This is a genomic window from Acidovorax sp. KPB24-07 (genome assembly GCF_057543315.1).
On the sequence record NZ_BAAJYS010000002.1, the window covers coordinates 1 to 57671 of the forward strand.

A 57671-nucleotide genomic window follows, 5' to 3' on the forward strand; every position below is an offset into this window, starting at 1 on the left:
TTCGACCCGCGCCTGGCGCCCGGTGAAGTTCGTGGACGCCGGCATGCTGACCCGCACCGCCTGCTCGCAGTGCAGCGGCCAGTTCGTCACCGAGCTGTACGAAAACGCCCGCAACCTACACCTGCGGCTGGTGCAATCCGCCCGCCCGTGCCGGCAAGAGCAAGTCGGCCGGCGCGCTGATGCTGCACTGAGCCCTGCACCACCAGGCTTTGAGCCAAAAAGCCGTTCCAGCGCATATTCCACTAGGGCATCATGCTATTGAATTGGTAGCGTTCGGCTGTGTCCAGCCACCGATGCCGCTCGTCCGGTACGGACCGTTCGGCATGTGGTCAAACAGGCCGTGGCGGCATATTCTTCTAGGGCATGTTGCTATAAATTTGGTAGCAAATGCGTCGAAGAAGGCGCCGAGAAACGCGCCGAGAAGATGCGCCGACGATGGCCTCAGGAGTCGCGGTCGGTGCTCTCGTGCAGGCGGCTCAGGCTGGGCGGCACGTTCTGGCCGGCCCGGCGCGCGCGGAACAGGGCGGCGCGCATCAGGAAGATGTTGGTCACCGGCACGGTGACCGCCACGAACAGGCCGATGAGCAGCGCGTGCAGCGCCAGCCCGGCGCCCTGGACCGAAAAGTACAGCAGCGTGGCCAGCACGATGCACCAGCACCCGAGGGTGGCGATCACGGACGGCGCGTGAACCCGCTCGAAGTAGGTCGGCAGGCGCAGCAGCCCGAGCGACCCCAGCAGGGCGATGCCGCACCCGGCCAGCACCAGGGCCGCGATGGCGATCTCGGCCCACAGGGGCAGGGTGGTGGCGGTCATTCGATCACCTCGCCCCGGAGCAGGAACTTGGCCATCGCCGTGGAGCTGGCAAAGCCCAGCAGCGCGATCAGCAGCGCCGCCTCGAAGTAGTTCGTGCTGCCGTAGTAGATGCCCAGCACCAGCATGCACAGCATGCCGTTCAGGTACATGCAGTCCAGGGCCAGCACCCGGTCCTGCGCCGACGGGCCCTTGAGCATGCGCACCAGGGCGCAGGACATCGCCAGCACCAGCAGGAAGACGGCGACCGGCAGCGCGATGGACAGGATGGAACCGTTGGTCATGATTCGAAAATCTCCATCAGGGGGCGCTCGTAGCGCGTTTTGACGTGATCGATGGCGGCCTGCTTGTCGTCCAGCTCCAGCACGTGCAGCATCAGCACCGAACGGTCCAGCGACAGTTCGGCCCACGACGTGCCGGGGGTGATGCACACGATCATCGCCAGCACCGCCAGGGCGTTCGGGTCGCGCATCTCCAGTGGAATCTGCACGAAGCCCGGCGGGTGCGGCCGGTGGCCCGATGGCGTTGCCAGAAAGCGCAGCAGCCGCAGGTTGGACACCACGCTGTCGGCGATGACGGACGCCACCAGCCGCAGCACGGTGCCGGGCCGGCGGATGCGCACCGGCAGGGGCCGCAGGCCACGCGTGAGCACCGGGATGGCGATGGCCACGCACGCCGCCAGCACGAGCTGCCCGGCACTCACCGAGCGGTTGAGCATCAGCCACATCACGAACAGCGCCACGGACAGCAGCGGGGCGGGGAACAGGCGCTTCATGGCGTTTCCTTCGCGGGCGGCTGCGCCGGCGTGACCGGCCCGGGCACGGGCCGCGCCGACATCACTGCGCGGATGTAGCTGGACGGTGTGTGCAGCGCGTTGGCGGTGGCCTGCGTGAACCGCATCACCGCGCCGGCGTGCAGCGTGAGGCCGATGCACCCGGCCAGCAGCAGCGCGATCGGCAGGCCTTCCAGCACGCGCAGCTGGGGCGGGCGGCGGTCGTGCGTGGTCCAGAAATAGCGGATGCCGGTGCGGGTGAGGGCGATCAGCGCGAACAGGCCGGTGACGATCATCAGCGCCAGCAGCACCCATCCCGGCGTACCGGGCTGGTAGCCGGACGACGAGCCCAGGCCCAGCGGGTTGAGCAGGGCCGTCAGCATGGCGAACTTGCCCACGAAGCCCGACAGCGGCGGCAGCCCGGCGATCACCAGCGTGCACAGCAGGTAGGCCAGGCCCAGGAAGGCGGCGGCGGCGGGAATGACCCGGCCGATCAGCACGGTCTCGTCCTCGTCGAGGTTCAGGCCCGCGGCGGGCACCAGCTCGGCCGTGAGGAAGGGCGCGTCGTCGTGCCGCTCGTGCGGCGCGAGCGTGGCGCCGTCGTTGCGCCAGCGGTCGATCAGGTCGCCCAGCAGGAACATCGCGCTGATCGCGAGCGTGGAACTGGGCAGGTAGTACAGCAGCCCGGCGGTCAGCACGTTCTGCCCGAAACCGGCCGCCGCCAGCAGCGTGCCGGACGAAAGAATGGCCGCATAGCCCGCCAGGTGCGTGAGCCGCTGCGACCCCAGCATGCCGATGCCGCCGAAGGCCATGGTGATCATGCCGCCGCCGATCAGCCACAGGCTGCCGAACAGCGCGGAGGCGCCGGCTTCGCTGCTGAACATGAGCGTCCACAGCCGCAGGATGGTGTACACGCCCACCTTGGTCATCAGCGCGAACAGCGCGCCGGCCGGCGCGGTGGCAGCGCTGTAGGCCGGCACCAGCCAGAAGTTGAGCGGCCACATCGCGGCCTTGATGAGGAAGGCCGTGGCCAGGATGGCCGCCGCTGCGTGCAGCAGGCCCCGGTCCGCCGCCGCCACCTTGGGAATGCTCTGCGCCAGATCGGCCATGTTCAGCGTGCCGGTGATGCCGTACAGCATCGACACGCCGATGAGGAACAGCGACGAGGCCGCCAGGTTGATGGCGATGTAGTGCAGCCCGGCCTGTACCCGAGTGCGTCCGGAGCCGTGCAGCAGCAGCCCGTAGGAGGCGGCCAGCATGATCTCGAAGAACACGAACAGGTTGAACAGGTCGGCGGTGAGGAACGCGCCCGCCAGCCCCATCAGCTGGAACTGGAACAGCGGGTGGTAGTGCACCCCGGCGCGGTGCCAGCGCGCGGCCGCGAAGACGATGGAGCACAGGGCGACGGCACTGGTCAGCACCAGCATCATGGCCGAGAGCCGGTCCAGCGCCAGCACGATGCCGAATGGCGCGGGCCAGTTGCCCGGCAGGTACACGCCCATGGTGGTGGGCACGGTGGCCTGGGCCGTCCACAGCAGCAGCGCCGTGGCCACCACCAGGCCGAGGAAGGTGGATGCGATGTTCAGGCCCAGCTTGAGCCGCTGGCGCTCTTCGCGCAGCAGCAGCATCAGCGCGGCGGTGAGCAGCGGCAGCACGATGGGCACCAGCATCAGGTGCGGCATCCATGCGGAAAGGGCGTGCGCGAGGGCCGGGGTCACGGCATCTCCTGCACGTCGTGCGAGCGCGTGCCGTCCACATGGTCAGTGCCCGACATGCCGCGCGATGCCAGCAGCACCACGAGGAACAGCGCCGTCATGGCGAAGCCGATCACGATGGCAGTCAGCACCAGCGCCTGCGGCATGGGGTCGGCATAGTGCAGCAGGTCCTTCGGAACACCTTCCACCAGCACGGGCTCCTTGTTGATGGCCAGGCCCAGGCGGCCCATGCTGAAGATGAACAGGTTGACCGCATACGACAGCAGGGCCAGGCCCATGATGACCTGGAAGGTCCGCGGGCGCAGCAGCAGCCACACGCCGGAGCCGGTGAGCACGCCGATGGCAATGGCGAGAACGATTTCCATCAGCGGGCTCCTCCTTCGGGGGCGGTGGCGTCGGGGCTGGCCGCCAGTTCGGCCTCGCGCTCCTCGGCCAGGCGCGCGTGGTAGCGGTGGCCCCGCACCGATTGGTGGGCGATGGCGGTGAGGATCAGCAGCGTCGAGCCGACGACCAGGGTGAAGACGCCGATGTCGAAGAACAGCGCGCTGGCGATGTGGATCTCGCCGATCACCGGCAGGTGCAGGTGCGCGGTGTGGCTGGTCAGGAACGGATAGCCCAGCGCGATGGCGCCCAGCCCGGTGCCCAGGGCGAACAGCAACCCCGTGCCGATCCAGCGGCGCGGGTACAGCGGCAGATGCGCCTCGACCCAGTGCGTGCCCGAGATGATGTATTGCAGCAGCAGCCCCACCGACAGCACCAGCCCGGCCACGAAGCCGCCGCCCGGCTCGTTGTGGCCGCGCATGAACATGTAGAACGACACCAGGGCCGTGAATGGCAGCAGCAGCCGCACCAGCACGGCGGGCACCATCAGGTAGCCGATGGCGGTGTCGGTCGCATTGCGCGGGTTGAGCAGGTCGGTCTGCAGATCGGCCGGCATGTTGCGCTGCTGCTCGGGCAGGTCCATGGTCTCGCGCGCCGGGCGGAAGCGGCGCAGCAGCGCATACACCGTCAGGGCCACGATGCCCAGCACCACGATCTCGCCGAAGGTGTCGAAGCCGCGGAAGTCCACCAGCATCACGTTGACCACGTTGGTGCCGCCGCCCTCGGTCTGCGCGCGCTCCAGGAAGAAGGTGGAGGTGCTTTCGGGGAACGGCCGGCTCATCATGGTGAAGGCCAGCCAGGCCATGCCGCCGCCGGCGGCCAGCGCCACCGCCATGTCGCGCAGCCGCCGTGCCCGCACGATGCCCGGGTGGGTGGTGTCCACGCCGCGCAGCCGCTCGTCGCGCCGGGGCAGCCAGCGCAGGCCCAGCAGCACGAGCACGGTGGTGACGATCTCCACCACGATCTGCGTGAGCGCCAGATCGGGCGCCGAGAACCACAAAAAGGTGATGCAGGTGCACAGGCCCGCGCCGCCCATCAGTGTCAGCGCCGCCAGCCGGTGGTACTTGGCCTGCCACGCGGCGGCCACCGCGCAGATCGAGCCCAGCGTCCACAGCACGACGAAGGCCGGAGACAGGGGCAGGGTGCCGCGGTCGCCGAGCTGCAGGCCCTGCGTCCACAGCGGCAGGGCCGCGCCGGCCAGCGCCGCCAGCACCAGCCACAGCATTTGCCACTGCAGCCGCGGCGTGGCCATCAGCCGCCGCCCGTTGTGCCCGCACAGCGTGAGCCAGGTGAGGGCGATCTCGAACAGGCGCCGTCCGCTCACGCGGTAGATGAGCGGGGGCGCATCCACCTTGCCGGCGGCGCGCTGGCGGCGCAGCAGAAGGTAGAGCGCGGTGCCGCCGCCCAGGGCGACCAGGCTCATCACGAAGGGGGTATTGAAGCCGTGCCAGATGGCCAGGCTGAACTCGGGCAACGGGCCGCCGACCACCGGCCGCGCCGCCGCGTCCAGGTACTGGCCCACCGACCACGCGGGAAAGATGCCGACCACCAGGCAGGCCAGCACCAGCAGTTCCACGGGCACGCGCATCCAGTGCGGCGGCTCGTGCGGCTGGCGCGGCAGGTCTTGCGCGCGCGGGCCCCAGAACACGTCCACGATGAACCGCAGTGAGTAGGCCACGCTGAACACGCCGGCCAGCGTGGCGGCGACGGGCAGCACGGTCGCCACCAGCGGCGAGGCGTCGAGGAACACCGTCTCGGCGAAGAACATTTCCTTGGACAGAAAGCCGTTGAGCAGCGGCACGCCCGCCATGGAGGCGCTGGCCACCATCGCCAGGGTGGCCGTCACCGGCATCATGGTGCGCAGTCCGGACAGGCGCCGGATGTCGCGCGTGCCGCTTTCATGGTCCACGATGCCCGCCGCCATGAAGAGCGAGGCCTTGAAGGTGGCGTGGTTCATGATGTGGAACACCGCTGCCACCGCCGCCAGTGGGCTGTTGAGCCCCAGCAGCAGCGTGATCAGGCCCAGGTGCGAGATCGTGGAATACGCCAGCAGTCCCTTGAGGTCGTTCTGGAACATGGCCGCGTAGCCGCCCACCAGCAGCGTGCACACGCCCGCGCCGCCCACCAGCCAGAACCAGGGCTCGGTGCCGCCCATCACGGGCCACATGCGCGCCAGCAGGAAGACGCCCGCCTTGACCATCGTGGCCGAGTGCAGGTAGGCCGACACGGGCGTCGGCGCGGCCATGGCGTTGGGCAGCCAGAAGTGGAAGGGAAACTGCGCGCTCTTGGTCAGCGCACCCAGCAGCACCAGCACCAGGGCCGCCAGGTACCACGGGTGGTTGCGGATCTGCTCGCCGGCGGCCAGCACATGGTCGAGGTCGTAGCTGCCCACGATGTGCCCGATCACCAGCATGCCTGCCAGCATGCACAGTCCGCCCGTGCCCGTCACGGTGAGCGCCATGCGAGCGCCCCGGCGCGCGTCCTGGCGGTGGTACCAGTAGCCGATCAGCAGGAAGGAGAACAGGCTGGTGAGCTCCCAGAAGAAGGCCAGCTGGATGATGTTGCCCGACAGCACCACGCCGGCCATGGCGCCCATGAACGCCAGGAAGAACGAGAAGAAGCGCGGCACCGGATCGGCCGGCGACATGTAGTAGCGCGCATACAGCACCACCAGCGAGCCGATGCCCAGGATCAGCATGCAGAACATCCAGGCGAATCCGTCCATGCGGATCACCAGGTTCAGCCCCAGCGCGGGCAGCCAGGGGATTTCCTGGCGCAGCACCCCGCCCGCGGCGATCTCCGGAAAGTACAGCGCGGCCTGCACCGCACAGAACAGCGCGATCGCACCGGCGAGCGTGGATTCGGTGTTGCGCGCGTTCGACGGCAGCACCGCCGCCAGCAGGCTGCCGATGAAGGGGAGGAGGACGAGGAGGATCAGGGGCATGCCCGAACGATTCTACGGGCATGCCTTTCGGACATGCTATGAATACCCTAGCAGAGCCCGGAGATTGGGCGTGCTGCGGGCTCGCAATCCATTGGGTGTCTAACGCGACGCGCCCGCCATGGGCGGCAATGGGGCGGCTGTGGCCGGCGCGCCGTCGAACGAGGCACCGTTCACCGTGAGGCCTTCGCTGGACAGTCGCGCGGCAGAGGCCTTGCCCAGGCCCGGGACGCGGCCGACGAGGTCCGGCCAGTTCTGGAACGGACCTTTCTCGCGCGCCTGGAGAATTTTGGCCGACAGCGCCGGGCCGATGCCTTTGACCCCGTCGAGGTCGGCGACGGACGCCGTGTTGACCTCCACCGCCGCCACGGCGGCGACGCAGTGAACGGCTGCGGCCATGGCCATGGCGATCAGCAGGGCCTTGGTCCCCCGCAGCCTCATAGCTCTTCCACCCGCCGGGCGGGGTAGCTGTCCCAGGTCTGGCAGCCGGGGCATTGCCAAAAATGCTGCCGGGCCTCGAAGCCGCAGGCCGCGCATCGGTAGCGGGTGAGCGGCTTGGTCGCCTGGTCCAGCGCCTTTTGCACCTGGGGATGGAACTGCTCGTGCTCCAGTGTTTCCTGCGCCAGCCACTTCGCGGCCGCCACCAGCGAGGGCTCCTTGTCCAGATGGCGCACGTACCACTGCGGCCCGGGCCGGGACGCGTCGCCCGAGGCGGCGTCCATCGACACGATGGCCTCCAGCATGTCCAGCGACGGCGCCCGCTCGTAATGGCTCAGCAGCAGCTGGTAGGTTTCCTCGGCGCGCTGGGTGGCTGCGCCCACCTCGACCAGCAACGGGGCGGCCAGGGGCAGGGCGCCGGGCGATTCGCGCGACAGCTCCAGCAGCGTGGAAAACGCCTGTTCCGGCCGGCCGCAGCGGTGGTGCAGGCGGGCCAGTTCGATGCGCGGGCGGGGTGCGTGGGGCGCGGCGGCCACGGCCTCTTCGAACTGCGCCTGCGCGGCTTCCTGGTCGCCTTGTGCGGCCCGTGCGATGGCCTGTTCGCACAGGTAGTGGGCCTGACGCGTGCTGAAGTCGCCCTGATGCGATCCGTGCATCTTGCGGGCGATGGCCGCCGCCTGCGGCCAGTCGCGCGAGCGTTCGTAGATGGCCAGCAGGGCCAGGCGCGACTGGCTCTCAAACGGCGTGTTCTCCAGCCGCCGCAGGGCGTCCTCGGCGCGGTCGAGCAGGCCGGCCTTGAGGAAGTCCAGGGCCAGCGCATGCTGTGCCCGGTCGCGGTCGGTGCGGCTCAGGTCGCCGCGTGACAGCAAGTGCTCGTGCACTCGGACGGCGCGGTTGTACTCGCCACGGCGGCGAAAGAGGTTGCCCAGCGCGAAATGCAGCTCGGACGTGTCTGGATCGTTCTGCACCGCCTCGATGAACGCATCGATCGCCTGGTCCTGCTGCTCGTTGAGCAGGAAGTTCAGGCCCTTGAAATAGGCCTTGGGCGCGCGGCGGTTCTCCTCGCGCAATTGCCGCAGGTCGAAGCGGGAGGCGAACCACCCCAGCACGAACGCCAGCGGCAGGCCCAGCAGCAGCCAGCTGAAATCAAATTCCATGGATGGAGGGCGGTTGTTGTTGCAGGTCCGGCACGGCTGGAGCCGCGACCGGTGCGGGAGCCGGGGCTTCAGCCGGCAACGCGGCCTGTGCGCGCCGGGCGGCGCTGCGGTGCTTCCACCAGCGGGGCACCATGCCCAGCACGCCCACGACGACCCCGGCCGCGAAGGCCGTCAGCACGACGAGCACCAGGGGCGCGCTCCAGTGCGTGCCGAAAAAGAAGTGCACGGTGGCGTCTTGCTGGTTGTTCAGTGCAAAAGCGAACAGGGTAAAAAAAAATGGCTGCCTTGAGCAGCCACAGGAGGTATTTCATGCGTCTCCCCGGTGGTGTGGGGGCATTCTACGGGCAGGCCGTGGCGCGTCTGCCATCTGCGCCGATACCCGTGCCACGGGCTCCCGGCGCTTGACAGCCAAGCGCAGGCAGCTATCAATTTTGATGTTTTTGCGACGGTGCATCGACGATGCCCATTTCGACCGTGCGCTGGTCTACGGCTTCGCGCAGGGCCTTGCCGGGCTTGAAGTGGGGCACGCGCTTTTCCGGGATCGCCACGGCTTCGCCGCTGCGGGGATTGCGGCCCATGCGGGGCGGGCGGCGGTTGACCGAAAAGCTGCCAAAACCCCGGATCTCGATGCGGTGGCCACGCACCAATGCGTCGCCCACGGCGTCCAGAATGGTCTTGACGGCGTATTCGGCATCGCGCTGGGTGAGCTGGCTGAACCGTGCCGCCAGTTCTTCAACGAGGTCTGATCGGGTCATGGAATCCTAGTCTTTGCAACCTGGGAAACAGAACAAAAAGAAGCGGGCGCACGAGGCGCCCGCCATTCACAACCGCCGAAGCGGTCGTTGCCTGACTCTCGGATTACTTGTCCGAGTTGTCCAGCTTGGCGCGCAGCAGGGCGCCCAGGCTGGTCGTGCCGGCGCTTTCGCGGCTCGATTGCTGGCTCAGGTTGGCCATGGCGCCTTGCTCGTCGGCCATGTCCTTTTGCTTGATCGACAGCTGGATGTTGCGGGTCTTGCGATCCACGTTCACCACCACGGCCGTGACTTCATCACCTTCCTTGAGCACATTGCGGGCATCTTCCACGCGGTCGCGGGAGATTTCCGAAGCGCGCAGGTAGCCGATGATGTCTTCGCCGAGGTCGATCTCAGCACCACGGGCGTCCACGGTCTTGACCTTGCCGGTCACCGTCTGGCCCTTGTCGTTCACCGTCACGAAGGTGGTGAATGGGTCGCCGTCGAGCTGCTTGATGCCCAGCGAGATGCGTTCGCGGTCCACGTCCACGGCCAGCACGATCGCTTCGACTTCCTGGCCCTTCTTGTAGTTGCGAACGGCGGCTTCGCCGGTTTCGTTCCACGACAGGTCGGACAGGTGCACCAGGCCGTCGATGCCGGCAGCCAGGCCCACGAACACGCCGAAGTCGGTGATCGACTTGATCGGGCCCTTGACGCGGTCGCCGCGCTTGGTGTTCTGCGCGAACTCTTGCCATGGGTTGGCCTTGCACTGCTTCATGCCCAGGCTGATGCGGCGCTTGTCTTCGTCGATCTCGAGGACCATGACTTCGACTTCGTCACCCAGCGACACGAGCTTGGAGGGAGCGATGTTCTTGTTGGTCCAGTCCATTTCGGAGACGTGCACCAGGCCTTCGATGCCGGGTTCCAGTTCCACGAATGCGCCGTAGTCGGCAATGTTCGTGACCTTGCCGAACAGGCGGGTGCCCGAAGGATAGCGGCGCGAAACGCCCATCCACGGATCGTCGCCCATTTGCTTGAGGCCCAGGGACACGCGGTTCTTTTCGGTGTCGAACTTGAGGATCTTGGCCGTGATTTCCTGACCGGCCGTGACCACTTCCGAAGGATGGCGAACGCGGCGCCATGCCATGTCGGTGATGTGCAGCAGGCCGTCGATGCCGCCCAGGTCCACGAACGCACCGTATTCGGTGATGTTCTTGACCACGCCCTGGACGATGGAGCCTTCCTTCAGGGTTTCCATCAGCTTGGCGCGCTCTTCGCCCATGGAGGCTTCCACCACCGCGCGGCGCGACAGCACCACGTTGTTGCGCTTGCGGTCGAGCTTGATGACCTTGAATTCCAGGGTCTTGTTTTCGTAAGGCGTCAGGTCCTTGATCGGACGCGTGTCGATCAGCGAACCTGGCAGGAAGGCGCGGATGCCGTTGACCAGCACCGTGAGGCCACCCTTGACCTTACCGCTGGTCGTGCCGGTGACGAATTCGCCGGATTCCAGGGCCTTTTCCAGCGCCAGCCAGGAGGCCAGGCGCTTGGCGGTGTCACGCGACAGGATGGTGTCGCCGTAACCGTTTTCGATCGAGCCGATGGCCACGGAGACGAAATCGCCCACCTGGACTTCGACTTCGCCCTTGTCGTTCTTGAACTCTTCCAGGGGCACGTAGGCTTCGGACTTGAGGCCGGCGTTCACCACGACGAAGTTGTGTTCCACGCGCACGACTTCGGCGGTGATCACTTCGCCCGGACGCATTTCGGTGCGTGTCAAGGACTCTTCGAAAAGGGCGGCAAAAGATTCAGACATGTATTTCCTAAAGCCGCAAACAGGGTTCCGACAGCACCATTGCCATCGTTTTTAGAGCTGCCTGCGGAGGTTTTTTGCGGCAAAACCGCGGTTAGGTTGGAGAACCGCACGGTCTGGGCACTGGGTGCCTGTGGGGCCGGGCGGGCCTGTCCGGGGCGTGAGCCTCGGCTTGCAACCCCGTGCCTAGGTGGCGAAGGGCTGTCGTTCCTGCCACCAGGCAAGTACCTGCTCGACAGCCGCATCGACCGTGAGCGAGGAGTTGTCCAGAACCAGGGCATCCTGCGCCGGCTTCAAGGGCGCAACGCTGCGGGAACTGTCCCGGGCGTCGCGCGCCTCCAAATCGGCGCGAAGGTCTGCGATGCTAGCCGAAATCCCCTTTGAAATCAACTGTTTATGCCGGCGTTCGGCCCTGCATGCCGCGCTGGCGGTCAAGTAGACCTTCAAGGCGGCCTGGGGAAAGATCACGGTGCCCATGTCGCGCCCGTCCGCCACGAGTCCCGGAAGCCGCCGGAAGCTGTGCTGCAGGGCCACCAGGGCCTCCCGCACGGCGGGCAGTGCGGAGACGCGCGACGCATTCATTCCCGCTTCTTCGGTGCGGATGGTATCGGTCACATCATCGGCGCCGAGCCAGATCCGCCCGCCTTCGAATCGCACGGGCAGCCCGCGTGCGAGCGTCGCGATGCGCGGCTCGTGCGCCGCATCGATCTGCAGGCCCGCCCGCAAGGCTGCCAACGCCGCGATGCGGTACATGGCGCCCGAGTCCAGAAACCGGTACCCCAGTCGCTGCGCCACGGCGGCGGCCACGGTGCCCTTGCCGGATGCGGTGGGGCCGTCGATGCAGATCACCGGAATGCGTTCCGTGGGGGTGTGCGTGACGGAAAACAGTGCCTCGAAATAATCCGGAAACGTCTTGGCCACGCACTTGGGGTCTTGGATGCGAACGGGCAGCGCCGCCGGATTGAAAGCCGCCAGCGAAAAGCACATGGCCACGCGGTGGTCGTCGTAGGTGTGGATGCTGGCGGCCCGCCAGCCGGCAGGCGCAGCCGGGGGCGTGACGCGCAGGAAGTCCGCGCCTTCCTCTACCGTGGCGCCGAGTTTGCGCAGCTCGGTCGCCATGGCGGTCAGGCGGTCGGTTTCCTTGACGCGCCAGCTGGCGATGTTGCGCAGCGTGGTCGTGCCTTCGGCATAGAGGGCCATGACGGCCAGCGTCATGGCGGCGTCGGGAATGTGGTTGCAGTCCAGATCGATGGCCTTGAGCGGCCATGCGCCGCGGCGGATCTTCAGCCAGTTGGGCCCGCCCGTGACCTGTGCGCCCATGGCCTGCGCGGCCTCGATGAAGCGGATATCCCCCTGGATGGAGTCTTGCCCCACGCCCAGGATCTGCACGCCGTCGTCCTGCTCGGCAACGCCGGCGATGGCGCCCAGCGCAATGAAATAGCTGGCCGAAGACGCGTCGGCCTCGACGTGGATGCTCCCGGGCGAACGGTATCGGCTGCGGGCCGGGATGGTGAACCGCTGCCACCGGTCATGCTGTACATCGATGCCGAACCGCGCCAGCAACTGCAGCGTGATGTGGATGTAGGGCCGCGAGATCAGCTCGCCCACCACCTCGATCACCACGTCTTGCTCGACCGCGACCAGTGGAAGCGCCATCAGCAGGGCGGTGAGGAACTGGCTCGACACGTCACCGCGCACGGAAATGGGCCTGGACAGCGATAGCGGCGGCACGCCTTGGGCGTGTGCAATGCGAAGGGGTGGAAACCCTTCGTTGCCCAGGTAGTCGATGCGGCAACCGAGCTGGCGCAGCGCATCCACCAGGTCGCCGATGGGCCGCTCGTGCATGCGCGGCACGCCGGACAATTCGAATTCGCCACCCAGCAGCGCCAGCGCGGCCGTCAGCGGGCGCATCGCCGTGCCGGCATTGCCCAGGAAAAGGGCGGCCGGCGCGTTCGCGGGTTGGGTGCCCAGCCCGGTGATGCGCACGCTGGCGCCTTGCTCGTCCACCGTGCAACCCAGTTGCCGCAGTGCATCGAGCATGACCCGGGTGTCATCGGATGCCAGCAGGTCGTGGATTTCGGTGGTGCCTTCGCTCAGTGCCGCCAGCAGCAAAACACGGTTGGAGATGCTCTTGGAGCCTGGAAGCTGTATGGCGCCGCCCGCCGTGGACAGCGGCGGGAGGTCGAGAAACTCGGTGCTGAACATCAGGAATTGGGGGTGGGGGTGCGTTGGGCGCCCATGCGCCAGTGCGCGCGGGTTTCGCTGGCCAGGGTGATCAGGTCTTCCAGCGCCTGGGGATTGCCCTGCTGCATGGTCTGCTCCAACTGCTGCAATGCCTGCTGGAAAAGCCGCGACTGTGCCAGAAGCTCTTCGCGGTTGGACAACAGAATGTCTCGCCAGACTTTGGGGTCGCTGGCCGCGATGCGGGTGAAATCGCGAAAGCCCGGGCCTGCCAGGGACAGGAACATATCGCCATTGTCTTGCGCCGTGATGCTGTTCATCATGGCGAAGGCCAGCAAATGAGGCAGGTGGCTGACGGACGCAAAGGCAGCGTCGTGCGATTCGGGCGACATGCTTTGCACCCGGCAGCCCAGCGTGCGCCACACTTCTTCGGCCTTTTGCAGATGGGCGGTCAAGGTGCGCTCGGTCGGCGTGAGGATGACCTGGCGACCGCTGTACAGCTCGGCTTCCGCGTATTCCACGCCGGACACCTCGCGCCCGGTGATCGGGTGGGCCGGAACGAAGGATCCCACCTGGTCGCGGAGAGCGCGGCGTGCGGCCTGCACCACGTCGGCCTTGGTCGAGCCCACGTCCATGATCAGCATCTGCGGTGTGACGAGGTGCTTGATGGCCTTGAGCGTGGCCTCGGTCGCGGCCACGGGGACGGCCACGAGCACGATGTCGGCGCCCGCCACGGCGAGCAACGCGGACGGTGCCTCGACATCGATCACGCCCATCTGGCGGGCGCGGTCGGTGGTGGACGGCGACTTGCTGTACCCGACCACGCGCTTGACGAGGCCGGCCTTCTTCATGGCCAGGGCGAACGACCCTCCCATCAGGCCGCAGCCGATCAACCCCAGCTGTTCAAACATGGCGGGCCCGCTCATGGCGCGACCGGGTAGGTGCCCAGCACCTTGTAGAACGCACACAGCGCACGCAGTTCTTCGAGGGCCCGTGCCACATGGGGCAGGGACGGGTGGCCGTCGAGGTCGATGTAGAAGTAATACTCCCACTGGCCTGTGCGGGCGGGGCGGGATTCGAACCGGGTCATCGACACCCCGTGTGTCTTGAGCGGCACCAGCAGGTCGTGGACCGCGCCGGGCCGGTTGGGCACCGAGATGACCAGGCTGGTGCAGTCCTTGCCCGACGGTGGCGGCGTCTGCAGCGTGTGCGGCAGGCAGATGATGGCGAACCGGGTGCGGTTGTAGGCATCGTCCTGAATGGCATGCGCGACCAGATGCAAGCCGAATTGCGTGGCGGCCCGTTCGCTCGCAATGCCCGCCCACGCCGGATTGGTCGCGGCCAGCCGGGCCCCTTCCGCATTGCTGGATACCGGGCGGCGTTCTGCGTGGGGCAGGTGCTTGGACAGCCATCCCTGGCATTGCGCCAGCGCCTGCGGGTGTGCCAGCACCGCCTCGATGCCTTCGAGCGAGTCGGACTGCCGCATCAGGTTGTGGCGCACGAGCAGGCTCACTTCGCCGACCACGTGGCAAGGCGTGTGCAGGAACAGATCGAGCGATCGGGTCACCACGCCCTCGACCGAATTTTCCACGCCGACCACACCGTATTGCGCGCTGCCCGCCGCCGTGGCGTGGAACACTTCGTCAAAATTGGCGCAGTACATGAGGTCGGCCGCGCCACCGAAGAACTCCACGGCCGCCTGCTCACAGAAGGTGCCGGCCGGGCCGAGCACGGCCACCCGCTGCGGTGACTCGAGTGCCAGGCAGGCGGACATGATCTCGCGCCAGATGGCCGCGACATGCGGCCCCTTCAATGGGCCGGGATTGGCGGTCTGGATCTTCTCGATGACCTGGGCCACCCGGTCGGGGCGGAAGAAAGGCGTGCCTTCGCGCTTCTTGATCTCGCCCACCCGTTCGGCGACCAGGGCGCGCTGGTTCAGCAGCGTGAGCAGCTGCTGGTCGATGTTGTCGATTTGGACGCGCAGGCTGGCGAGGTCCGGAGAGGCTTGCGGGATGGTCATGAAAGGTGTGGGGGCGTTTTCTCTGGACTGTCAGGGCTTCAGGCGTGCTTGCGTTCAAATTCTCGCATGTAGGCCACCAGGGCCTCGACGCCCGACAGGGGCATGGCGTTGTACAGGCTGGCACGCATGCCGCCCACCGATTTGTGCCCCTTGAGCTGCAGCAACCCGCGTTCCTTGGCGCCTGCCAGGAAGGCATCGTTGCGCGATTCGTCGCGCAGGAAGAACGGAATGTTCATGCGGGACCGGGCGTTCTCCGACACCTTGTTCACATAGAACTGCGACTGGTCGATGGTGTCGTACAGCAGCCGGGCCTTTGCGATGTTCCGATGCTCCAGCGCCGCGATGCCGCTCAGTTCGCCCTCGCGCTGGCGCTTGAGCCACTGGAAGGTCAGGCCGGCCACGTAGATGCCCCAGGTGGGCGGGGTGTTGAACATGGACTGGTTGTCCGCCACGATCTTGTAGTCGAAGGCGCTGGGGCAGGCGGGCAGGGCGTGCCCCAGCAGATCCTCCCGCACCACCACCAGCGTGAGGCCGGCAGGGCCCAGGTTCTTCTGCGCTCCACCGAACGCCAGGCCCACGCGCGACCAGTCGACGGCGCGCGATGCCACATGGGAAGAAAAATCGATGACCAGGGGCGCATCGCTGCCCAGCGCCTTCAGGTCGGGCAGTTCGTGGAATTCAATGCCGTGGATGGTCTCGTTGCTGCACAGGTGCAGGTAGCTCGCGCCGCGGCTCAGCTGCCAGCTGGCTGGCTCGGGAAGCGTGGTGAAGTGGCTGGTCTCGCCCGATGCGGCCACGTGCACTTCCGCCGCATATTTGCGGGCCTCCTTCACCGACTTCTGGCTCCAGCTGCCGGTGACGACCATGTCCACCGTCGCTGCGCGCGAGAGGTTCAGCGGCACGATGGCGTTCTCAGCCAGACCGCCCCCCTGCATGAACAGGATTTTGAACTGCGAAGGCACCGCCAGCAGCTCACGAAGGTCGGCTTCGGCCTGTTCGTAGATCGACAAGAACTCCTTGCCGCGGTGGCTCATCTCCATGACGCCCATGCCGCTTCCGTGCCAGTCCAGCATTTCGGCAGCCGCTTGCTGCAGGACTTCGGCGGGAATGGCGGCCGGGCCGGCGGAGAAGTTGTACGGGCGATTCATGGTTTCAAGTGAAATAAGGCCTCAGCGCATATTTATCTAGGGCTGATTGCTATGGTTGTGATAGCAAAGCGCCCATCGGAGCGCTTTGCATGGGGCAGGGATCAGGCTTCTGCGGGCGGCGTGCCACCTTCTTCATCGGCGTCGATGTCTGGCACATTGGCATCGTTTTCCACGATGCGTTGCAGGCCGCTCAACTGCGAGCCTTCGTCCAGCGCGATCAGCGTCACGCCTTGGGTGGCGCGGCCCAGCTCGCGGATCTCCGACACGCGGGTGCGAACCAGCACACCCTTGTCGGTGATCAGCATGATCTCGTCATCGGCGTGGACCAGCGTGGCCGCCACGACCTTGCCGTTGCGCTCGCTCTGCTGGATCGCGATCATTCCCTTGGTGCCCCGGCCATGGCGCGTGTATTCGACGATGCTGGTGCGCTTGCCGTAGCCGTTCGCGGTGGCAGTGAGCACGCTCTGGGTCTCGTCTTCGGCCACCAGCATGGCGATCACGCTCTGCCCGTCTTCCAGCATCATGCCGCGCACGCCACGTGCCTGGCGGCCCAGGGGGCGCACGTCGTTTTCGTCGAAGCGCACCGCCTTGCCGCCATCGCTGAACAGCATGACGTCGTGCGCACCGTCGGTGAGCGCCGCGCCGATCAGGTAGTCGCCATCGTCCAGGTTGACGGCGATGATGCCGCCCTTGCGGGGGTTGCTGAATTCATCGAGCGCCGTCTTCTTCACGGTGCCCATGCTCGTGGCCATGAACACGTAGCGATCGGCCGGGAACGTCCGCATGTCGCCGGTCAGCGGCAGAACCACATTGATCTTTTCGCCTTCTTGCAGCGGGAACATGTTGACGATCGGGCGGCCGCGCGAGCCGCGCGAGCCTGCCGGAACCTCCCACACCTTGAGCCAGTAGAGTCGACCACGGTTGGAAAAGCACAGGATGTAGTCGTGCGTGTTGGCGATGAAGAGCTGGTCGATCCAGTCGTCTTCCTTGGTGGCCGTCGCCTGCTTGCCGCGGCCGCCGCGCTTTTGCGCCCGGTATTCGGACAGCGGCTGGCTCTTGATGTACCCCGTGTGGCTGAGCGTGACCACCATGTCGGTGGGCGTGATCAGATCTTCGGTCGACAGGTCCTGCGCGCTGTATTCGACCACGCTGCGCCGCGCCCCGAGCTTGTGCTGTCCGAACTCCTGCTTGATGGACGTCAGCTCTTCGCCAATGATGACGGAGACGCGTTCTGGCTTGGCCAGGATGTCCAGCAGGTCTTCGATCACCGCCATCACGTCCCGGTATTCGGAAACGATCTTGTCCTGCTCCAGGCCGGTCAGGCGCTGCAGGCGCATCTGCAGGATTTCCTGCGCCTGGGTGTCGGACAGCCGGTACAGGCCGTCCTGGCCCATTCCGTATTCACGCTCCAGCCCTTCCGGCCGGTAGTCGTCCGCATTCACGGTGCCACCGTCGGCCCGGGTGCGCGTGAGCATCTCGCGCACCAGTTTGCTGTCCCACGAGCGGGTCATCAGTTCCGCCTTGGCCACGGGGGGCGTCGGCGATTCGCGAATGATCCGGATGAAGTCGTCGATGTTGGCCAGCGCCACCGCCAGACCTTCCAGCACGTGGCCGCGTTCGCGTGCCTTGCGCAGTTCGAAGACCGTGCGGCGCGTCACCACTTCGCGGCGGTGCTGCAGGAAGACGCTGACCAACTCCTTCAGGTTGCAAAGCCGCGGCTGCCCGTTCACCAGGGCCACCATGTTCATGCCGAACGTGTCCTGCAGCTGCGTTTGCTTGTAAAGGTTGTTCAGGACCACCTCGGGCACTTCGCCGCGCTTGAGTTCGACCACCAGGCGCATGCCCGACTTGTCGGATTCGTCCTGGATGTGGCTGATGCCTTCGATCTTCTTTTCGTGCACCAGCTCGGCCATCCGCTCCTGCAGCGTCTTTTTGTTGACCTGGTAGGGCAGCTCGTCTACGATGATGGCCTGGCGCTGGCCGCGGTCGATGTCTTCGAAGTGGCAGCGCGCACGCATGACCACCTTGCCGCGGCCCGTGCGGTAGCCGTCCTTCACCCCGTTGATGCCGTAGATGATGCCGGCCGTGGGGAAGTCAGGAGCGGGAATGATCTCCATCAGATCGTCGATGGACGCGTCGGGATGGTGCAGCAGGTGCAGGCAGCCATCCACCACTTCATTGAGGTTATGGGGAGGGATGTTGGTGGCCATGCCCACGGCGATACCGCCGGAGCCGTTGACCAGCAGATTGGGCAGCTTGCTGGGAAGCACCAGCGGTTCTCTTTCGCTGCCATCGTAGTTGGGGCCGAAGTCGACGGTTTCCTTGTCGATGTCCGCCAGCATTTCATGGGCGATCTTCGCCAGGCGGATTTCGGTGTAACGCATCGCGGCCGCGTTGTCGCCGTCCACCGAGCCGAAGTTGCCCTGGCCATCGACGAGCAGATGGCGCATGGAGAAGTCTTGCGCCATGCGCACAATCGTGTCGTACACCGATTGATCGCCGTGCGGGTGGTATTTACCGATCACGTCGCCCACGATACGGGCGGACTTCTTATAAGGCCGGTTCCAGTCGTTGTTGAGTTCGTGCATGGCGAACAGCACGCGCCGGTGCACCGGCTTGAGGCCGTCGCGCGCATCGGGCAGCGCGCGACCCACAATTACGCTCATGGCGTAATCGAGATAACTTCGCCGCATTTCCTCTTCAAGGCTGATGGGCAGGGTTTCTTTGGCGAACTGTGTCATGGAGAACTGCGTGGACGGCGGAGGAGGGCCATTCTAGGCGGAACGTCTTGTCGCAAGTGCGCAACACATCAGGGGTAAAGCGCTTTTGTCCTACCGTGCGCGCCCCGTCTGCAACCACTTTGCGTTGTTACGTATGGCACAATCATTTCAACGTTTTTTAGTGATGGTCACTGATGACGTCCATATTCGCAGCGCGGCTGCGGCTTTTTCCCCAAGAGGAGAACCATGAAGAAACTGAACAAAGTGGCGATGTTGTTGGCCTCTGCTGTGCTTGCTACCTCGGCTGGCGCTCAAGTCAAAGCAGCCGACGGCGGCAAGGTTGTTGACAACTGGCAGAACGGTACCGGCGAACTGGTGTGGAAGAACGGCACGAACGAACTGTGCTGGCGCGATGCCAACTGGACCCCTGCTACCGCTGCTGTCGGTTGTGATGGTGCTCTGGTTGCTCAGGCTCCTGCTTCTACCCCTGCCGCTGCTGCTCCCGCACCTGCTGCAACGCCTGCCCCTGCAGCGCCTCCTGCTCCCGCAGTGGCCAGCAAGGTGACGTATGCTGCCGATGCGTTCTTCGACTTTGACAAGTCCGTGCTCAAGCCAGAAGGCAAGGCCAAGCTGGATGACCTGGTTTCCAAGGTCAAGAGCGTGAACCTGGAAGTCATCATCGCCGTGGGTCATACCGACTCCGTCGGTACGGATGCCTACAACCAGAAGCTGTCGGTTCGCCGCGCTGAAGCTGTGAAGGCTTATCTGGTGTCCAAGGGCATCGAAAAGAACCGCGTTTACACTGAAGGCAAGGGCGAGAAGCAACCCGTCGCCGACAACAAGACCAAGGAAGGCCGTGCGAAGAACCGTCGCGTGGAAATCGAAGTGGTCGGTACCCGCGCTTCTAACTGATTTCCGAATCAGTCATGAAAAAGCCCCGGAAACGGGGCTTTTTTTATGGGCCATCTCTTTTGGAGCACCTACCCACATGAGCGATCACATTAATGCCGATCCAGCAGAGCTGGCCAAATTTTCCGCACTCGCCCACCGCTGGTGGGATCCGGAAAGTGAATTTCGTCCATTGCACCAGATTAATCCGCTGCGCCTGGAATGGATCAATGGCATATCGCCTTTAGAAGGGCAGCAGGTGCTGGATGTGGGATGTGGTGGCGGCATCCTCACGGATTCGATGGCCAGAAAAGGCGCGCAGGTAACAGGCATTGATCTGGCCAGCAAATCATTGCGAATCGCGCAATTGCATGCCTTGGAAACCGGGACACCCCATGTGCAGTACCGTGAAGTCAGCGTGGAGGACTTGGCCGCGGAAGTACCTGGCACCTTCGATACTGTCACATGCATGGAAATGCTGGAGCACGTGCCGGACCCCGCCTCCGTGATTCAAGCGTGCGCGCGTCTGGTCAAGCCGGGTGGCTGGGTCTTTTTTTCCACCATCAATCGCAATGCCAAGGCGTTCATGCTGGCAGTCGTCGGCGCCGAATACATTTTGGGCATGCTGCCCAAAGGCACGCACGAGTATGCGAAATTCATCAAGCCCAGCGAATTGGCGTCCGCCAGTCGGCTGGCGGGCCTCGATATCGTTCACAGCCGGGGACTGGAGTACAACCCGCTGACCAAACGCTATTGGCTGAGTGCCGACACCTCGGTCAACTACATGCTCGCTGCACGCCGCGCCGCCGTATGAGTTCACCTGTCTTTACCCATGTTCGTGCCGTCTTGTTCGATCTCGACGGCACATTGATCGATAGTGCTCCCGACCTGGGTGCTGCCGCCGACAAATTGCGAACGGACCGTGGTTTGCCGTCTCTGCCTGCCGATCGGTATCGGCCCATGGCAGGGGCTGGAGCCAGGGGCATGCTGTCCGTGGCATTCGACATGGATACGGCCCATCCCGACTTTCCGGCGTTGCGAGAAGAGTTCTTCGTCAACTACGAGGCCTGCATTCAGCAGCGCACGAAAGTGTTCGATGGTGTGGAGTCAATGATCGCCGAGTTGAGCCGGCGTGGCATGCCTTGGGGCATCGTCACCAACAAGGCGGCAAGGTTCACGGATGTGCTGGTGGCGGCCACGCCACTGTTCAGTAGCGCCGGTGCGGTGATCAGTGGCGACACCACCGCACACAGCAAGCCGCACCCCGAGCCCCTGCTCGAAGCGGCCAGACGCCTGGATATCGAACCAGCGCATTGCATCTACGTCGGCGACGATGAGCGCGATATCGTCGCGGGCCTTGCGGCCGGCATGCGCACCGTGGCTGCGTTGTACGGCTACCTCGGCACGCAAACCGCTGTGCACGAGTGGGGCGCACAGGCCGCAATTAAATCTCCGCTCGAGGTCTTGCAATTGATCTCTGCGCCTTAAAATACGAGGCTTGGGGCTGCCCTGGTTTCGACGTGGGTTCGGAATCGGTGTGGTGCATGTCGAGCTTGAGTGGCGCTCGTAAATCTGCATTCAAAAAACTAACTGCAAACGACGAACGTTTCGCACTCGCCGCTTAAACACCGGTGAGCCTTGCAACAGCATGCTAGCGGGCTGGGCAAGGGGGTCGCAAGACCTCCCGGCTGCAAGGTTATTCACGCTGGCTGGTTCCGTGCCGGGTACCTTGGCATGGAGCGAGATCCAAGGGTACTGGTGTCCCACGTAGCGTGCGACTGCGCGACGTGGGCCATGAGAATCAAAACAGACCGCTAAACATGTAGATCTGCCCGAAGAAGGCTTGCGGACGCGGGTTCAATTCCCGCCAGCTCCACCACTCAGGATACCGCCACACTCTGACACCGTCAGGCTGTGGCGGTTTTTTCTTGCCCGGCGCTTTGTGGGGTGTCGCGCCCATCGCATCGAAATGGCCCGCGAGTCGCACGTGTCGGTTAGTGCACTTGCCGATACGCCATCGAGTGTGGACGTGCCCGGCATGTCCGTGTCGACTCCGCGGACGTGCATCGAAAGCCGTTCTGCCCTCGGTATCACGGCCTGTGGTGCCACTGCGGCATGAGCGCTGCAGTCCTACATCCGCATCGAACAGGGGTTCGCAAACTGATTTCTCCTTGGAAAGGAAATTCATGCAAACCACCAGACCAGCCGGTATTTCAAGCACCGCCAACGCGGTACCGGCCACGACGCGCATCGCCACAGGAACGCAGCCCTGCCAGGTGGCAGTGGCCGACATGCCGGAGGTACAGCCATGGTGAACCAGGTCGACTCCCCGGACGGTAAGCCGCGCAAGGACCCCGGTCGTCCCAGCCCGGAATTGGTCGAAACAGATCCCGCAATGCAGCGCATGCCGCAGAAACGGCCTGCACCGCAAAAGGAGGGGGAAGACGGCGGTGGCATTGCGGATTCCCGCGAGCCGTCAGACCCCCGTCGAAACGGCTAGCCAGACGGCCTTCAGTGCGCCGCCACCCATTCATCCATCCGTCGTCGTCTCTGGAAGAAGTCCTCCCATGAACACCCGCAGCCCTGATGCCTTTCCCTTTCCGACATCTGAAAGCCATCCTTGTCCTCCGCCTGAAGGCACTGCTCCGGCGTTGAGACCTGCGGCCAATCCCGCGCACACGGAGCCTGCCCTCGATCATGGAATAGAGGAGTCGTTTCCTGCCAGCGATCCTTTGTCGATCGCTTTGACGCAGGTCCACGTTCTGCCGACGTCGGATTTGCAATGCCTGCAGCATGGCCACCACGGCCCGCATGCCACTGCACGCTCGGTGATCAGCATAGGGCTGATGGCTGGGACTTTGGCAAGCGTCGCATCGACGATGGCGCTTGCTTGGCGGGGGCGCGGCGGGCCTGGCAAAGCTGGCATGTTGGAGCGGTGGGTCGAGCCGACTGATGGCACTCCAGGCCTTGTGCATGGCAGCTCTCAGCAGGCCATGGCAACGCTTTGTGCGACTTTCGCCGCGGGGCTTGCCGTGGGCTGCGCTGCGGCCCGTCGGGGCCATCGCATCCGTCGGGAAAACCCATAAGAAGGCATTCAGGGCCGGTCCCAGGCCGCGGCAATGATCTTATCAGGGGCATCACCACGGCCGCAGGAGCCTGCCCTGCCCATCAGTCTTCGAGCGTTTTCGGCACGCCGCGCAAACGGCCTGCATCACCCACAGGGTCCAGATCTTCTCCCATGCCCAGTTCGGCACCCGTGGTGGGATCCATGTCGGGCTGAGATGCCGTGCGTGCGGCCATCTGCTCCACGGCGGGCGCTTCCAGTTCGTTCAGGGCCACGGTCGCGAGGCCATCGCCACCATCCACCGCTTCGGCGCCCTGGGGAAGGGGAACGACGTTCCAGCGCTCCCCTTCGTTCCACGCACCCCGCACTTCCGGCTCGCCCTGAGAGGTGCGAAAGTACACGCTGGTGAAGCGCGGATCGCCTGGCAGCTTGCCGGGAGGGAAGTTCGGTTCGATGGCATAGAGTGCTTTTTCAAACGACTTCTGGTGGGCGATCTCTCGCGTCATGAGGAAGGTCAGCGCGTCCTTCACGCCCGGGTCGTCCGTGAGGTTGATGAGGCGCTCATACACGATCTTCGCGCGGGATTCGGCCGCGATGTTCGACCGCAGGTCGGCGGTGGGCTCGCCGATGGTGTCGACGTACGCTGCCGTCCACGGTACGCCTGCCGAGTTGATCAACGCTGGGCCACCCCCGTACAGCACCTGGGTGAGATGGCTGTCGTTGCCTGCGCCGGTGATGGACCGATAGAGGTCGCCCTCTTTCTCAACGCCTTCCGCCAGTCGGCCCTTGGCGCCCTTGTTGAGCATGCCCACGATGGTTCCGATGATCTCCAGATGGCTCAGCTCTTCGGTCGCGATGTCGAACAGCATGTCCTTGCGGCCCGGATCGTCCTCGCCCAATGCCTGGGTGAAATAGCGGCAGGCTGCGGCGAGTTCGCCCTGAGGTCCGCCAAACTGCTCGAGCAGCAGGTTGGCGAGGCCGGGATTGGTTTCGCTGATTCGTACGGTGTATTGCAGCCGCTTGTTATGAGAAAACATGAATGCTCCTGGTGGGGTTGAGCCAGCGGGTTCACCGACAGGCAACGCCATGTGGCGTCGAAGGAGTCAGGGCAAGCGGTGTGCCGAAGGGCCGGGCAATGGGCCGATGGCCATGCCGGACAGGGCGGCGCAGAGGGTGAAACGCAACCAAACACGGCATGTACCTTGCCTGTTCCCTGGCGCGCCACACCCGAGAGGCCCAGTCCGGTGCGGACGGCGCTGGCAGTACAGGGCCACTACGGCGACGAGGTGCCGCGGCGGATGGGCGACTGCCCGGACCATGCCGCGCGGTAAATTTTGCAGCGGTTTTTTCTGTTCGCTCGCTGGCGCGGTCCGTGGCTTGGGGCCTGTCTAGAGAGTTGAACGGGCCATGGTTGGGGTCACGGCGGCATCGCGCTTGTGGGCGCTGGCGAGGTAGGTGTTCACGATGGTCCGCTCGGCCTCGCGATCGATGGGCAGGCCTTCCAGGAAGTCGTCGATGGTGTCGTAGCTCACTCCGAATGCGTCTTCGTCGGGCCGTTGCGGGGCCAGTGTTTCCAGATCAGCCGTGGGCACTTTCATCACCAGATCGCGGGGAGCGCCCAATGCAAAACCCACCGCGCGCACGCGGCGCTTGTTCAGGCCCGCCAGCGGCAGCACATCGGCTGCTCCATCGCCATGCTTGGTGAAGAACCCCATCAGTGCCTCGGCTGCATGATCTGTGCCGATGACCAGCCCTGCGGTGGCGCCGGCCACCGCGTATTGCGCCACCATGCGGGCGCGGGCCTTGATGTTGCCGACCAGAAAGTCTTCCGCCGGGGCATCGCCCAGGTCCACGCCGGCGGCGATCAGCGCTTGCTGCATGGCATCGACCGATGCGCGGATGTCCACGGTGCGCACCTCGTCGGGTGCGATGAAGTCGAGGCACCTGACTGCCTCGGCCTCGTCCCGCTGCTGGCCATACGGCAGCCGCATGGCGATGAAACGGACGCTTTCTCCGGAGGCCCGCAGGCGGGCCACGGCCCGTTGCGCCAGGCAGCCGGCAACCAGCGAATCCACGCCGCCGCTGATCCCGAGCACGTAGGTCTGTCGCTCGGTGCGCGCCAGGTACTGGGCGAGAAAGTCGACACGGCGCTCCAGTTCGACCTCGACATCGAACTCGCGCACCACCGACAGGGATTCCAGAATCTGTGGCTGACTGGGCCTGACGCTCATTGGGGTCGCTCCTCAAAGGTGGATGGCACCGGCGCGAACTTCGCCGGGCCGCAATGGACCATTGGGCGGCCAAGTGGCCGAAGCGGTTGTCGGATGGTGCCGGCATGTCGCTGCCGCCTTGCACGGCAGGAGGCGTGTCAGTGGGTGTGTCAGTGGGTGTGTCAGGGGCGCAAGGCCTGTCAGCCGGCCCAGCCATTCCGGATGCCACCGAAGCACCGTGGATCAAAACGGCTTCCAGCGCAATAAGTACTAGGGCATGTCGCTATGAAAAACATAGCGACTGGTGGTGAACTCAGCGCGGTGCCTTGTCCCGCTGGCGGGCCTCGATCAGCGCGACGAGTTGCTGGACCTCCACGGGCTTGACCATGTGTGCGTCGAACCCCGCTTCGGCGGCAGCGTTCCGGTCGGCTTCCTGGCCCCAGCCGGTCAACGCAATCAGCTGCACGTCCGCGCCGCCCGGCAGGGCGCGCATCTGGCGCGCCACTTCGTGCCCGCTCATGCCCGGCATGCCGATGTCCAGCACCGCCACGTCAGGCATGCCCTCGCGGGCGGCCGCGACCGCCGCGGGACCGTCGGAACAGGTGCGTACCTCGCAACCGGAAATTTGCAGCAGGGTGGAGATGCTCCAGGCCGCATCGGCGTTGTCGTCGGCCACCAGCACCTTGGGCGCCAGGGCGGAGAGACTGCGCAATGCGGCCGGCAACCCGGGCTCCGGCAACGGCGCAAGGGGCTCCGCCTGCGCCAGCGGCAGGCGCACGGTGAAGGTGCTGCCTTGGCCCTGGCCCGGGCTGGAGCCTTCCACCAGGCCGCCGTGCAATTCCACGATGCTGCGCACGAGCGCCAGCCCGATGCCCAAGCCCCGCGCGCCGGGCAGGTCAGATGTTTCCTGCACGAACATGCCGAACAGGCTATGGATGTTGTCCGCTGCCATGCCGATGCCGTTGTCCGTCACGGCGATCACGGCGGTGCGCTGGTCCACCTGGGCCCGTACCCCGATGTGGCCACCTGGAGGGGTGTATTTGGCGGCGTTGGCCAGCAGGTTGGACAGCACCTGGCTGAGGCGCACCGGGTCCGCATCGAGTACCACCGGCATGTGCGGAAGCACCACCTCCAGCCGGTGCGCGCCAGCTTCGATGGCGGGCCTGGTGGTTTCGATGGCCATGTCCACGACCTCGGACAGCAGGATGCGGCGGCGGTGCAGGGCCAAGCGCCCCAGCCGCAGGCGCGAGACGTCCAGCAGGTCGTCCAGCAGCGTCTTCATGGCGGCGGATTGCCGGTCCAGGATGCTGGACGACTGGGCCCGCTCCTCGCCGTTCAACTTCCCCGACTGCAGCGCCTCTGCGGCATTGCGGATGGAGGCGAGGGGGTTGCGCAGTTCGTGCGACAGCACGGCCAGGAAGCGGTCCTTGGCGGCGTCGGCGGCTTCCAAGGCCGAGTGCGCGGCTTCTTTCTGCCGCAGGGCCTCGACCAGTTCGGCCCGGCTGGTCTCCAGGTCTTCCTGGGCCTGGCGGGCACGGCTCTGGTCGCGCAGGATCTTGACGAAGCCGACCACGGCGCCATCGTCGAGCATCGGCATCAACACCCCGCTGGCCCAGAAGGTGGTGCCATCTTTGCGGCGGTGCAGGCGGTCGTCCATGGCGCGGCCATCGGTCAGCGCCTGGCGCACCTCGATCTGCGGTGCGCCCAGGGCGCGGTCTTCGTCGGTGAAGATGATGTCGGCGGGCTGCCCCAGCACCTCGGCCTCGGGGTAGCCGAGCAGGCGCTCGGCGCCCACGTTCCAGCGGGTCACGCGCATCTGCGGGTCGGTGGAGAAGATGGCGAACTCGACGGCGTTCTCCACGATGAGCCGCAACTGCTCCTCGCTGCGGCTGAGGGCTTCCTCCGCCCGTTTGCGTTCCGTCACGTCGGTGCACATCACCAAGGCAGCGTCCGCACGGCCTTGCACATTCGACAGGCGGCTCACGTTGTTGAAGGTCCAGATCACTGAGCCGTCCTTGCGCAGGCAGCGCTTTTCGACCTGGAACGGCTCGCCGTGGCGGGCGAGTTTCTCGAACAGCCGTGCGCTCTCGGCCCGGTCGTCGGGGTGGACGAGGTCGAGCAGCGACATGCCCACGATGTCGGCCTCGGAATAGCCCAGCAGTTCGCGGTAGCTGCGATTGGTGAATTCGATGCGCCCGTCCAGCGACACCTCCATCACCCCGGCCGTCGCCTGGCTGACGATGAGACTGAATCGGTCCTGCGATACGCGCAAGGCCTCCTGGCTGTGCTTGCGTTCGGTGATGTCCACGAAGGTGAGCACCACCCCGGCAATGCGGTCGTCCAGCGTGCGGTAGGGCAGGGCCCTGACCAGGAACCACTGGCCGCTGCCCTTGCCGACCTCGCGCTCCATCGGCACCAGCCGCTCCAGGACGCGGCGGGCATCGGAGGTCATCTCCGGGTAGTCCAGGTGGGTTGCCAGATCGGACAGTGGGCGGCCGATGTCAGTGGGAATCAGTTTGAACAGCGTGATCGCCGAGGGGGTGAAGCGGGTGATGCACAGCTCGCGGTCCAGGAACACCGTCGCGATCGCGGTGGCGTCCATCAGGTTGTGCATGTCGCTGTTGGAGTGGCCGAGTTCATCGACCTTGCTCTTGAGCTCGTGGTTGACGGTGGTGAGCTCTTCGTTGATCGACTGCAGTTCTTCTCGGCTGGTTTCGAGTTCCTCGGTGGCCGAGCGCAGCTCTTCGTTCATGGCCTGCAGCTCTTCGTTGCTGGCCTTGAGTTCTTCGGTGGACACCTCGTACTGCTCGACCGTGTCGCGCAGGTGCAGTTTCATGCGCTCCAGTTCTTGCTCCAGGTGCTGCGCCAGGGGCTCGGAGACCGACATGGGCCGCACCGGCATGGGCAGCAGCGGCTGCAGCGCCGACGCGGGCTGGATGATCACCAGATGAAAACCCGGCGCCTCGTGGAACGGGACGATGCGGACCACCAGCACCATTTCGCTGCCAGCATGGGTGACAGCCACGGGCGGGGTCTCCACGGCCATCTTGCGCTGCGCCGCCTGGTAGAGCGCCGCGCGCACTTCGATGCGCAGGTCTTCGTGGATGGCGCGCAGCAGGTTGCGGCTGGGCTCGCCGCCCTGAAAGCGCAGGAACTCGCCGGCGTTGGGCGACAGGTGCACGATGTCGTGGCCGGCATCGATCAGCACGGAGGGCGGCGCGATCTTCTCCAGCAGCCGGAAATGCAGCTCACCCCAGCTGTGGCTGCGGCCATCGAGGGGCGGCAGATCGCGCGAGGCCGGGGGCGTCGAGGTGAAAGCCGGGCCGGCCAGCACCGGGCCGGACCGCGCGGCGTGCTGCGCCTCCATGGCGAGCGAGACGGTGCCGGGCGCGGAGTGCCCTGGCATGCCCGAGCGCGAGGCGGGGCGGTGGCTGTAGATGCGGTGCTTCTTGTCGAGCACGACAAACAGGGGGCTGTTGTCTTCGACGGATTCCGACGAGCCCAGAAACATCAGCCCGCGGGGCTTGAGCGAGAAATGGAAGGTGTCGAACACGCGGTGCTGGGCGTTGCGGTTCAGGTAGATCAGCAGGTTGCGACAGGTGACGAGGTCGAGCCGCGAGAACGGCGAATCCTTGAGCACGTCATGCACCGCAAACAGCACCATTTCGCGGATTTCGCGGCGAAGCCGGTAGCCGCGGTGCTCCTTCACGAAATACCGGCGCAGCCGTTCTTCCGACACGTCGGCCTCGACGGTCGTTGGGTAGAGCCCCTCGCGGGCGATGCCGATGGCCTCGTCGTCCAGGTCGCTGGCGAAGACCTGGATCACCGGCGCCGCATCCACCTTGCGTGCGTATTCACTGAGCAAGATGGCGATGGAGTAGGCCTCCTCGCCCGTGGCGCAGGCGGCCACCCACACACGGAGCGAGTCCCCCGGCCCCTTGCCGGCAAACAGCCCCCCGATGTGCGCCTCCAGCGCACTGAAGCACTCGCCATCGCGAAAGAAGTTGGTCACGCTGATGAGCAGGTCCTGCAGCAGCGCCCCAGCCTCACCGGGCCGCGTGCGCAGGCAATCCAGATAGCCCGGCAGATCGGCGATGCCGTTGACCTGCATGCGCCGGCCGATGCGCCGCAGGATGGTGGCCCGCTTGTAGTAGGCGAAGTCCCGGCCGGTCCGCGTTCGCAGGAAGATCAGCACGTCGCGCAGGGCCGCTTCTGTGGCCATGCCATGGGGAATCGGGTTTTCCATGGGCGGGGGTCCCTTCTCCGAAGGCAGCTTCAGGCGGCGCTCCAGCCGGTAGTACTCCAGCAGCCGGCCGGGCATGGCCGCCGCGGGCAGCGTCCAGTCCACCATGCCGGTGGCCAGCGCCGAGCGGGGCATGCTGCTGTGCTCCGCCTCGTCCGGGTCCTGGGCGATCGTGAGTCCGCCCCGCTCCTTGATGCGCTTGATGCCAATGGCACCGTCGCCATCCATGCCGGACAGCACGATGGCCGTGGCATGCGGACCGTGGGTGTCGGCCAGCATGCGAAAGAACAGGTCCACGGTCACATGGCCATGGCGCGGGCTCGGCAGATCGGCCAGCTGCAGAAAGCCGTCATAGGTGCGTAGCACCTTGCCAGGCGGGATGACGTAGACGGTGTTGACCTGGACCTTGCAGGTCTCGCGCACCTGCATCACTTGCAGGGAGGTGCTGCGCTGCAGGATTTCGGCCAGCTCGCTGTCGTGGTCGGGCGACAGGTGCAGGATGACGACGAAAGCCAGTCCGGGGTCTTCGGGCATGGACTGCAGAAAGGTCTGCAGGGCCGGGATGCTGCCCGCCGAACCACCCAGACCGATCAGCGGCAACATGTGATAGGCCCGCGCCGGCGCCACGCTGTCCAGCGCCTCTCCCACATGCTCTTCGGCTTCGTCGGGGGTGGTCAGCGAGTCATCCATGTTGGCGTCTTTCTAGTGAATGCCGATTATCGATCGTGGGCTTTCGCGTTCGACGGCGTGGTCTGGTGGGCCACGGCGGAAAGCATGCGCGGGGTTCGTTCGATGCCGTATATGGGTTGGGCTTGCCGGGGGAGCGGCCACTGCGCGCGGAGACGCGCGCGGACTGCTGGGGCGGGCGATGGCGTGCGCGCCCAGTGTGCCCGGCGCATGGCGGGTTCTGGATTCAGGATGTATGACCGGACAACGGGTTGTACCGGCGTTCAGGCCGCAGGCTTGGAGCCCGGACGATGTTGCCGCCCTTGAGAAGGCCAGGCCTGGTGACGGCCACCGCCAGCCGGTCAGGCGCCGTCGCCGTATTCCTTCAGCCGGTTGTACAGCGTCTTCATGCTGATGCCCAGCATGGCGGCGGTCTGCTCGCGCCGCTGCCCGCAGTGAGCGAAGGTGGCGAGGATCAGCGCCCGCTCCACTTCCGCCAGCGAGCTGCCCAGCGGCAGCCGCAGTTCGGTGGAGGCGGCAGCGCCGTCGGCCATCGGTGCCATCTCGCGTTGCTGCGGCGCAAGCGGTGGCAGTGGGAGCGGTGGCTGCGAAGGCACGAGGTCGCGCGGCAACCAGCGCTCGGTCACCGGCCCTTCTTGCGTCATCACGAAGGCGCGCTGCAGCACGTTGCGCAACTCGCGCACGTTGCCGGGCCACCGGTATTCCGCCAGGCGCTCCAGGGCGGCGGCGGTCAGCGTCTTTCGGCCCCCCTCACGTGCTGCGATGTCGTCCAGGAAATGCTGTGCCAGAAGGGGCAGGTCTTCCAGCCGGTCCCGCAGGGGCGGCAGGTGCAGCGGGAACACGTTGAGGCGGTAGAGCAGGTCTTCCCGCAACGCGCCATCCACCACGGCCTGGGCCAGGTTGCGGTTGCTGGCAGCCACGATGCGCACATCGGTGTGCCGCGCCTCGGTGGAGCCTACGCGCAGGAAGGTGCCGGTCTCCAGCACGCGCAAGAGCTTGACCTGCAGCTCCAGCGGCATCTCGGTGATCTCGTCCAGGAAAAGGGTGCCGCCATTGGCGCGCTCGAAAAACCCCAGGTGCTGTCGGTCCGCCCCCGTGAAGCTGCCCCGCTCGTGGCCAAAGATTTCGCTCTCGATCAGCTGGGGCGAGATCGCGCCGCAGTTCACCGCCAGAAAAGGACCGTCGCGTCGCCGGCTGAGGTCATGGAGGGTGCGGGCAACCAGCTCCTTCCCAGAGCCGCTTTCCCCTGTCACGAACACCGAGACCGAGGTGCCGGCCACGCATGCGATCTGCTCGTACACCTCGCGCATGATGGGCGACCGGCCCAGCAGGTGGCCGAAGCGGCCGGTCGATTCCCACTGCAGGCGCATGTCCTGAATCTCGGCCAGCAGGGTGGAGGGCGAGCGAGCGCGGGAGAGCACGGCATTGAGCCGTTGCGTATCCACCGGCTTGATAAGGTAATCCGCCGCGCCCAGGCGAAGGGCCTGGATCGATGTGTCCAGGCTGGCGTGGCCAGTGATCAGCACCACTTCCGAATACGAGAGCAGCTCGGCCTCCTCGCACAGAGACAGCCCATTGCCGTCGGGCAACTGCAGGTCGAGCAGCACGATGTCGGGGCGCTGCAGGGCAATCTGACGGCGCGCATCCCGGAGCGAAGACGCCGTGGCTGCCGTGAATCCGCCAGTGTGCAACAAGCTCGCGAGCATGCGCGCGGAGTCGGCATCGTCTTCCACTACCAGGGCATGGGCCATGCAAATCTCCCCGAGTAAGAATTTGAAAAAGAGGAATTATTTGCAGCGATCGCTGCCATGGGTGTAAACGAACGTACAGCGGTCAACCGCTTCCGCGTTCCAGCGCGTCCGTCAGCACCTGGGGCCACTGGCCCCAGGCGGCCCATGCGTCAAAGCCTGCGCGCCGGGCGCCGGCTGCATCCAACGCCTCTTCCTGCGCACAAGGCATGGCGGCTGCCACGGCCACCATGCGGCCGGCATACCCGGTCTCCCGCGCGGCGGCTGCGAACTCGCGCGCCTCTTTGGCAGGCTGAGCATTTGCAAGAACCAGATCGGGCACGTGCTGCAGCAACAGGTCCAGCGCCGGCTGGGTCGCCCCGCCGTCCAGCACGGTATATCCCTGGCGCTCCAGAGTTTGCACTGCTGTCTGGCGATCTTGCGCGCCGTGCAGTGCGACAAGCACCTTCAGGCGCCGCAGTCGGGCTGGCGGCGGTGGCGTTTCTGCGAGGCAGGGCAGCGCGAGATACTGCAGCGGTCCATCGGACGGCGATGGAGTGCGTCCCCCATGCAGTGCAATGACATGGTCGGCAAGAAGGTCTGCCAAGGTGGCAGGTGCGCCGGCCCGCACATGCAGAGCCAGCAGGCATGCGGCTCCCGAGGGCCGCTCCATGTGGTCGTTGGGCAGGCCGCGAACTTCCACGCGCACCTCGTCCCCTTGCCTGAACACGTTCAAGTCCATGCGCATGCCCGGCGCCGCCGCTTTGCACGCCCGGCAAAGCATCTGATCCATCGCCCGGCGCATCAGGCGAGGATCTGCCATGACCCGCAGGTCCGCAGCGATCTGCTGGGTGCAGGCATAGCCCCTGTTGGAGTTCACCAATGCCTCCCAGGCCTGCCGCACCAGACCCGAGAAGTCCAGCGGCACACGCCGCAGTTCCATGCGCCCCTCGCGCGCCGCCAGCACGTCCTGCAGGTCTTCCAGCAGCGAAGACAGATGCCGTGTCTGCCGAGCGGCCACCGCGCACGCTTCGCTCTGGATGGGCATTGGATGGGGGGCGAGCGCAATCACCTCCAGCGCTGCGGACAGTGCGCCCAGCGGGGTGCGCAATTCATGCCCCACACCAGCCATGGAAAGCCACGGCGGCGCTGCAACGGGGGCCTCTGCGGCGGGGTGAGGCGCTGCTGTCGGGATGGGTGTGGAGGTGTCGTTCATGATGGGCGAAGGCGTTCCGCTCGTGATGGTGTTGCCGGGCGCCAGTGCCGCAGCATGCCGCGTGCCAGTCAGTGCCGGTAAAAACCGGGCCAAGCAACGGACCCGTGGGCGAAACCGGCAGGAATTGCGGCAATCTCTACCGGTTGAGCAACATGCCTGCATTGAAGGATAGCGCCAAGTGCTCGTTTTCGAGGCTGGGTGAGCTCTTTCCAAGCCATGCGTGGTTTGGCATATGCCTTGCTTTGTTGCATGGGATGCTCCCCAACCCATGGACCTTCGATGAGCCAGCTTAGTCTGAGCACTTCCGCAGCACTGACCCAGAATGCTTCGCCCTGCTTGCAGCATGCCGTGCGCCTGCTGCAGATGTCCTCACAGGATTTCGCACGCGCCGTGCGGGAGGCGGTGGAGAGCAATCCGCTGCTGGAAGTCGAGGATGGCGATGCACAGCGGGATATGCAGACGGTGCCGCACGCGCCGCCGAGCGACTGGAGTCCGTCATCTGGCAGCGGCCGGATCCCGTCTGCCGACAGCGATGGGGAGAGGGCCTGGGAGCGTTCAGCAGCGCCCATTTCATTGCGAGCCCATTTGCATGGGCAACTGGACCTGCTTCGTCTGCCGGAGCGGGATCTGCTGTTGGCAAAGGCGGTCATCGAATCACTGGACGACGATGGCTACCTGCGCGGCGGGCTTGAAGAGATCGAGCAGGCGGTGCACACCATGGCCCTGTCTCCGGAGCCGGATGGGCAGGAAATCCGCATGGCGTGGCGCCGGGTCCAGGGGCTGGATCCTGCAGGCGTTGCCGCCGTGGACCTTCAGCATTGCCTGCTATTGCAATTGCACACGATGGAGTGCGTGACGACCCGGGATCTGGTGCGTCGTGCCATTGAGGGCCACCTGAAAGCCGTGGCGTTGCGCGATCCCACACGGCTGTCCGAGGCGCTGGGCGTGTCGCGCGAGGCTGCAGCAGCGGTTTGCGCGAAGATTCGCGCGCTCAACCCCAGTCCTTGCCGCGCCTTCCTGCAAGACGATGTGCCGCTTGCGGTGCCTGACATCGTGGCGGTGAGAGGCGGGAGAGGTTGGCAAATGGTTCTCAACGATGCTGTGATGCCTCGCCTTCGGGTGCATTCCGCCTATGCGCGGATGTTTCAGCAGCGCAAGCGCCATGGCGAGAGTGCGGCGTTGAGCGCCTGCCTGCAGGAAGCGCGTTGGTTGGTGGGCAATGTGGCGCAGCGCTTTGCCACCATCCTGGCGGTGGCGCGAGCCATCGGGCGGCACCAGCAGGCGTTTTTCGAGCATGGCCCGTTGGCGCTCAAACCACTGAAGCTGCAGCAAATCGCTCAGGAAGTGGGGGTGCACGAATCCACCGTGTCCCGTGTCACCAACAACAAGTTCTTGGCGACCCCGTTCGGCTTGCATGAACTCAAGTATTTTTTTCTCGCGCGGCTTGTCTACGCGCAATGGCACCACCTGCGCTCCTGCGGCCGTTAAGGAGCTGGTGTCGGAGTTGATTGCGGCCGAGTCGCCCTTACATGCTTTGTCCGATGCGGCGATTGCCGGCCTGCTGGCGCAGCAGGGGTTTTCGGTCGCCCGGCGCACGGTCACAAAGTACCGGCAGGCGCTTCGCATTTCGGCGGCGCCGGAACGTCACAGGAACGTTTGAACCAACGGTTTGCACCTCAGGGTGAAGACCAATTCACCAAAGATCAATCATGGCTTTCGCCTGGGCTTCCATTGACGGATTGACCTTGTTTTCCCGCACGTTGGCGGTGGATGGTCATTGGTGTGGGCTGGTCGATGTGCTGCAGGGCATGCAGCCCCGGATAACGACTGTGGCCTGTGCGCAAATGCGGTTCAGTGCAGCGCAAGCGGATTGCGATGCGATTGACCTGGTGCAGACGCTTTATGCGGGTATCGCTCGCCGCAGGCATGCGAGGCAAGAGGCTGCGCGTTGTGTCAAGCGAGCAATCCAGGCAGACGTGGACCGGTAGCTGCGCAAGGGGGCCTGCAGGTGCCGGGCATGTCGATTGCCTCTGCCGTGCCAAGCCTGGTTTGACCGCCAGGCCTGGGCCGCTCCCCTCCACGGGAGCACATTGAAGGAGTATCGAAATGGCCAACCAAGGCAATCCATCCAGTAGCAATCGTGGCTTCGCCGCCATGGATGCGGCAAAGCAACGTGAAATTTCAAGCAAGGGTGGGCAGGCGGCGCATCAAAAGGGCACGGCGCATCAGTTCACCTCCGAAGAAGCCCGCGCCGCTGGCGCCAAGAGCCATAGTCGCCGCAATTCGAATTCTGGCGGTGCCAAAGCCGATGCGTCAGCCGATGCGGAGGCCACTCTGTCGGACAGCGCTTCCAGCACGAAACCCAACGGAGCGACTCGCGCGCCGCAGGGCGCAGGTCGCGATTCAGGCCCCCAAAGCCGTTGAATCCAGCGCCGGGGTGCAGACGATCTGTTCGGGGGCTGCCGCTGAAAACAGATGGGTGGCACATCGATTGCCGTTGGAAGCGCTGCACGTGTCGAACCCGCATTCCTGCGCAAGCCCAGGCATTCGTTCCGTCGGCTGTCCAGGAAGGTGGGACGCGCCATAAATCCTATTCCATGAGGCAATCCATGAACACCAACTACCCCACGCGCGCCCCGCGCCACCGCGGGCTCTTTCAGCAATTTTCTCCGCTCCATCTCGCGCCTGAGTGGGAGCAGTACAGCGTCATCAAAGCGCGGGGAGTGCGCACCATTGCCCTCGGCGGGCATGCCCCCTATGCCACTTCTGGCTGGGTGGTCGAACAGGCAGTGGGTTGCATCGAGCTCATCGGCGCCAAGGTGGCAGGTCTGGGGCAGATGCTGCTGATCGGGTTCACCCTCGGCGAACCTGCGGCTCCTGCGGGCTTTGAAGTCACGACAACCGACGCCATCGGCACATTGATCTTGCCGGCCCACTGCTTTGCCGCCTGCGTGGCGATTGCGACCGGTCAGAACGCGCACTTTCGCATCGGCGGAGACGGACAGTTGAATGCGATCGGCAGCGACCCTTCGTTGCTGCAGATGCCATCACCCCTGTAAGTCTTTGCGGTCCACCGCTGTCTCAGGGCAATGGTCGCTCCAGCGGTCAGGCCGCCCAGCCTTCGTTGATGAAGAGCCGGGTGGCCAGCAACCCTGTCGAAGTCCAATGCGTCGCGGGAGACAGCGCGGCGCTGAGGAACTGTCGGCGCTGCTCTCCTTCCAGTGACTGGAGTTGTTCATTGAATTGAGTCAGTTCGGGGTCCAGTACAGGCTCTGCGCTGGCCGCGAAAGGGCCCGCCGAGCGGTGGCGTGCCAGGGCTCTGAACGAGGGCAGTCTGCGCGTCTGGTTGGCCGAGGCGGGCTGGGCATAGTCCTGTCCGTCGCGGCTGTCCTCGCCACGAATCCAGTCGTGGATCACCTGCAACTCATATCCCGTGAACACGCCGAACATTTCCGCGCGTTCTCCTTGAAGCAGGTTCCAGAATCGGCTTTGCGCCACCGGCGCGCCGAGTCGGATCCACCCGCCGTCCACCAGCGCGTCGAGCAATGCATCGATGTTGCCCTGGGGCCCCAGCCAATCGTTGACGGTGCGCCCGCCAATGCGGCAATAGTCGGAGTGCATGCCTGCACCGGCCGGTGACTTTCTTTCGAAGATTTTTACCACTTCGGCCCTGGCGTCAAAAGATGCGATGACCTCCTGCGTGCCACGCCCGGCGTCTGCGAGCTTGCTCCCGGCGCGAACGCGCTGCCAAAACTGCTCGCGGTCTGCCTGCACTTCCATCATCTGAAGCACTGCTTCGCAAGCTTGCCATGCATGGCCGCTGTCGCCGTTATCGACCGTGACGTGAAGCGTGAAGTAGTAGGGGTCGATCCCAAGCTCGTTGAGCTCGTACGCCGTGATCAACAGGTGCAGCGGCAACTGTTCATAGCCCAGGTTGAAGCCGATGACCTCCGGCAGGAAATGCTCGGCATTCCATCCCAGGGCCAATTGCACCGCGCCCTGCAGATAGTTGGCATCGTTCAGTTGCAGGTCTTGCTGAAGGCCGTGCCGGCGCATCAATTGGCGATAGAGCGTGACGTGGTTCTTGTGCGGCACGCCGTCTCCGAGTTCTTCGAGGTAGGTCTGGAGCAGGGGTCGCAGCCGTTCAGTCGATGAATGCTGCGCCAGACCGTAGAGCCAGGACCCGTCCACCAGCTTGGTTGGCGCCACCGATGCCAGAAAGTTGAGCGCATGGGCGCGGTTGTGAAAATACTGGCGCTCGCCGCCTGCGCGCCGCCCATCCAGGTAGGCTTGATAGCGCTGCGCCACAGACTGGGCGTTTGCGTGGGCCCACGCATGCAGGTCCTCGGGTGCTTCGCACAATGCGCTGGGGACGTCTTTGCTATCGTCCATCAGCCGCTGCAGCCACTGGGCGGCGTGCTGGCGGGTTTGCAGCGTGGGGGACGGCGTGAGCAGCGCTTCGTAGAGACGGCGATAGGGGCCGGCGGCATTCGGGCGCTGCGCATCGTCAGTGCGAGGTGCTTGGCTGCCATGGTGGTCGACGGAGGGAAGAATTTTTTGTGCAAGCATCGTTGGCGATGGGCTGGAGGAGTGGACCCATGCTGCGATGCTGGAAAGAAGGCAGAAACCACCAGATGGCGCGAACCCCGGTCGGCAAGGTCCTACGCCGCCGATGGCTTCCCCCGCAGCCAGCCCCACGAGCGCAGTTGCTGCAATTCGCCCCCGTGCAGCCGCGCGCCAATGTCGCTACGGTACCGCAGATTGGGCACGATCACTTGGCGAACGCAATCCAGGGCGGCCAGGTTGGCGGCATGCACCGTTGCGCCAACGCCCGTGGCAACACCCAGGTAGCCGCACGAGCCACTCGCCACCAGCTGTCCCTGATGCAGAGCCACCTCTGAAAAATGCAGGCTGTCTCGCTGTGCCTGCGTGATGGAGGGATCCAGGAACACCGGCAAACCCTTGGACAGTTCCGCATACCCATGCCGGTAGGGAAACGGCGGGACTGTAAGAACCACGCCGCAGGCAAAACCCTTTTTCGTACCGAAGTCCAACGTGTCGCGGCGCAGCATTCGGCGAAAGATGGCGTCCCACGGATCATCGTGAAGCGCTTCGCAAATCGCGAAACCCGGGTAGCCGAACCGGCAAGTGAATTCGAGGGGCCACAGCCCGTTTTCGTTGGCGATGAGGTTCACGTTGATGTAGCCACAGTAACCGCCATCCCGCAGCATGGACAGCAGGGGACGCAGGACGGTGTCGTACAGGCGCGCGCTTTCGTGGTAGCTCACGATGGTGCCCATCTCTCCGGTGAGCTCGCCCAGGTCGCCCGGGAAAAACCGCTTGTGCTCGAAATCGACACACACGGGCGACAGAAAGTCATGGCCGTTGAAATACCCGCCGACCCCGATCTCGATCCCATCGATGAACTCCATCAAGATGAAGTCCGGTGCCTCGGCCTGGTCCACTCGGGTTTTGCCCGCGTGCATGGCCAGCAGGGCGCGCACGTCGGCGCCGTTGCTGGACTGGCCGACGTAGTTGCGCGTGCGCTCGCCGGAGGCCCCGTTGAACTTGAGTACATATCGTGCGGGATGGTCATCAAGGAACACCATCGCTTCGCCATAGTCGGTGAAACGGTGGCAGCCCGCTACCTGCAGTCCCGCGGCCTGCAAGGCACTCTGCCCGAAGGCGCGGTCCGCCTCCAGTCGATCGCCGAGGGCGCTGCCGCCGATGACCTGAAAGCCTTCCGCACGCAATGCATCCTGCAATTCGCCCTGGGTCGCGGATTCGAAGAGGATCACGCCTTCGTTTCCAGCCGCCTTGATCCATCCCAGTTCGCTTTCCCATCCTTCGACCCGCTGCAGGATGCCCTGAAAGACGTCGTGGCACGCAGGGTCTTCAATCACGACCCGCACCTCGTGGCCGCGGTGCTGGAGGCCGCCATACATGGCCGCCAGGTCGTTGGTCTGCCCAATGCCCAGAAATCTCATGCAGCCCGCCTTTGCACCACCACGCCGACGGCCGCGATCCGATCCGCCTTGGCATAGGCCCGCCCTTCCAGTTCCTCTCCGAAGACATCGGGGTCCAGTTCTTCATAGTGCACCGCACAGTCGTGGGCCGCGGCGTAGGCGACAACGGAGTCGCGCAAAGCATCGCGTCCTTCGACGATGGTCGAGCCGGTGTAGAGCAGCAGGCGGCCGGTGGGCGTCAAGCGATCAAGGCTCTCTTTCAAAATGCGATCGGAAAGGGCTTCTCCAAACTGTCCACCTCCGTGCCGGTACGTGCGGTTGGCATCGTCCACCAAGTAGGGCGGGTTGGAGACGATGAGATCGAACCTGCCGGTGACCTCGGAGAAGAGGTCACTTTGAACGCACTGCGCGTAGGGGTAGCCGGCGACTGCTGCATTGGCTTTCGCGTGCAAGAGCGCGCTGGGATTGATGTCCACCAGGACGATCTCGCATCCGTTGGGCTGCGCCTGCCACGCCCTCGCCGCGACGAGTCCTCCCGGCCCGGCGCCGCACCCGACATCGGCAATGCGTGGTGATTCCGGCTGCGGCTGCATTCGCAACTGATGGCGGATGAAACTCGCAAACCGGTAGGTGTCCGGCCCGAAGAAAACGGCATCCTCTTGCGCCGTCGGAAAGGCGGAGTGGGCAAAGAGGAATCCATCGAGCGAACTGAACCGAACGTTGCTTTGCAACAGCCCGTTTGGGGCGGACTGCAGCCAGCCATCGTCTAGCAGAGCGGTTGATAGATCTGGGGGAAGCTGGTCTTTTGGAAAAGGTCGGTTCCATCCAAATGCGTCACGCAGGTCCGAAGCCTCTGGGACGTGCGGCCTTGCAAGCACTCTCTGGTGCGTGAGCGGCGTTACCGTGACGAACCGGTAGCCCATGACCTTGAGCCACTGCCCGAGCCGCTGAAGACTGTGTTGGGCAGAATGCGTGGTGGATGCTTTCATCGGATTTGGCAAGCGGCATTGCAAGGAGAGGGGGCGAGCGGCGAGGGGGGCGGGCGCCGCAGGATGCCAACCGCTGCGATCTTTCAGGGGGCCTCGGCCGTCGTGGTGTAGGACAAAAGAGCCTGCTCGCTGACGATCGTTGCATCGCCGGATCCGGTTTGCGTGGGCTGAATGGGCCGCGGAAGTCGGGATGCTCTTTCAGTGAGGCTACAATTGGAGGCTTTCCCGCAAAAACGTCGCCCGGCAGCAACCAAAGCAATCCCCCAACAAGCAGCAGTCTTCAGGAATGTCTTCCTGCGGACTCCGGGCGACCCGTAACCATTCGGAGAACCCAGTGCTTTTGTCTCTACAGGGATCCTTCCCGCCCGCCATCCTGGCGCTCGCAGACGGCACGGTCTTTATCGGCAATTCGATTGGTGCCACCGGCACCACGGTCGGCGAAGTGGTGTTCAACACCGCCATCACCGGCTACCAGGAAATCCTCACCGACCCGAGCTACTGCCAGCAGATCGTCACCCTGACGTATCCGCACATCGGCAACTACGGTGTCAATACCGAGGACATCGAAGCCGACAAGGTCCATGCCGCAGGCTTGATCATTAAAGACCTGCCGTTGCTGGCCAGCAATTTCCGCAGCACCGAGACCCTCTCGCAGTACCTCGTGCGCGAGAAGACCGTTGCCATCGCCAACATCGACACCCGCAAGCTCACGCGCATCTTGCGCACCCACGGAGCGCAGAACGGCGCCATCGTCGGGCTTGCGGCCGGCGAAGCGGTGACCCAGGCGCGCATCGACGAGGCCCTGGCCGCCGCCAAGGCGGCACCCAGCATGAAGGGCCTGGATCTGGCCCAGGTGGTGAGCACCTCCGCGGCCTATCCGTGGGACCAGACCGAGTGGAAGCTTGGTTCGGGTTACGGCACCCTTGCCGCTCCGCGCTTTCACGTGGTGGCCTACGACTACGGCGTGAAAAAGAACATTCTGCGCATGCTGGCCGAGCGCGGCTGCCGCCTCACGGTGGTTCCGGCCAAGACCCCGGCAGCCGAGGTGCTGGCCATGAAGCCCGATGGCGTGTTCCTGTCCAACGGCCCTGGCGATCCGGCGCCGTGCGACTACGCCATCGAAGCCACGCGCCAGATCATCGATGCCGGCGTACCCACGTTCGGCATCTGCCTGGGCCACCAGATCATGGCCCTGGCCAGCGGCGCGAAGACCTTCAAGATGGACAACAGCCACCATGGCGCGAACCATCCCGTGAAGGACCTGGACAACGGCCGTGTCAGCATCACCAGCCAGAACCATGGGTTTGCCGTGGAGATGGAGTCGCTGCCGTCGACCCTGCGCCCCACGCACATCAGCCTGTTCGACGGCACGCTGCAGGGCCTGGAGCGCACGGACAAGCCCGCGTTCTGTTTCCAGGGCCACCCCGAGGCCTCGCCCGGCCCGCACGACATCGCCTACCTGTTTGACCGCTTCACTGCGCTGATGGAGAAGAAATAATGCCGAAGCGCACAGACCTCAAATCGATCCTCATCATCGGCGCCGGCCCCATCATCATCGGCCAAGCCTGCGAATTCGACTATTCCGGCGTGCAGGCCTGCAAGGCCCTGCGCGAGGAAGGTTACAAAGTCATCCTGATCAACAGCAATCCTGCGACGATCATGACCGACCCGGCCACCGCCGATGTGACCTACATCGAGCCCATCACGTGGCAGACCGTCGAGAAGATCATCGCCAAGGAGCGCCCCGACGCGATCCTGCCGACGATGGGCGGGCAGACGGCGCTCAATTGCGCCCTCGACCTGTGGCGCAATGGCGTGCTGCACAAGTACAAGGTGGAGCTGATCGGCGCCACGCCCGAGGCGATCGACAAGGCGGAAGACCGCCTCAAGTTCAAGGATGCGATGACCCGCATCGGCCTGGGCTCGGCCCGCTCCGGCATCGCCCACAGCATGGACGAGGCGTGGACGGTGCAAAAGACCGTGGGCTTTCCCACGGTGATCCGTCCCAGCTTCACACTGGGCGGCACCGGCGGCGGCATTGCCTACAACCCTGAAGAGTTCGAGACCATCTGCAAGCGCGGGCTGGAGGCTTCGCCCACCAACGAACTGCTGATCGAAGAATCGCTGCTCGGCTGGAAAGAGTACGAGATGGAAGTGGTTCGCGACAAGGCGGACAACTGCATCATCATCTGCTCGATCGAGAACCTCGATCCGATGGGCGTGCACACGGGCGACTCGATCACGGTGGCGCCTGCGCAAACGCTGACCGACAAGGAATACCAGATCATGCGCAACGCGTCCCTCGCGGTGCTGCGCGAGATCGGCGTGGATACCGGTGGCTCCAACGTGCAGTTCTCGGTGAATCCGAAAGACGGTCGCATGATCGTCATCGAGATGAATCCACGCGTATCGCGGTCGTCGGCCCTGGCATCGAAGGCCACGGGCTTTCCGATCGCCAAGGTCGCGGCGAAGCTCGCGGTGGGCTACACGCTCGACGAACTGAAGAACGAAATCACGGGCGGCGCTACGCCCGCATCGTTCGAACCCTCGATCGACTACGTGGTCACCAAGATTCCACGTTTTGCATTCGAGAAGTTCCCCACGGCCGACAGCCGCCTGACCACGCAGATGAAGTCGGTGGGCGAGGTCATGGCCATGGGCCGCACGTTCCAGGAGTCTTTCCAGAAGGCGTTGCGTGGCCTGGAAGTCGGCGTGGACGGCATGAATGAAAAGACGCAGGACCGCGAACTGCTGGAAAAGGAACTGGGCGAGCCGGGTCCCGAGCGCATCTGGTATGTGGGCGATGCCTTCGCCATGGGCCTTTCGGTCGACGAGGTGCATGACCTCACCAAGATCGACAAATGGTTCCTGGTGCAGATCGAAGAGATCGTGAAGATCGAACTGGATCTGGACAAGCTGACCGATGAAAAGGGGGATGGCGCGCTGGCTGCCATCGACGCCGATACGCTGCGAGCGCTCAAGAAGAAGGGCTTTTCCGATCGCCGCCTGGCCAAGCTCCTGCGGACGCAGGAAAAAGCTGTGCGGGAGGCGCGCCGGGCACTCAATGTGCGTCCCGTCTACAAGCGGGTGGACACCTGCGCCGCCGAGTTCGCCACCAACACGGCTTACATGTACTCGACCTACGAGGACGAGTGTGAAGCCGCGCCCACCACCAACAAGAAGATCATGGTGCTGGGCGGTGGCCCCAACCGCATCGGCCAAGGCATCGAGTTCGACTATTGCTGCGTTCACGCCGCACTCGCCATGCGCGAGGACGGCTATGAAACCATCATGGTCAACTGCAATCCGGAAACGGTTTCGACCGACTACGACACGTCGGATCGGCTTTATTTCGAGCCGCTCACGCTGGAAGACGTGCTGGAAATCGTCGACAAGGAAAAGCCCACGGGCGTGATCGTGCAGTACGGTGGTCAGACGCCCCTGAAGCTGGCGCTCGGCCTGGAGGCCGAGGGCGTGCCGATCATCGGCACCAGCCCGGACATGATCGATGCTGCGGAAGACCGCGAGCGCTTTCAGAAACTGCTCAACGACCTGGGGCTGCGCCAGCCACCCAACGCCACGGCACGCACCGAGCCGGAGGCCCTGGAGAAGGCTGCCGCGTTGGGCTATCCACTGGTCGTGCGCCCCAGCTATGTGCTGGGTGGCCGTGCCATGGAAATCGTCCACGAACAGCGGGATCTGGAACGCTACATGCGCGAAGCCGTCAAGGTGAGCAACGACTCGCCCGTGCTGCTGGACCGTTTCCTGAACGATGCCATCGAGTGCGATGTGGATTGCCTGCGCGACCCCGAAGGCAAGGTTTTCATCGGGGGCGTGATGGAGCACATTGAGCAAGCCGGCGTGCACAGCGGCGACTCGGCCTGCTCTTTGCCGCCTTACTACCTGAGCAAGGCCACGGTGGATGAACTCAAGCGCCAGACTGCAGCCATGGCCGAGGGCCTGAGCGTGGTGGGCTTGATGAACGTGCAGTTCGCCATTCAGGAAAAGGATGGCAAGGACGTGATCTATGTGCTCGAAGTGAATCCGCGCGCATCCCGCACGGTGCCCTTCGTCAGCAAGGCCACGGGCATCCAGTTGGCCAAGGTGGCGGCCCGCTGCATGGCGGGGCAGTCGCTGGCGAGCCAGGGCATCACGCGGGAAGTCACGCCGCCTTATTTCAGCGTGAAGGAGGCGGTGTTCCCCTTCGTCAAGTTCCCGGGTGTGGACACGATCCTCGGCCCGGAGATGAAGTCCACCGGCGAAGTGATGGGAGTGGGCAAGACGTTCGGCGAGGCTTTCGTGAAGAGCCAGCTGGGGGCCGGCACGAAGCTGCCGACGTCCGGCAAGGTGTTCCTCACCGTGAAGAACAGCGACAAGCCGCGTGCGGTGGAAATCGGCCGGCAACTGGTCGCCCTGGGTTTCGACTTGGTGGCGACCAAGGGCACGGCTGCTGCGATCTCGGAGGCCGGCGTGCCGGTGACCGTGGTGAACAAGGTGACCGAAGGCCGCCCACACATCGTGGACATGATCAAGAACGACGAAATCGTCATGGTCATCAATACGGTGGAAGAGCGGCGCAATGCGATTGCCGACTCCCGCGCGATCCGCACGAGTTCGCTGCAGGCCCGGGTCACCACCTTCACGACCATCTTCGGCGCCGAGGCGGCCGTGGAAGGCATGAAGCATCTGGACCATCTGGACGTTTATTCCGTGCAGGAACTGCACGCGCAATTGACGGCCTGAACGGCACAGTCAGGTTAAGCGTCCGGCCGCCTCAAACGCGGCATAATCGCCACTGACCAGAGACCGCCGCGCGGCAACGCGCGGCGGTTTCCTTTTGGGGCGTCCGTTTGTGCATCCACGGGTGTGCAAGACGCCAGGAGGGCCGCGCGTTGCGCGGCGTCGAATTGAACGTGGAGACTGATTCAATGGCCACCATTCCCATTACCAAGCGCGGCGCTGAAAAGCTCAAGGAAGAGCTGCACCGTCTGAAGACCGTCGAACGCCCTGCGGTGATCAATGCCATCGCCGAGGCGCGTGCCCAGGGCGATCTGAGCGAAAACGCCGAGTACGAGGCCGCCAAAGACCGGCAGGGTTTCATCGAAGGCCGCATCCAGGAAGTCGAGAGCAAGTTGTCCGCTGCGCAGATCATCGACCCCACCGCGCTGGACGCGGGCGGCAAAGTGGTGTTCGGTGCCACCGTGAAGCTGGAAGACGAAGAGAGCGGCGATGCCGTCACCTACCAGATCGTGGGCGAGGACGAGGCCGACTTGAAGCTGGGCCTCATCAATGTGTCCAGCCCCATCGCTCGCGCGCTGATCGGCAAGGAAGAGGGCGACACGGCCGAGGTCCAGGCCCCCGGTGGCCTGCGCCGCTATGAAGTGGTGGGCGTGAGCTACATCTGAGCGAAAGACGCTGCCATGTATGACCGCGTGCCCGTTCTGGCCGCCGCATTGTGGTGGGGGAGTCTGTCGGCCATCGGGTTCCTGGCCGTACCGCTCCTGTTCGTGCATTTGCCTACACCGGCGCTGTCCGGCAACATGGCCGCACGCCTTTTCGAGGCACAAACCTTCGTCTCGATCGCTTGCTGCGTGTGCCTTCTCCTGTTGTCCAAACGACGGCATGCAGAGACGCAGGAGGATTGGGCCCAGGCTGCGCTGGTCTTCGTGATCGCCGGGCTTTTACTGGCGTTGCTGGTGCAGTACGGCGTATCGCCCCGCATCGTCGCTCGCCAGAACCTACGGCTGTGGCACAGCGTGGGCAGCGTGATGTACACGTTGCAGTGGGGATGCGCTCTGGCCGTCCTGTGGCGAACGTCCCGGCGCTGATTTCTCGGCGCAGGGGACGGTCCTTTTACTGCCCGTTTACTCTTTCCAGTGCTCGGCCACCCAGGTGGCAGGCTGGATGTGGCGAAAGCGGCGATTGCGCCGGCCCGCAAGGGCATCGGGCGGGTTGCACTCACCGTGAAAGATCACGATGCGCGCGTCGGCCGGAACGATCGGCGGCTTCCAATAATTGGAAGGCCATGCAGGGATGCAGTGGTACTTGAAGCTGGGGCACCAGCCTGCGGGCCAGTAGCTCAGCTTGCCCTGCTGATGCAGGAAGTCCGAAAGGTAGGCCTGTTCGTTGCGAAACTTCCGGCGGATGGCATCGAAGTGACCGCGAAAGTATTCGAGTACGTCGGGGTGTGCACCGATCTCGAACCGATACACCGATGAATTGCCGGTGATACGCCAGGGCCGTTTGTAGTCATGGATGATCAGGAACTCGCCCGGCGCTTCGAAAAAGGCATCCAGGCTGCCGGTGACGACGACATCCACGTCCAGGAACAGTGCGGTGCCTGACAGGCCATGCAGATCGGCGCTGAACGTGGCGAGCTTGGTCCAACCGCGCTCCGGAATGCCGGTGGGCAGATCCAGTGCGGGAATCGGAAGGCATTGCACTTCGGCCCGGATGCCCGTCGAATCATCCGTCAGGCAGACAAAGCGAAAATCCCCAGTGAGATGGCGCCGAACCATGGCGTAAAGCCGGTTCACATATTCGGGGCCGTATTTGGTGCCCCATTTCATGCAGATCACGTGGCGCGTTCGCGCCGTGCTGGAGCCCATCAATCGGCCTGGCGCTTCTTGACGGATTTCTGCTTGGGCTTCTTGGCCCGCTTGATCTGGCCGCCGGGCGTCAATCGCTGGTTGCCAAGGACGCGCAACTGCTTGATCTCGGGCCGCTGGCCGCCGCGCTTGCTGAATTTGAGCACTTTCACATCGCGAGGGCCGGGCATGCGATCTTCGTCGACGGTGCGCTCCTTGGGAGGCTGCGGGCGCCAGAGCACCAGCAACTTGCCGATGTGTTGGATGGGTGCAGCGTTGAGTTCTGCCGCCAATGTCTGGTAAATCTGTTCGCGCGATGTCCGGTCGTCGCTGAAGACGCGGACTTTGATCAATCCGTGGGCATTGAGGGCAGCGTTGATTTCTTTTTGGACAGCGGGGGTCAACCCATCGCCGCCGATCAGGACGACGGGGTCCAGATGGTGGGCATTAGCGCGGTGTTCCCGGCGCTCTGCGGGAGTCAATTGAATTTGGGGCATGGGCCGTATTATCGAGGCAGGATGAAAACAAACACGAAAAGCAAGAAGGTGAACAAGGCATGGCTCCATGACCATGTCAACGACACCTACGTCAAGCTCGCCCAGAAAGAGGGCTATCGCGCCCGTGCCGCTTACAAACTCAAGGAAATCGATGAGCAGCTGGGGCTGATCAAGCCAGGGCACATCGTGGTCGACCTGGGCTCCTCGCCAGGGGCCTGGAGCCAGTACCTGCGGCGTCGCATGTCGCCAGGAGGCGCGGCAGTCGGCCAACTCAACGGCACCATCATCGCCCTGGATCTGCTGCCCATGGAGCCGATCGAAGGGGTCGGCTTTCTCCAGGGCGATTTCCGGGAGGACGATGTTCTGGCGCAGTTGCAGGAAGCCGTCCAGGGGCGGGCTGTCGACGTGGTGGTTTCCGACATGGCCCCCAATCTGTCCGGAATCGAGTCAGCCGACGCGGCGCGCATTTCCCACCTGATCGAACTGGCCGTCGAATTCGCCGTGCAGCACCTCAAACCCGAAGGGGCGCTCGTGGTCAAGCTGTTCCATGGCAGCGGGTATGCGCAGCTGGTGCAGTTGTTCAAGGAAACATTCAAGGTGGTCAAGCCCATCAAGCCCAAAGCCTCGCGGGACAAATCTTCCGAGACTTTTTTGGTGGGAATCGGTTTGAAAAAGCAGGCTTGAACAGTATGAACGCGGTTCGTCAGCGGTTACAACCCATGCCAAGGCAGTCTTCCCGTGGGTTGACCATGGCCTCTGCTGGGGTAAATCGCACCGCCTTCCACCTTGAAACGCCTAAAATGCGCCCTAAATGCGCTAGGACGTCTCCATGACACGTTCGTGGCGTTATCCCCTTTGCTTCTGGAGCCCCGCTTGAACAATCAGTGGTTTTCAAAAATTGCCGTGTGGCTGGTCATCGCCATGGTGCTCTTTACGGTGTTCAAACAGTTCGACACCCGTTCAGGCGCCAGCGCGGGCTCCGTGGGGTACTCCGAATTCCTGGAGGAGGTGCGCAGCAACCGGATCAAGAGCGCCACGATCCAGGAAGGGCAGGGTGGCACGGAGATCGTTGCCACTACCACCGATGACCGCAAATTGCGCACCACCGCGACCTATCTGGACCGCGGATTGGTCGGCGATCTGATCAACAACAACGTCAAGTTCGACGTCAAGCCACGGGAAGAGGGCTCGCTTTTGATGACCCTGCTCGTCAGCTGGGGCCCCATGCTGCTGCTGATCGGCGTGTGGGTGTACTTCATGCGTCAGATGCAGGGTGGCGGCAAGGGCGGAGCTTTCAGCTTCGGCAAGAGCAAGGCCCGCATGCTGGACGAGAACAGCAATCAGGTGACCTTTGCCGACGTGGCAGGATGCGACGAAGCCAAGGAAGAAGTCAAGGAAGTCGTCGACTTCCTCAAAGACCCTCAGAAATTCCAGAAACTCGGTGGCCGCATTCCTCGGGGCCTTCTGTTGGTCGGCCCTCCGGGCACGGGCAAGACGCTGCTGGCGAAGTCCATTGCCGGCGAAGCCAAGGTTCCCTTCTTCAGCATTTCCGGCTCCGACTTCGTGGAAATGTTCGTGGGCGTGGGCGCGGCCCGCGTGCGCGACATGTTCGAGAACGCCAAGAAGAATGCGCCCTGCATCATCTTCATTGATGAAATCGATGCGGTGGGCCGCCAGCGCGGCGCCGGCCTGGGTGGTGGCAATGACGAACGCGAACAGACCTTGAACCAGATGCTGGTCGAGATGGACGGCTTCGAGACCAATCTCGGGGTGATCGTGGTGGCCGCCACCAACCGCCCTGACATCCTGGATGCCGCCTTGCTGCGCCCGGGCCGATTCGACCGACAGGTGTATGTGACGCTGCCCGATATCCGCGGCCGTGAGCAGATCCTGAACGTGCACATGCGAAAGGTGCCTGTCGGCCAGGACGTGAACCCGAGTGTCATCGCCCGTGGAACTCCCGGCATGTCGGGCGCGGATCTGGCCAATCTTTGCAACGAAGCGGCTTTGATGGCGGCACGCCGCAGTGCGCGCACCGTGGAGATGCAGGATTTCGAGAAAGCCAAAGACAAGATTATCATGGGCCCCGAGCGCAAGAGCATGGTGATGCCCGAGGAAGAGCGCCGCAATACGGCCTACCACGAGTCTGGTCACGCGCTGATCGGCAAGCTGCTGCCCAAGTGCGATCCGGTCCACAAGGTCACCATCATTCCGCGTGGTCGTGCACTGGGCGTGACCATGAGCCTTCCCGAAAAGGACCGCTACAGCTACGACCGCGAGTACATGTTGAACCAGATCAGCATGCTGTTCGGCGGACGGATTGCCGAAGAGGTGTTCATGAACCAGATGACCACCGGCGCCAGCAACGATTTCGAACGCGCCACCTCGATCGCGCGGGACATGGTGACGCGTTACGGCATGACGGAGGCGTTGGGCCCGATGGTCTATGCCGAGAACGAGGGCGAGGTTTTCCTCGGCCGCTCGGTGACCAAGACCAACAACATGAGCGAGCAGACGATGGAAAAGGTCGATGGCGAGGTTCGCCGCATCATCGACGAGCAATACGCGTTGGCACGCAAGCTGATCGAAGACAACAGCGACAAGATGCATGCCATGGCCAAGGCGCTGCTGGAGTGGGAGACGATCGACACCGAGCAACTCGACGACATCATGGCAGGCAAGCCTCCGCGTCCTCCCAAGGACTGGACGCCTCGCACGCCGTCGTCGGGTGGGGATAACTCGGGCGGCGGCACGCCGGCCGTGACGACCGAACCTGCTCCTTCGGCCGCTTGAGCCTGCGGCGGAACGCTGCAACCAACAACGGGGCCTGTGTGCCCCGTTTTTGTGTTCTTCTCGTTTAAACCATTCCACGTGTCGATGCACTGGCAGACCAGCCGATTCCAGATCGATCTCTCACGGCCTCGGGTCATGGGTATCGTGAATGCCACTCCGGATTCCTTTTCCGATGGCGGGCGGCACGCCACCACCCTGGACGCGATGCGCCACTGTGAAAGCCTGCTGGCGCAGGGGGCCGACATTCTGGACATCGGGGGGGAATCCACCCGCCCAGGCAGTCCCGCCGTCTCGCTGGATGAGGAGTTGGCTCGGGTGTTGCCGCTGGTCCGGTTGGCGGTGGGCCTGGGCGTGCCATTGTCCATCGACACCTACAAGCCCGAGGTGATGCGTGCGGTGCTGGACATGGGCGCTGACATCATCAACGACATCTGGGCCCTTCGGCAACCCGGAGCCATGGCCGTGGTGGCCGGCCATCCTGCATGCGGGGTGTGCCTGATGCACATGCACCGCGACCCCCAAACCATGCAGGCGGCTCCGATGGAGGGAGACGTGGTCTCTCAAGTGCTATCTTTTTTAGAGCAATGTGCTCTAGATTTACATGCGCTGGGGGTCGAAAAGAGTCGCATCGTGCTGGACTGCGGCATCGGCTTTGGCAAGACGGTGGAGCAGAACTTCGCGCTCCTTGCCAGCCAGCCTTTGCTGTCCCGCGCGGGCTACCCCTGGCTGGCTGGCTGGTCGCGCAAATCGTCGCTCGGTGCGGTCACGCAGTGGCCGGTTTCAGAGCGCATGGTCCCGAGCGTGGCCGCGGCGTTGTTGGCCGTGGAGCGTGGCGCGCGCATCGTGCGTGTGCACGATGTGCGCGAAACCGTCGCCGCATTGCAAGTCTGGCAGGCCTCTCAAATTCCCCCACCCTCACTCTAGCCTGCGGATATCCTTCAGGCGGAGGCAAAAAATCATGACACGTCGATATTTCGGTACGGATGGCATCCGCGGCACCGTAGGGCAGGCGCCCATCACTCCCGACTTTGTGCTGCGGCTCGCGCATGCGGTGGGCCGGGTTTTGCGCCGCAAGGAGGAGCGGCCCACGGTGTTGATCGGGAAGGACACGCGCATTTCCGGCTACATGCTGGAGAGCGCGCTGGAGTCCGGCTTCAACTCTGCAGGGGTGGATGTGGTACTGCTGGGCCCTTTGCCCACGCCCGGCGTGGCGTACCTGACACGTGCCCAGCGCGCCAGCCTGGGTGTTGTGATCAGCGCCAGCCACAATGCCTATCCGGACAATGGCATCAAGTTCTTCAGCGCTCAAGGGACGAAGCTCTCCGATGAGTGGGAAATGGCGGTGGAGTCGGCTCTGGATGAAGCCCCGGTCTGGGCGGACTCCGCCTCGTTGGGCAAAGCGAGGCGCCTGGAAGATGCGGCAGGCCGCTACATCGAATTTTGCAAGAGCACATTCCCGCAGGATCTGACCCTCAAGGGGGTGAAAATCGTGGTGGATGCGGCCCACGGCGCGGCGTATCACATCGCGCCCAAGGTGTTTCATGAACTGGGCGCGGAAGTGTTGGCCATCGGCTGCTCCCCCGATGGCCTGAACATCAACCACCAAGTCGGTGCGACCCATCCCGAAGCCTTGGTGCGGGCGGTCCGGGCCAACCACGCGCACTTCGGCGTGGCGTTGGATGGTGACGCGGATCGGCTCCAGATGGTGGACGCGGCGGGGCGCCTCTACAACGGCGACGAACTGCTGTATCTCATGGCCTCTGACCGTTTGGGCCGGGGCGAGCCGGTGCCGGGCGTGGTCGGCACGCTCATGACCAACATGGCGGTAGAGCTTGCGCTCAAGGCGCAGGGCATACAGTTCGTGCGTGCCAAAGTCGGCGACCGCTATGTGCTGGAAGAGTTGGCCCGCCATCGCTGGCTTTTGGGCGGAGAGGGTTCAGGGCACCTGTTGGCCCTGGACCGCCATACGACCGGCGATGGCCTCATCAGCGCCCTCCAGGTGCTTCAGGCGTGTGTTCGCAACGCCTGCGGTTTGCCGGACATGCTGGCGAGTGTGCAACTCTTTCCGCAGGTGCTCCTCAATGTCCGGCTGGCTCCAGGGCAGGATTGGAAGAGCAACACCACCTTGTCAGACACCTTGCGTTCCGTGGAGGCAGCATTGGGTGAAACCGGGCGGGTATTGATTCGCGCCAGCGGAACCGAACCTCTGCTGCGCGTGATGGTGGAGGCCAGCAATGCCGACCATGCCAATCACTTTGCGCAACAACTGGCAGATGCGGCGCGTGCGGGGTGAGTCCATCTGTGGCGTGCTTCAGTATCTGAGCCTGCGCAGCGTCTGATCCGGTCTATTGCGCTGCATGCTGCCGCTGTAGCAGGGCGGTGATCTGGTGGGCGGGCAAAGGCTTGCTGAAGTAATAGCCCTGTGCTTCGTCGCAACCTTGTTCGCGAAGGTATGACAGCTGCTCGCTCGTTTCCACGCCCTCGGCCGTGGTCCGGATGCCCAGAGCCTGCGCCATGCGAATGATGGCGCTGACGATGGCCCGGTCGTTGCTGTCATTGCCCAAGTCCCGCACGAACGACTGGTCGATCTTGAGTTTGTAGATTTGGAAGCGCTTGAGTTGGCTCAGCGAAGAATATCCCGTGCCGAAATCGTCCATGGACATGCGCACGCCCCGGGCATGCAACTGGTCCATGGTGGCGATGGCGGAACGGGGGTCGTCCACTGCGACGCCTTCGGTCAGTTCGAGCTCCAGCCGGTTGGCCCTCAGCGAAGTGCTGTCCAGAAGCCGGCTGACCAGTTCGGGCAACTGCGGCTGTCTGAACTGCAGTGCCGATAGATTGACCGCCATGGCCAGCCAGTCCATGCCCATGGTGTGCCAGTGCTGCAACTGGTCCAAGGCTGTCTGCATGACCCATTCGCCGATCTGCAGGATCTGGCCGCTGTCTTCTGCGATGGGGATGAATTCTGCGGGAGAGATGCTCCCGAGGTCGGGATGCTCCCAGCGGAGCAGCGCTTCCACGCTGCGGATCTCGCCCGTCGCGATGGTGATCTGCGGTTGGTAGTGCAAATGCAGCTGGTTGCGCTCCAGAGCGCGCCGCAGGGCATTTTCCAGAAGGAGGGCACGCACCGACTGGGCCTGCATTTCCGGGGTGAAGAAGCGGTAAGTGTTTCGACCGTCCAGCTTTGCCCGGTACATGGCCACATCGGCGGACTGGGTCAGGGTGTCGAAATCCGCGCCGTCCTGTGGAAACAGTGCGATGCCCATCGAAGGCGCCATCGTGAGTTCGTGGTGCCCAATCTGGTAATGCTGGCGCGACGCCTCCTGCAGCTTGCCTGCGACACGTGCCGCTCCATGCGCGTTGGCCCCTGGCAGCAGCAGAATGAATTCGTCGCCCCCTAAGCGCGAAACGGTGTCCTTGTCCCGCACGACCGCCCGGAGCCTTTTGGCGATTTCCACCAGCAGAGCATCTCCGACCCGGTGGCCCAGCGAGTCGTTCACGTGCTTGAAGTGATCGAGGTCGAGGAAGATAACAGCGAGGGGCGTGCCCCCTTCGCTGGCAGCGCGGATCGCAAGGTGGCTGCGCTCAGCCAGGAGCGTGCGGTTCGGCAGACCGGTCAATGGATCATAGTGGGCCAGCCAATAGATGCGTTCCTGGTCGTGCTTGCGATCGTTGATCTCGCGATGCAGGTTGTCCACGGTTTCGCTGAGCTGCCGCGTCCGCTGGTGCACCTGACGCTCCAGGTCAGCATGCATCCGGGCCAGCTCTGCCTGTGCCTGGCGCTGCTCGCTGACATCCATGGCAATGCAAACCGATCCATTGGCCGGACGGGCAGGGTCGATGGCCTTGACGCGCACTTCGCACACCACGGCACGGCCATCCTTGCCGCGCAAGGTCATCTCGCCCACGAAGATCTTGCCGTCCGTCAGTGGTTCGTAGCAGCGCTTTTTCGCATCTTCCCAGTCCGCGTCGCTGAAATGCCATTGCCGCGTCGCTGCGTTGGCCAGCTCCCCAGGACCATAGCCCAGCATCTGTTCGAAGTGCTGGTTGCACCGCGTCATGCGCTGATTGGAGATGAACGCGATGCCCACCATGGCGTGGTCGAAAAGGGCCTGCTTTTCCTGCACTACGGCGTGAAGCTGGGTTTGCGCATGCCGCTGCTCATCGATGTCATCGATGATCCAGATCGAGCCTTCCGCCGTGTCGGCGGGGTTGATCAGCCGACCGGCCAAGCTGCTCCAGAACAAGCGGCCGTTGCAGCGCCGCATCTGGCATTCCGTGCGGTAGGTATCCCCACGCGCAAGCACCGGATAGGCATTGCGTCCCAAGTCCCGGAACGCGTCGAGGGTGGGATACAGGGCCTGGCTGCTCAGCCCGATGGTTTCCTCGACCGTTTCATAGCCAAAGATATCGGCATAGCGTTGGTTGCAGCGAACGATCTGCCGTTGGCGGATGAAAACGATGCCCACCCCGGCGCTGTCCAACAAAGTCTGCTGCTCGCGAAGGATGCGTTGCAAAGTCGGCCCGGGCTGAGAAAGTACGGGCGCATCAAGCGTGGAGCACATGGAAATGAGTGAAGCCCTGGCGGGCGGCAAGTTGTGCGAAAGTGTAGCAGTCGCCCCTGAAATCCCGAGTTCGGGATTGTCTCGATCAAAAGCGCGATGCATATCTTCTGGCAGGCCAGGCTCCGTCCTTTCCAAGTCATGAAGCTGTCATGGCCTGGACATGGCGGCGTCACTGCCGTTTGCCACAGTCTCGTCCAAGCGGGAAGGGCAACGCTCCTTCAAGCTGTGATCCAACCACCCTTGCAGGGAGAGACGAGTGAACGAACTACCCATCCCGACGATGCCCTTGTGTCCAGACTCATTGCCCAGGGGGTCACTTCATCGCCCTGGCCATTCGGGCGATGTGGCAAGCCGTTTGTCCACCGAAGGCGGGGTGGAAGTGGCTTGGGCGCGGCATCTCGACGAAGTCCGGGAAGCCCAGCGCCTGAGGTTCGAGGTGTTCGCATCGGAGATGGGAGCGCGACTCAATACCTCGGTGGCCGGCCATGACGTGGACCTTTTCGACGAATATTGCGAGCACCTGCTGGTTCGGGACATCGCCACGCGTCAGGTCATTGGTACCTACCGCGTACTCACTCCCGCTCAAGCCCGCCGGGTCGGCGGTACCTACAGCGATACCGAGTTCGACCTGACACGGCTGCGCACGCTCCGCTCTCGAATGGTCGAGTTGGGGCGAAGCTGTGTCCATCCCGACTATCGGCACGGAGGCGTGATTCTGGCGCTTTGGAGCGCCCTGGCGGATTTCATGGTGCGCAATCAACTCGACACCATGATCGGTTGCGCCAGCATTCCCATGCTGCACAACGGGGTGGTGAGCGGCGATGCGGCTGCAAGCATCTGGAGCCAAGTGCAGAAGTCGCATCTGGCACCCATCGAGTTCCATGTGCGCCCGCGGTTGCCGTTGCCTGTGGATCAATTGGATGGATCACTGGCGATCGAGCCGCCCGCCCTCATCAAGGGCTATTTGCGCCTGGGGGCACGTGTTCTCGGTGCGCCGGCCTGGGACCCTGATTTCAACTCAGCCGATTTGCCAATGCTCATGCGCATTGCGGATTTGCCTTCGCGATACCGCAAGCATTTTCTCGGAGTGTGACGGCGCCTTATCTGTCATGAACATCAGCAAACCTTCCGTGACGCCTTCACCGGAATGTCATGAAAATGTCATGGTGACTGCCAATACTGGGGTGGAACCCATCCCTTCCAAAGCAGCCATGCCGTCGCCTTCCGAGCCTCTCCCCGAATCGTCTCTTCAATCTGCTGTGCCTAACGGGGAAGTCGAGGGGGCCAATGTGCCCCCTTTGCCAGAGAAATCGTTGAACTCCGATCCTGATTTTCTCAATCGCGACCACAGCATTCTTGCTTTCAATGAGCGGGTATTCGACTGGGCCGCCCGGGTCGATGTGCCGCTGCTCGAGCGTTTGCGATACCTCTGCATCGTTTCTTCCAATCTCGATGAATTTTTCGAGGTGCGTGCCGCGGCCCATCTGACTGCCGCTCAGAACGGCGATACCAAAGGCCCGTATACCGTCGCTTCGTTCGAGGAGCTGGCTGCCAAAGCCCATGACCTTGTCGCGCGGCAATACGCGCTGTACAACGACTCGCTCACCCCGGCCTTTGCAGCCCAGAACATCCACATCGTCTCCCACGGCGACCGTACCGGGGCACAGAGACGCTGGGTGAACGAGTATTTCGACCGGGAGGTTCGTCCTCTGCTGATTCCGGTCGGCCTGGACCCGTCGCATCCGTTCCCGCAGGTCGCCAACAAGTCGCTGAATTTCATCGTGCGTTTGAAAGGCAACGATGCCTTTGGACGCGAGAATGAAATTGCCATCGTCAAGGTGCCTCGCGTCTTGCCGCGCCTGATACGCATGCCCGCCAAAGTGGCCGTGACAGGAGCGCAGTTTGTCAGTCTGTCCAGCATTGTGCGGGCACACCTGGCAGAGCTCTTCACCGGGCGCGAAGTGACCGAGTTTTCCCAGTTCCGTGTCACGCGCCATTCCGATCTGGCCGTGGATGAAGACGATGTGCGCAATCTGCGCACGGCGCTGCGTCAGGGGTTGGAGCACCGCCACTATGGCCAAGCGGTACGGCTGGAGGTGTCATCGAGCTGTTCGCGGTTCTTGTCAGATTTTCTGCAATTGCAGTTTGCCCTTCCCGATGCGGCGCTGTACCGCGTGCATGGCCCGGTGAATCTGGTCAGGCTCTCGCAATTGGTGGACCTGGTGAACGATCCGGCACTGCTGTTTCCTCCATGGCGTTCCGTATGGCCACGTCAAATCCAGTCGGGAAGCTCGCTCATCGAACAGATCGGTCGGCGCGATGTGCTGGCCCACCAGCCTTTCGAGAGTTTCGACGCCGTGCTGGCGTTCCTGCGCGAGGCGGTCAACGACCCGCAGGTACTTGCCATCAAGCAAACCATTTACCGCACGGGAGCCGATTCGGAATTGATGGAGTTGCTGCGGGAGGCCGTCCGGCGCGGCAAGGAAGTCATGGCGGTGGTGGAATTGAAGGCGCGCTTCGACGAAGAGGCCAACATCAATTGGGCGGAAGCCCTGGAGTCCATCGGGGCGCAGGTCGTGTACGGTGTGGTGGGCTTGAAGACACACGCCAAGATGCTGCTGGTCACGCGCCGCGAAGGCCGGCACCTGCGCCGCTACGGCCATCTTTCCACGGGCAACTACAACCCGCGGACCGCCCGCCTGTACACCGATCTGAGCTATTTCACGGCCGATGCCGAAGTCACCGCCGACATGGATGCGGTGTTCAATCATCTGGCGAGCCAGAACAAGCTGCCCAAATTGCGCAAGCTGGTGCTCGCGCCTTTCCATTTGCAGCAGCACATGCTGGACATGATCGAGCGGGTGGGAGAGTCCGCGGCCAAGGGCGACGATGCCCGCATCGTGGCCAAGATGAATGCCCTGACGGACGATGTGCTGATGCGCGCGCTCATCAAGGCGGGGCAGCAAGGTGCGCGCATCGATCTCATCGTGCGGGGTGCCTGCATGCTGCCGGCGCAACGCAAGGGCATCACGGACAACATTCGGGTGCGTTCGGTCATCGGACGTTTTCTGGAGCACACCCGGGTGTTCTATTTCCGGGCGGGCAAATCAGAGGATCTGTATCTGTCCAGCGCGGACTGGATGAACCGCAACATGCTGCGTCGTGTGGAGTTGGCCTGGCCCATCACCGACAAGGAACTGCGGCAGCGCATCATCGATGAATGCCTGGTGGCTTACCTGCGGGACGATCGGGACGCCTGGACTCTGCAGCCCGACGGTACGTATGAGCGCGCGCCGCATCCCGTGTCTGGTAAAGGTGCGCAAAAAGCCCTGATGGACCGCTATGCTGCGGCGGCGGGCCGAACAATGGCCCACGGCGGCGGCAGTTCCAAGGCATGATGGATCTGATCCTCTGG

General features: G+C 64.2%; 45 protein-coding genes, 1 other RNA gene and 2 pseudogenes (1 of these 48 running past the window's edge). 21 read left to right on the plus strand and 27 right to left on the minus strand.

Annotated elements, in window-relative coordinates; genetic code table 11:
* Nucleotides 1-191: pseudogene (locus tag AC27IQ_RS00515) on the plus strand (FlhC family transcriptional regulator); the annotation flags it as partial.
* A gap of 250 nt (nt 192-441) precedes the next feature.
* Here the strand turns inward: AC27IQ_RS00515 and mnhG are convergent.
* From mnhG to gyrA, 16 genes and pseudogenes are all read right to left on the minus strand, one after another.
* A complete protein-coding gene (gene mnhG, locus AC27IQ_RS00520) occupies nt 442-813 on the minus strand; it encodes a monovalent cation/H(+) antiporter subunit G (protein ID WP_284401042.1) in 372 nt (123 codons plus the stop codon).
* Nucleotides 810-1094: a K+/H+ antiporter subunit F gene (locus AC27IQ_RS00525; RefSeq protein ID WP_284415051.1), complete on the minus strand. Its 285-nt coding sequence runs from the start codon at nt 1092-1094 to the stop codon at nt 810-812. Before AC27IQ_RS00525 ends, mnhG begins: the two co-directional genes overlap by 4 nt.
* Nucleotides 1091-1585, minus strand: a complete 495-nt coding sequence (locus AC27IQ_RS00530; protein WP_284401041.1) for a Na+/H+ antiporter subunit E — start codon at nt 1583-1585, stop codon at nt 1091-1093. Before AC27IQ_RS00530 ends, AC27IQ_RS00525 begins: the two co-directional genes overlap by 4 nt.
* On the minus strand, nt 1582-3264 hold the full coding sequence (locus AC27IQ_RS00535; RefSeq protein WP_487087465.1) for a monovalent cation/H+ antiporter subunit D: 1683 nt from the start codon (nt 3262-3264) through the stop codon (nt 1582-1584). Before AC27IQ_RS00535 ends, AC27IQ_RS00530 begins: the two co-directional genes overlap by 4 nt.
* 32 nt (nt 3265-3296) lie before the next feature.
* Nucleotides 3297-3662, minus strand: a complete 366-nt coding sequence (locus AC27IQ_RS00540; RefSeq protein ID WP_272568874.1) for a Na+/H+ antiporter subunit C — start codon at nt 3660-3662, stop codon at nt 3297-3299.
* Nucleotides 3662-6622, minus strand: coding sequence for a monovalent cation/H+ antiporter subunit A (locus tag AC27IQ_RS00545; protein WP_284428663.1), 2961 nt, complete (start codon nt 6620-6622; stop codon nt 3662-3664). Before AC27IQ_RS00545 ends, AC27IQ_RS00540 begins: the two co-directional genes overlap by 1 nt.
* 99 nt (nt 6623-6721) lie before the next feature.
* The gene (locus AC27IQ_RS00550; protein WP_487087406.1) at nt 6722-7060 is read right to left on the minus strand and encodes a ComEA family DNA-binding protein; all 339 of its coding nucleotides are present in this window, start codon (nt 7058-7060) and stop codon (nt 6722-6724) included.
* Nucleotides 7057-8214 (minus strand): lipopolysaccharide assembly protein LapB, encoded by a 1158-nt coding sequence (lapB, locus tag AC27IQ_RS00555; protein WP_487087408.1) that lies wholly within the window; start codon nt 8212-8214, stop codon nt 7057-7059. The genes AC27IQ_RS00550 and lapB overlap by 4 nt, the downstream gene beginning before the upstream one ends.
* Nucleotides 8204-8525, minus strand: a pseudogene (locus AC27IQ_RS00560) (LapA family protein). The gene lapB and the pseudogene AC27IQ_RS00560 overlap by 11 nt, the downstream one beginning before the upstream one ends.
* A 114-nt stretch (nt 8526-8639) precedes the next feature.
* Entirely contained in the window at nt 8640-8969 is a 330-nt protein-coding gene (locus AC27IQ_RS00565; RefSeq protein WP_284415059.1) for an integration host factor subunit beta, read from the minus strand.
* 103 nt (nt 8970-9072) lie between these two features.
* Nucleotides 9073-10758: a 30S ribosomal protein S1 gene (gene rpsA, locus AC27IQ_RS00570; protein ID WP_092739611.1), complete on the minus strand. Its 1686-nt coding sequence runs from the start codon at nt 10756-10758 to the stop codon at nt 9073-9075.
* Between the two features lie 183 nt (nt 10759-10941).
* Entirely contained in the window at nt 10942-12960 is a 2019-nt protein-coding gene (locus tag AC27IQ_RS00575) for a bifunctional 3-phosphoshikimate 1-carboxyvinyltransferase/cytidylate kinase (RefSeq protein ID WP_487087410.1), read from the minus strand.
* Complete coding sequence (locus tag AC27IQ_RS00580) at nt 12960-13847, minus strand: prephenate dehydrogenase (protein ID WP_487087412.1); 888 nt, start codon at nt 13845-13847, stop codon at nt 12960-12962. Before AC27IQ_RS00580 ends, AC27IQ_RS00575 begins: the two co-directional genes overlap by 1 nt.
* An 11-nt stretch (nt 13848-13858) precedes the next feature.
* A complete protein-coding gene (gene pheA, locus AC27IQ_RS00585; protein ID WP_284428660.1) occupies nt 13859-14956 on the minus strand; it encodes a prephenate dehydratase in 1098 nt (365 codons plus the stop codon).
* Nucleotides 14957-14994: 38 nt separating this feature from the next.
* Entirely contained in the window at nt 14995-16104 is a 1110-nt protein-coding gene (gene serC / locus AC27IQ_RS00590; RefSeq protein ID WP_487087414.1) for a 3-phosphoserine/phosphohydroxythreonine transaminase, read from the minus strand.
* A gap of 101 nt (nt 16105-16205) precedes the next feature.
* The gene (gene gyrA, locus AC27IQ_RS00595; protein ID WP_284428658.1) at nt 16206-18845 is read right to left on the minus strand and encodes a DNA gyrase subunit A; all 2640 of its coding nucleotides are present in this window, start codon (nt 18843-18845) and stop codon (nt 16206-16208) included.
* 225 nt (nt 18846-19070) lie between these two features.
* Here gyrA and ompA point away from each other — a divergent pair, with 225 nt between their 5' ends.
* The 4 genes from ompA to ssrA all read left to right on the plus strand — a co-directional run bounded on the left by ompA (nt 19071) and on the right by ssrA (nt 21591).
* Entirely contained in the window at nt 19071-19736 is a 666-nt protein-coding gene (gene ompA / locus AC27IQ_RS00600) for an outer membrane protein OmpA (RefSeq protein WP_272568896.1), read from the plus strand.
* Between the two features lie 76 nt (nt 19737-19812).
* Nucleotides 19813-20526, plus strand: a complete 714-nt coding sequence (ubiG, locus tag AC27IQ_RS00605; RefSeq protein WP_487087417.1) for a bifunctional 2-polyprenyl-6-hydroxyphenol methylase/3-demethylubiquinol 3-O-methyltransferase UbiG — start codon at nt 19813-19815, stop codon at nt 20524-20526.
* The gene (gph, locus tag AC27IQ_RS00610; RefSeq protein ID WP_487087419.1) at nt 20523-21200 is read left to right on the plus strand and encodes a phosphoglycolate phosphatase; all 678 of its coding nucleotides are present in this window, start codon (nt 20523-20525) and stop codon (nt 21198-21200) included. Before ubiG ends, gph begins: the two co-directional genes overlap by 4 nt.
* Nucleotides 21201-21212: 12 nt before the next feature.
* Nucleotides 21213-21591: a transfer-messenger RNA gene (gene ssrA, locus AC27IQ_RS00615) on the plus strand.
* Between the two features lie 1289 nt (nt 21592-22880).
* On the opposite strand, the gene AC27IQ_RS00620 is transcribed toward ssrA, so the two are convergent.
* The 5 genes from AC27IQ_RS00620 to AC27IQ_RS00640 all read right to left on the minus strand — a co-directional run bounded on the left by AC27IQ_RS00620 (nt 22881) and on the right by AC27IQ_RS00640 (nt 32859).
* Nucleotides 22881-23813, minus strand: a complete 933-nt coding sequence (locus tag AC27IQ_RS00620) for a manganese catalase family protein (RefSeq protein WP_317357703.1) — start codon at nt 23811-23813, stop codon at nt 22881-22883.
* A gap of 351 nt (nt 23814-24164) precedes the next feature.
* Entirely contained in the window at nt 24165-25007 is an 843-nt protein-coding gene (nadE, locus tag AC27IQ_RS00625) for an ammonia-dependent NAD(+) synthetase (protein WP_487087421.1), read from the minus strand.
* Nucleotides 25008-25299: 292 nt separating this feature from the next.
* Nucleotides 25300-29919 (minus strand): PAS domain S-box protein, encoded by a 4620-nt coding sequence (locus AC27IQ_RS00630; RefSeq protein ID WP_487087423.1) that lies wholly within the window; start codon nt 29917-29919, stop codon nt 25300-25302.
* Nucleotides 29920-30257: 338 nt separating this feature from the next.
* Nucleotides 30258-31667 (minus strand): sigma-54-dependent transcriptional regulator, encoded by a 1410-nt coding sequence (locus AC27IQ_RS00635; protein ID WP_317357713.1) that lies wholly within the window; start codon nt 31665-31667, stop codon nt 30258-30260.
* A gap of 82 nt (nt 31668-31749) precedes the next feature.
* Entirely contained in the window at nt 31750-32859 is a 1110-nt protein-coding gene (locus AC27IQ_RS00640) for a sensor histidine kinase (protein ID WP_487087425.1), read from the minus strand.
* 348 nt (nt 32860-33207) lie between these two features.
* On the opposite strand from AC27IQ_RS00640, the gene rpoN reads away from it, so the two are divergent.
* From rpoN to AC27IQ_RS00665, 5 genes are all read left to right on the plus strand, one after another.
* Nucleotides 33208-34347, plus strand: a complete 1140-nt coding sequence (gene rpoN, locus AC27IQ_RS00645) for an RNA polymerase factor sigma-54 (RefSeq protein ID WP_487087427.1) — start codon at nt 33208-33210, stop codon at nt 34345-34347.
* Nucleotides 34274-34519, plus strand: a complete 246-nt coding sequence (locus AC27IQ_RS00650; protein ID WP_487087429.1) for an RNA polymerase factor sigma-54 — start codon at nt 34274-34276, stop codon at nt 34517-34519. Before rpoN ends, AC27IQ_RS00650 begins: the two co-directional genes overlap by 74 nt.
* A gap of 49 nt (nt 34520-34568) precedes the next feature.
* A complete protein-coding gene (locus AC27IQ_RS00655) occupies nt 34569-34847 on the plus strand; it encodes a hypothetical protein (protein ID WP_317357720.1) in 279 nt (92 codons plus the stop codon).
* 118 nt (nt 34848-34965) lie between these two features.
* Nucleotides 34966-35283, plus strand: coding sequence for a KGG domain-containing protein (locus AC27IQ_RS00660; RefSeq protein WP_487087431.1), 318 nt, complete (start codon nt 34966-34968; stop codon nt 35281-35283).
* 185 nt (nt 35284-35468) lie between these two features.
* Nucleotides 35469-35918: a hypothetical protein gene (locus tag AC27IQ_RS00665; protein ID WP_317357726.1), complete on the plus strand. Its 450-nt coding sequence runs from the start codon at nt 35469-35471 to the stop codon at nt 35916-35918.
* A 46-nt stretch (nt 35919-35964) separates the two neighbouring features.
* Here AC27IQ_RS00665 and AC27IQ_RS00670 read toward each other — a convergent pair whose 3' ends face one another.
* From AC27IQ_RS00670 to AC27IQ_RS00680, 3 genes are all read right to left on the minus strand, one after another.
* Nucleotides 35965-37428, minus strand: coding sequence for an iron-containing redox enzyme family protein (locus tag AC27IQ_RS00670; protein WP_487087433.1), 1464 nt, complete (start codon nt 37426-37428; stop codon nt 35965-35967).
* Between the two features lie 92 nt (nt 37429-37520).
* Nucleotides 37521-38657: a phosphoribosylamine--glycine ligase gene (locus tag AC27IQ_RS00675; RefSeq protein ID WP_487087435.1), complete on the minus strand. Its 1137-nt coding sequence runs from the start codon at nt 38655-38657 to the stop codon at nt 37521-37523.
* Between the two features lie 185 nt (nt 38658-38842).
* Complete coding sequence (locus AC27IQ_RS00680) at nt 38843-39814, minus strand: methyltransferase (protein ID WP_487087436.1); 972 nt, start codon at nt 39812-39814, stop codon at nt 38843-38845.
* 334 nt (nt 39815-40148) lie between these two features.
* On the opposite strand from AC27IQ_RS00680, the gene carA reads away from it, so the two are divergent.
* The 4 genes from carA (at nt 40149) to AC27IQ_RS00700 (ending at nt 45642) form a co-directional block, all read left to right on the plus strand.
* Nucleotides 40149-41312, plus strand: coding sequence for a glutamine-hydrolyzing carbamoyl-phosphate synthase small subunit (gene carA / locus AC27IQ_RS00685; RefSeq protein ID WP_487087438.1), 1164 nt, complete (start codon nt 40149-40151; stop codon nt 41310-41312).
* Nucleotides 41312-44557 carry a carbamoyl-phosphate synthase large subunit gene (gene carB / locus AC27IQ_RS00690; RefSeq protein WP_284401005.1) on the plus strand — a complete coding sequence of 1082 codons (3246 nt, stop codon included), beginning with the start codon at nt 41312-41314 and terminating at the stop codon, nt 44555-44557. Before carA ends, carB begins: the two co-directional genes overlap by 1 nt.
* A 185-nt stretch (nt 44558-44742) precedes the next feature.
* A complete protein-coding gene (gene greA / locus AC27IQ_RS00695; RefSeq protein ID WP_272568938.1) occupies nt 44743-45219 on the plus strand; it encodes a transcription elongation factor GreA in 477 nt (158 codons plus the stop codon).
* A gap of 15 nt (nt 45220-45234) precedes the next feature.
* Nucleotides 45235-45642, plus strand: a complete 408-nt coding sequence (locus AC27IQ_RS00700; protein ID WP_487087441.1) for a DUF4149 domain-containing protein — start codon at nt 45235-45237, stop codon at nt 45640-45642.
* 36 nt (nt 45643-45678) lie between these two features.
* Here AC27IQ_RS00700 and AC27IQ_RS00705 read toward each other — a convergent pair whose 3' ends face one another.
* Nucleotides 45679-46422 carry a glycosyltransferase gene (locus AC27IQ_RS00705; protein WP_487087442.1) on the minus strand — a complete coding sequence of 248 codons (744 nt, stop codon included), beginning with the start codon at nt 46420-46422 and terminating at the stop codon, nt 45679-45681.
* Nucleotides 46422-46898, minus strand: coding sequence for a YhbY family RNA-binding protein (locus tag AC27IQ_RS00710; protein ID WP_272568941.1), 477 nt, complete (start codon nt 46896-46898; stop codon nt 46422-46424). Before AC27IQ_RS00710 ends, AC27IQ_RS00705 begins: the two co-directional genes overlap by 1 nt.
* A 21-nt stretch (nt 46899-46919) precedes the next feature.
* On the opposite strand from AC27IQ_RS00710, the gene AC27IQ_RS00715 reads away from it, so the two are divergent.
* The 4 genes from AC27IQ_RS00715 (at nt 46920) to glmM (ending at nt 51984) form a co-directional block, all read left to right on the plus strand.
* Nucleotides 46920-47582 carry an RlmE family RNA methyltransferase gene (locus AC27IQ_RS00715; RefSeq protein ID WP_284428552.1) on the plus strand — a complete coding sequence of 221 codons (663 nt, stop codon included), beginning with the start codon at nt 46920-46922 and terminating at the stop codon, nt 47580-47582.
* Nucleotides 47583-47771: 189 nt separating this feature from the next.
* Nucleotides 47772-49691: an ATP-dependent zinc metalloprotease FtsH gene (gene ftsH / locus AC27IQ_RS00720; RefSeq protein ID WP_284428551.1), complete on the plus strand. Its 1920-nt coding sequence runs from the start codon at nt 47772-47774 to the stop codon at nt 49689-49691.
* 84 nt (nt 49692-49775) lie between these two features.
* On the plus strand, nt 49776-50615 hold the full coding sequence (gene folP / locus AC27IQ_RS00725; protein ID WP_317357745.1) for a dihydropteroate synthase: 840 nt from the start codon (nt 49776-49778) through the stop codon (nt 50613-50615).
* A gap of 34 nt (nt 50616-50649) precedes the next feature.
* Complete coding sequence (gene glmM, locus AC27IQ_RS00730) at nt 50650-51984, plus strand: phosphoglucosamine mutase (RefSeq protein WP_284428549.1); 1335 nt, start codon at nt 50650-50652, stop codon at nt 51982-51984.
* Nucleotides 51985-52036: 52 nt separating this feature from the next.
* On the opposite strand, the gene AC27IQ_RS00735 is transcribed toward glmM, so the two are convergent.
* On the minus strand, nt 52037-54256 hold the full coding sequence (locus tag AC27IQ_RS00735) for a sensor domain-containing protein (RefSeq protein WP_487087468.1): 2220 nt from the start codon (nt 54254-54256) through the stop codon (nt 52037-52039).
* 256 nt (nt 54257-54512) lie between these two features.
* On the opposite strand from AC27IQ_RS00735, the gene AC27IQ_RS00740 reads away from it, so the two are divergent.
* The 3 genes in view from AC27IQ_RS00740 to AC27IQ_RS00750 are tightly spaced (at most 16 nt apart) and all read left to right on the plus strand, a layout consistent with a single transcriptional unit that may run on beyond the window.
* Nucleotides 54513-55349, plus strand: a complete 837-nt coding sequence (locus AC27IQ_RS00740; RefSeq protein ID WP_284428547.1) for a GNAT family N-acetyltransferase — start codon at nt 54513-54515, stop codon at nt 55347-55349.
* 16 nt (nt 55350-55365) lie between these two features.
* Nucleotides 55366-57654 (plus strand): polyphosphate kinase 1, encoded by a 2289-nt coding sequence (gene ppk1 / locus AC27IQ_RS00745; RefSeq protein ID WP_487087445.1) that lies wholly within the window; start codon nt 55366-55368, stop codon nt 57652-57654.
* On the plus strand, nt 57651-57671 hold the 5' portion of the coding sequence (locus tag AC27IQ_RS00750; protein WP_284428546.1) for a SixA phosphatase family protein. Its footprint extends 444 nt past the window's final position; 21 of the gene's 465 nt are visible here — the first part of the coding sequence; it begins with the start codon at nt 57651-57653; the stop codon falls past the right edge of the window. Before ppk1 ends, AC27IQ_RS00750 begins: the two co-directional genes overlap by 4 nt.

What these genes read in the sequence shown, in the direction of transcription:
- mnhG (WP_284401042.1), bottom strand. Translation starts at nt 813, where the DNA reads ATGACCGCCACCACCCTGCCCCTGTGGGCCGAGATCGCCATCGCGGCC.
- AC27IQ_RS00525 (WP_284415051.1), bottom strand. Translation starts at nt 1,094, where the DNA reads ATGACCAACGGTTCCATCCTGTCCATCGCGCTGCCGGTCGCCGTCTTC.
- AC27IQ_RS00530 (WP_284401041.1), bottom strand. Translation starts at nt 1,585, where the DNA reads ATGAAGCGCCTGTTCCCCGCCCCGCTGCTGTCCGTGGCGCTGTTCGTG.
- AC27IQ_RS00535 (WP_487087465.1), bottom strand. Translation starts at nt 3,264, where the DNA reads ATGCCGCACCTGATGCTGGTGCCCATCGTGCTGCCGCTGCTCACCGCC.
- AC27IQ_RS00540 (WP_272568874.1), bottom strand. Translation starts at nt 3,662, where the DNA reads ATGGAAATCGTTCTCGCCATTGCCATCGGCGTGCTCACCGGCTCCGGC.
- AC27IQ_RS00545 (WP_284428663.1), bottom strand. Translation starts at nt 6,622, where the DNA reads ATGCCCCTGATCCTCCTCGTCCTCCTCCCCTTCATCGGCAGCCTGCTG.
- AC27IQ_RS00550 (WP_487087406.1), bottom strand. Translation starts at nt 7,060, where the DNA reads ATGAGGCTGCGGGGGACCAAGGCCCTGCTGATCGCCATGGCCATGGCC.
- lapB (WP_487087408.1), bottom strand. Translation starts at nt 8,214, where the DNA reads ATGGAATTTGATTTCAGCTGGCTGCTGCTGGGCCTGCCGCTGGCGTTC.
- AC27IQ_RS00565 (WP_284415059.1), bottom strand. Translation starts at nt 8,969, where the DNA reads ATGACCCGATCAGACCTCGTTGAAGAACTGGCGGCACGGTTCAGCCAG.
- rpsA (WP_092739611.1), bottom strand. Translation starts at nt 10,758, where the DNA reads ATGTCTGAATCTTTTGCCGCCCTTTTCGAAGAGTCCTTGACACGCACC.
- AC27IQ_RS00575 (WP_487087410.1), bottom strand. Translation starts at nt 12,960, where the DNA reads ATGTTCAGCACCGAGTTTCTCGACCTCCCGCCGCTGTCCACGGCGGGC.
- AC27IQ_RS00580 (WP_487087412.1), bottom strand. Translation starts at nt 13,847, where the DNA reads ATGTTTGAACAGCTGGGGTTGATCGGCTGCGGCCTGATGGGAGGGTCG.
- pheA (WP_284428660.1), bottom strand. Translation starts at nt 14,956, where the DNA reads ATGACCATCCCGCAAGCCTCTCCGGACCTCGCCAGCCTGCGCGTCCAA.
- serC (WP_487087414.1), bottom strand. Translation starts at nt 16,104, where the DNA reads ATGAATCGCCCGTACAACTTCTCCGCCGGCCCGGCCGCCATTCCCGCC.
- gyrA (WP_284428658.1), bottom strand. Translation starts at nt 18,845, where the DNA reads ATGACACAGTTCGCCAAAGAAACCCTGCCCATCAGCCTTGAAGAGGAA.
- ompA (WP_272568896.1), top strand. Translation starts at nt 19,071, where the DNA reads ATGAAGAAACTGAACAAAGTGGCGATGTTGTTGGCCTCTGCTGTGCTT.
- ubiG (WP_487087417.1), top strand. Translation starts at nt 19,813, where the DNA reads ATGAGCGATCACATTAATGCCGATCCAGCAGAGCTGGCCAAATTTTCC.
- gph (WP_487087419.1), top strand. Translation starts at nt 20,523, where the DNA reads ATGAGTTCACCTGTCTTTACCCATGTTCGTGCCGTCTTGTTCGATCTC.
- AC27IQ_RS00620 (WP_317357703.1), bottom strand. Translation starts at nt 23,813, where the DNA reads ATGTTTTCTCATAACAAGCGGCTGCAATACACCGTACGAATCAGCGAA.
- nadE (WP_487087421.1), bottom strand. Translation starts at nt 25,007, where the DNA reads ATGAGCGTCAGGCCCAGTCAGCCACAGATTCTGGAATCCCTGTCGGTG.
- AC27IQ_RS00630 (WP_487087423.1), bottom strand. Translation starts at nt 29,919, where the DNA reads ATGGATGACTCGCTGACCACCCCCGACGAAGCCGAAGAGCATGTGGGA.
- AC27IQ_RS00635 (WP_317357713.1), bottom strand. Translation starts at nt 31,667, where the DNA reads ATGGCCCATGCCCTGGTAGTGGAAGACGATGCCGACTCCGCGCGCATG.
- AC27IQ_RS00640 (WP_487087425.1), bottom strand. Translation starts at nt 32,859, where the DNA reads ATGAACGACACCTCCACACCCATCCCGACAGCAGCGCCTCACCCCGCC.
- AC27IQ_RS00650 (WP_487087429.1), top strand. Translation starts at nt 34,274, where the DNA reads ATGAACTCAAGTATTTTTTTCTCGCGCGGCTTGTCTACGCGCAATGGC.
- AC27IQ_RS00655 (WP_317357720.1), top strand. Translation starts at nt 34,569, where the DNA reads ATGGCTTTCGCCTGGGCTTCCATTGACGGATTGACCTTGTTTTCCCGC.
- AC27IQ_RS00660 (WP_487087431.1), top strand. Translation starts at nt 34,966, where the DNA reads ATGGCCAACCAAGGCAATCCATCCAGTAGCAATCGTGGCTTCGCCGCC.
- AC27IQ_RS00665 (WP_317357726.1), top strand. Translation starts at nt 35,469, where the DNA reads ATGAACACCAACTACCCCACGCGCGCCCCGCGCCACCGCGGGCTCTTT.
- AC27IQ_RS00670 (WP_487087433.1), bottom strand. Translation starts at nt 37,428, where the DNA reads ATGCTTGCACAAAAAATTCTTCCCTCCGTCGACCACCATGGCAGCCAA.
- AC27IQ_RS00680 (WP_487087436.1), bottom strand. Translation starts at nt 39,814, where the DNA reads ATGAAAGCATCCACCACGCATTCTGCCCAACACAGTCTTCAGCGGCTC.
- carB (WP_284401005.1), top strand. Translation starts at nt 41,312, where the DNA reads ATGCCGAAGCGCACAGACCTCAAATCGATCCTCATCATCGGCGCCGGC.
- greA (WP_272568938.1), top strand. Translation starts at nt 44,743, where the DNA reads ATGGCCACCATTCCCATTACCAAGCGCGGCGCTGAAAAGCTCAAGGAA.
- AC27IQ_RS00700 (WP_487087441.1), top strand. Translation starts at nt 45,235, where the DNA reads ATGTATGACCGCGTGCCCGTTCTGGCCGCCGCATTGTGGTGGGGGAGT.
- AC27IQ_RS00705 (WP_487087442.1), bottom strand. Translation starts at nt 46,422, where the DNA reads ATGGGCTCCAGCACGGCGCGAACGCGCCACGTGATCTGCATGAAATGG.
- AC27IQ_RS00710 (WP_272568941.1), bottom strand. Translation starts at nt 46,898, where the DNA reads ATGCCCCAAATTCAATTGACTCCCGCAGAGCGCCGGGAACACCGCGCT.
- AC27IQ_RS00715 (WP_284428552.1), top strand. Translation starts at nt 46,920, where the DNA reads ATGAAAACAAACACGAAAAGCAAGAAGGTGAACAAGGCATGGCTCCAT.
- folP (WP_317357745.1), top strand. Translation starts at nt 49,776, where the DNA reads ATGCACTGGCAGACCAGCCGATTCCAGATCGATCTCTCACGGCCTCGG.
- glmM (WP_284428549.1), top strand. Translation starts at nt 50,650, where the DNA reads ATGACACGTCGATATTTCGGTACGGATGGCATCCGCGGCACCGTAGGG.
- AC27IQ_RS00735 (WP_487087468.1), bottom strand. Translation starts at nt 54,256, where the DNA reads ATGTGCTCCACGCTTGATGCGCCCGTACTTTCTCAGCCCGGGCCGACT.
- ppk1 (WP_487087445.1), top strand. Translation starts at nt 55,366, where the DNA reads ATGAACATCAGCAAACCTTCCGTGACGCCTTCACCGGAATGTCATGAA.